General features: G+C 63.9%; 49 protein-coding genes (1 of these 49 only partly in view). 23 read left to right on the top strand and 26 right to left on the bottom strand.

All coding sequences use genetic code 11. From position 1 onward, the window contains the following. Positions 1-322: 322 nt before the first annotated feature. From ON40_RS39780 to ON40_RS39765, 4 genes are all read right to left on the bottom strand, one after another. Positions 323-1087: an SDR family NAD(P)-dependent oxidoreductase gene (locus ON40_RS39780; RefSeq protein ID WP_083896289.1), complete on the bottom strand. Its 765-nt coding sequence runs from the start codon at positions 1085-1087 to the stop codon at positions 323-325. 324 nt (positions 1088-1411) lie between these two features. Then, complete coding sequence (locus ON40_RS54110; protein WP_040830646.1) at positions 1412-1651, bottom strand: hypothetical protein; 240 nt, start codon at positions 1649-1651, stop codon at positions 1412-1414. Between the two features lie 7 nt (positions 1652-1658). Next, complete coding sequence (locus tag ON40_RS39770) at positions 1659-2195, bottom strand: VOC family protein (protein ID WP_083896288.1); 537 nt, start codon at positions 2193-2195, stop codon at positions 1659-1661. Positions 2196-2320: 125 nt separating this feature from the next. Next, positions 2321-3094, bottom strand: a complete 774-nt coding sequence (locus tag ON40_RS39765; RefSeq protein ID WP_051194312.1) for a FadR/GntR family transcriptional regulator — start codon at positions 3092-3094, stop codon at positions 2321-2323. A 330-nt stretch (positions 3095-3424) separates the two neighbouring features. Here ON40_RS39765 and ON40_RS39760 point away from each other — a divergent pair, with 330 nt between their 5' ends. The 3 genes from ON40_RS39760 (at position 3425) to ON40_RS39750 (ending at position 6153) form a co-directional block, all read left to right on the top strand. Continuing rightward, positions 3425-4276 (top strand): VOC family protein, encoded by an 852-nt coding sequence (locus tag ON40_RS39760; RefSeq protein ID WP_157186740.1) that lies wholly within the window; start codon positions 3425-3427, stop codon positions 4274-4276. Between the two features lie 216 nt (positions 4277-4492). Further along, the gene (locus ON40_RS39755; protein WP_083896286.1) at positions 4493-5404 is read left to right on the top strand and encodes an alpha/beta fold hydrolase; all 912 of its coding nucleotides are present in this window, start codon (positions 4493-4495) and stop codon (positions 5402-5404) included. 5 nt (positions 5405-5409) lie between these two features. Next, positions 5410-6153: an SDR family NAD(P)-dependent oxidoreductase gene (locus ON40_RS39750; RefSeq protein ID WP_218008953.1), complete on the top strand. Its 744-nt coding sequence runs from the start codon at positions 5410-5412 to the stop codon at positions 6151-6153. 150 nt (positions 6154-6303) lie between these two features. Here ON40_RS39750 and ON40_RS48875 read toward each other — a convergent pair whose 3' ends face one another. The 4 genes from ON40_RS48875 to ON40_RS39725 all read right to left on the bottom strand — a co-directional run bounded on the left by ON40_RS48875 (position 6304) and on the right by ON40_RS39725 (position 12076). Then, complete coding sequence (locus ON40_RS48875) at positions 6304-7662, bottom strand: MmgE/PrpD family protein (protein ID WP_051194310.1); 1359 nt, start codon at positions 7660-7662, stop codon at positions 6304-6306. 1593 nt (positions 7663-9255) lie between these two features. Further along, the gene (locus ON40_RS39735) at positions 9256-10728 is read right to left on the bottom strand and encodes a UbiD family decarboxylase (protein WP_040830638.1); all 1473 of its coding nucleotides are present in this window, start codon (positions 10726-10728) and stop codon (positions 9256-9258) included. Further along, positions 10725-11342 (bottom strand): non-oxidative hydroxyarylic acid decarboxylases subunit B, encoded by a 618-nt coding sequence (locus tag ON40_RS39730; protein ID WP_083896283.1) that lies wholly within the window; start codon positions 11340-11342, stop codon positions 10725-10727. The genes ON40_RS39735 and ON40_RS39730 overlap by 4 nt, the downstream gene beginning before the upstream one ends. Before the next feature lie 2 nt (positions 11343-11344). After that, positions 11345-12076 carry an alpha/beta hydrolase gene (locus ON40_RS39725; RefSeq protein ID WP_040830634.1) on the bottom strand — a complete coding sequence of 244 codons (732 nt, stop codon included), beginning with the start codon at positions 12074-12076 and terminating at the stop codon, positions 11345-11347. Between the two features lie 71 nt (positions 12077-12147). Here ON40_RS39725 and ON40_RS39720 point away from each other — a divergent pair, with 71 nt between their 5' ends. Continuing rightward, positions 12148-12582 (top strand): MarR family winged helix-turn-helix transcriptional regulator, encoded by a 435-nt coding sequence (locus ON40_RS39720; RefSeq protein WP_040830632.1) that lies wholly within the window; start codon positions 12148-12150, stop codon positions 12580-12582. A gap of 84 nt (positions 12583-12666) precedes the next feature. Here ON40_RS39720 and ON40_RS39715 read toward each other — a convergent pair whose 3' ends face one another. Next, positions 12667-13962 carry an MFS transporter gene (locus ON40_RS39715; protein WP_040830630.1) on the bottom strand — a complete coding sequence of 432 codons (1296 nt, stop codon included), beginning with the start codon at positions 13960-13962 and terminating at the stop codon, positions 12667-12669. Between the two features lie 754 nt (positions 13963-14716). Here ON40_RS39715 and ON40_RS39710 point away from each other — a divergent pair. From ON40_RS39710 to ON40_RS48870, 5 genes are all read left to right on the top strand, one after another. Continuing rightward, positions 14717-15547: an SDR family NAD(P)-dependent oxidoreductase gene (locus ON40_RS39710; protein ID WP_040830628.1), complete on the top strand. Its 831-nt coding sequence runs from the start codon at positions 14717-14719 to the stop codon at positions 15545-15547. 459 nt (positions 15548-16006) lie between these two features. Continuing rightward, positions 16007-16795 (top strand): substrate-binding domain-containing protein, encoded by a 789-nt coding sequence (locus ON40_RS39705; RefSeq protein WP_157186737.1) that lies wholly within the window; start codon positions 16007-16009, stop codon positions 16793-16795. A gap of 31 nt (positions 16796-16826) precedes the next feature. Then, a complete protein-coding gene (locus tag ON40_RS39700; protein ID WP_157186736.1) occupies positions 16827-17705 on the top strand; it encodes a VOC family protein in 879 nt (292 codons plus the stop codon). A gap of 2 nt (positions 17706-17707) precedes the next feature. Next, positions 17708-18856 (top strand): CaiB/BaiF CoA transferase family protein, encoded by a 1149-nt coding sequence (locus ON40_RS39695; RefSeq protein ID WP_083896281.1) that lies wholly within the window; start codon positions 17708-17710, stop codon positions 18854-18856. Positions 18857-18946: 90 nt separating this feature from the next. After that, entirely contained in the window at positions 18947-19711 is a 765-nt protein-coding gene (locus ON40_RS48870) for a FadR/GntR family transcriptional regulator (RefSeq protein ID WP_051194307.1), read from the top strand. 18 nt (positions 19712-19729) lie between these two features. Here ON40_RS48870 and ON40_RS39685 read toward each other — a convergent pair whose 3' ends face one another. The 5 genes from ON40_RS39685 to ON40_RS39665 all read right to left on the bottom strand — a co-directional run bounded on the left by ON40_RS39685 (position 19730) and on the right by ON40_RS39665 (position 24444). Then, positions 19730-20488 (bottom strand): FadR/GntR family transcriptional regulator, encoded by a 759-nt coding sequence (locus tag ON40_RS39685; protein WP_051194306.1) that lies wholly within the window; start codon positions 20486-20488, stop codon positions 19730-19732. Positions 20489-20998: 510 nt separating this feature from the next. Beyond that, entirely contained in the window at positions 20999-21763 is a 765-nt protein-coding gene (locus tag ON40_RS39680) for an SDR family NAD(P)-dependent oxidoreductase (RefSeq protein ID WP_051194305.1), read from the bottom strand. Positions 21764-21795: 32 nt separating this feature from the next. Then, positions 21796-23028: a cytochrome P450 gene (locus ON40_RS39675; protein ID WP_051194304.1), complete on the bottom strand. Its 1233-nt coding sequence runs from the start codon at positions 23026-23028 to the stop codon at positions 21796-21798. A gap of 58 nt (positions 23029-23086) precedes the next feature. Continuing rightward, positions 23087-23548 carry a nuclear transport factor 2 family protein gene (locus ON40_RS39670; RefSeq protein ID WP_083896278.1) on the bottom strand — a complete coding sequence of 154 codons (462 nt, stop codon included), beginning with the start codon at positions 23546-23548 and terminating at the stop codon, positions 23087-23089. Positions 23549-23592: 44 nt separating this feature from the next. After that, on the bottom strand, positions 23593-24444 hold the full coding sequence (locus ON40_RS39665; RefSeq protein WP_051194303.1) for an SDR family NAD(P)-dependent oxidoreductase: 852 nt from the start codon (positions 24442-24444) through the stop codon (positions 23593-23595). 293 nt (positions 24445-24737) lie between these two features. Between ON40_RS39665 and ON40_RS39660 the strand changes: the two genes are divergently transcribed. Next, positions 24738-25199, top strand: coding sequence for a MarR family winged helix-turn-helix transcriptional regulator (locus ON40_RS39660; protein WP_063713188.1), 462 nt, complete (start codon positions 24738-24740; stop codon positions 25197-25199). A 69-nt stretch (positions 25200-25268) separates the two neighbouring features. Next, positions 25269-26294: an isocitrate lyase/PEP mutase family protein gene (locus tag ON40_RS39655; protein WP_157186735.1), complete on the top strand. Its 1026-nt coding sequence runs from the start codon at positions 25269-25271 to the stop codon at positions 26292-26294. 71 nt (positions 26295-26365) lie between these two features. On the opposite strand, the gene ON40_RS39650 is transcribed toward ON40_RS39655, so the two are convergent. The 5 genes from ON40_RS39650 to ON40_RS48865 all read right to left on the bottom strand — a co-directional run bounded on the left by ON40_RS39650 (position 26366) and on the right by ON40_RS48865 (position 30736). After that, entirely contained in the window at positions 26366-27625 is a 1260-nt protein-coding gene (locus ON40_RS39650; RefSeq protein ID WP_157186734.1) for a cytochrome P450, read from the bottom strand. Positions 27626-27630: 5 nt separating this feature from the next. Further along, positions 27631-28458 carry a TauD/TfdA dioxygenase family protein gene (locus tag ON40_RS39645; RefSeq protein WP_040830617.1) on the bottom strand — a complete coding sequence of 276 codons (828 nt, stop codon included), beginning with the start codon at positions 28456-28458 and terminating at the stop codon, positions 27631-27633. Between the two features lie 354 nt (positions 28459-28812). After that, positions 28813-29580 (bottom strand): enoyl-CoA hydratase/isomerase family protein, encoded by a 768-nt coding sequence (locus ON40_RS39640; RefSeq protein WP_040830615.1) that lies wholly within the window; start codon positions 29578-29580, stop codon positions 28813-28815. 206 nt (positions 29581-29786) lie between these two features. Further along, positions 29787-30257 (bottom strand): VOC family protein, encoded by a 471-nt coding sequence (locus ON40_RS54105; RefSeq protein ID WP_040830614.1) that lies wholly within the window; start codon positions 30255-30257, stop codon positions 29787-29789. Continuing rightward, on the bottom strand, positions 30254-30736 hold the full coding sequence (locus ON40_RS48865) for a VOC family protein (protein ID WP_083896273.1): 483 nt from the start codon (positions 30734-30736) through the stop codon (positions 30254-30256). The genes ON40_RS54105 and ON40_RS48865 overlap by 4 nt, the downstream gene beginning before the upstream one ends. A gap of 170 nt (positions 30737-30906) precedes the next feature. On the opposite strand from ON40_RS48865, the gene ON40_RS39625 reads away from it, so the two are divergent. The 11 genes from ON40_RS39625 (at position 30907) to ON40_RS39575 (ending at position 41474) form a co-directional block, all read left to right on the top strand. Continuing rightward, a complete protein-coding gene (locus ON40_RS39625) occupies positions 30907-31260 on the top strand; it encodes a RidA family protein (RefSeq protein WP_169541987.1) in 354 nt (117 codons plus the stop codon). 3 nt (positions 31261-31263) lie between these two features. Beyond that, entirely contained in the window at positions 31264-32034 is a 771-nt protein-coding gene (locus tag ON40_RS39620; protein WP_063713184.1) for an SDR family NAD(P)-dependent oxidoreductase, read from the top strand. Between the two features lie 144 nt (positions 32035-32178). Continuing rightward, the gene (locus ON40_RS39615) at positions 32179-33327 is read left to right on the top strand and encodes an acyl-CoA dehydrogenase family protein (protein ID WP_040830611.1); all 1149 of its coding nucleotides are present in this window, start codon (positions 32179-32181) and stop codon (positions 33325-33327) included. A 100-nt stretch (positions 33328-33427) separates the two neighbouring features. Continuing rightward, a complete protein-coding gene (locus tag ON40_RS39610; protein WP_281033109.1) occupies positions 33428-33730 on the top strand; it encodes a Dabb family protein in 303 nt (100 codons plus the stop codon). After that, complete coding sequence (locus ON40_RS39605) at positions 33727-35184, top strand: aldehyde dehydrogenase family protein (RefSeq protein ID WP_051194296.1); 1458 nt, start codon at positions 33727-33729, stop codon at positions 35182-35184. The genes ON40_RS39610 and ON40_RS39605 overlap by 4 nt, the downstream gene beginning before the upstream one ends. Beyond that, positions 35181-36245: a zinc-dependent alcohol dehydrogenase gene (locus tag ON40_RS39600; protein ID WP_083896272.1), complete on the top strand. Its 1065-nt coding sequence runs from the start codon at positions 35181-35183 to the stop codon at positions 36243-36245. Before ON40_RS39605 ends, ON40_RS39600 begins: the two co-directional genes overlap by 4 nt. 32 nt (positions 36246-36277) lie before the next feature. After that, positions 36278-37204 carry an NAD(P)-dependent oxidoreductase gene (locus ON40_RS48860; protein ID WP_083896271.1) on the top strand — a complete coding sequence of 309 codons (927 nt, stop codon included), beginning with the start codon at positions 36278-36280 and terminating at the stop codon, positions 37202-37204. A gap of 384 nt (positions 37205-37588) precedes the next feature. After that, positions 37589-38416, top strand: a complete 828-nt coding sequence (locus ON40_RS39590) for a TauD/TfdA dioxygenase family protein (RefSeq protein ID WP_040830610.1) — start codon at positions 37589-37591, stop codon at positions 38414-38416. Continuing rightward, complete coding sequence (locus tag ON40_RS50795; protein WP_157186732.1) at positions 38413-38877, top strand: MarR family winged helix-turn-helix transcriptional regulator; 465 nt, start codon at positions 38413-38415, stop codon at positions 38875-38877. The genes ON40_RS39590 and ON40_RS50795 overlap by 4 nt, the downstream gene beginning before the upstream one ends. A gap of 189 nt (positions 38878-39066) precedes the next feature. After that, entirely contained in the window at positions 39067-40524 is a 1458-nt protein-coding gene (locus tag ON40_RS39580; RefSeq protein WP_040830690.1) for an aldehyde dehydrogenase family protein, read from the top strand. A gap of 392 nt (positions 40525-40916) precedes the next feature. Continuing rightward, entirely contained in the window at positions 40917-41474 is a 558-nt protein-coding gene (locus ON40_RS39575) for a cysteine hydrolase family protein (RefSeq protein WP_245568193.1), read from the top strand. Positions 41475-41743: 269 nt separating this feature from the next. Here ON40_RS39575 and ON40_RS39570 read toward each other — a convergent pair whose 3' ends face one another. The 5 genes from ON40_RS39570 to ON40_RS39550 all read right to left on the bottom strand — a co-directional run bounded on the left by ON40_RS39570 (position 41744) and on the right by ON40_RS39550 (position 47769). Continuing rightward, a complete protein-coding gene (locus ON40_RS39570) occupies positions 41744-42523 on the bottom strand; it encodes an SDR family NAD(P)-dependent oxidoreductase (protein WP_051194292.1) in 780 nt (259 codons plus the stop codon). A gap of 4 nt (positions 42524-42527) precedes the next feature. Beyond that, positions 42528-44138, bottom strand: a complete 1611-nt coding sequence (locus ON40_RS39565) for a GMC family oxidoreductase (RefSeq protein WP_051194291.1) — start codon at positions 44136-44138, stop codon at positions 42528-42530. Positions 44139-44206: 68 nt separating this feature from the next. Continuing rightward, positions 44207-45454: a cytochrome P450 gene (locus ON40_RS39560; protein WP_083896269.1), complete on the bottom strand. Its 1248-nt coding sequence runs from the start codon at positions 45452-45454 to the stop codon at positions 44207-44209. 33 nt (positions 45455-45487) lie between these two features. Beyond that, the gene (locus tag ON40_RS39555) at positions 45488-46456 is read right to left on the bottom strand and encodes a PDR/VanB family oxidoreductase (protein ID WP_083896268.1); all 969 of its coding nucleotides are present in this window, start codon (positions 46454-46456) and stop codon (positions 45488-45490) included. 158 nt (positions 46457-46614) lie between these two features. Next, a complete protein-coding gene (locus ON40_RS39550) occupies positions 46615-47769 on the bottom strand; it encodes a CapA family protein (RefSeq protein WP_051194290.1) in 1155 nt (384 codons plus the stop codon). 684 nt (positions 47770-48453) lie between these two features. On the opposite strand from ON40_RS39550, the gene ON40_RS39545 reads away from it, so the two are divergent. Next, positions 48454-48939, top strand: a complete 486-nt coding sequence (locus tag ON40_RS39545) for a MarR family winged helix-turn-helix transcriptional regulator (RefSeq protein WP_063713187.1) — start codon at positions 48454-48456, stop codon at positions 48937-48939. Between the two features lie 58 nt (positions 48940-48997). On the opposite strand, the gene ON40_RS39540 is transcribed toward ON40_RS39545, so the two are convergent. Together ON40_RS39540 and ON40_RS39535 are read right to left on the bottom strand one after the other, a co-directional pair. Then, positions 48998-49768 (bottom strand): SDR family NAD(P)-dependent oxidoreductase, encoded by a 771-nt coding sequence (locus ON40_RS39540; RefSeq protein WP_040830605.1) that lies wholly within the window; start codon positions 49766-49768, stop codon positions 48998-49000. Between the two features lie 40 nt (positions 49769-49808). Beyond that, positions 49809-50910 carry the 3' portion of an aldehyde dehydrogenase family protein gene (locus tag ON40_RS39535; RefSeq protein ID WP_051194287.1) on the bottom strand. Its footprint extends 365 nt past the window's final position, so 1102 of the gene's 1467 nt are visible here — the last part of the coding sequence; the start codon falls outside the window, past its right edge — the gene reads right to left on this strand; its stop codon occupies positions 49809-49811.

Raw genomic sequence — 50910 nt, 5'->3', positions numbered from 1 at the left:
TTCGACCTGCTCGGCCTGCCACTGGGTATGACAGAGCGCGACGAGATCGTCGGCGTACCTGATGAACACCGGGGGAGTCCGTTCGCGTCGACTCGGCAGCACTGCCGGACTCCACGTACCGAACTCCCGCCGCGTGGTCCAGCTCGTGCATGGCAATGTTCAGCAGCAGCGGACTGATGACTCCGTCTTGGGGCGTGCCCTCAACGACACGACTCCATCCTCTCCAAGAGAGGAAGTCTCTGGACATGCCGGGTGATTCGAGAAGTCAGGATACCTGTGTGCCTGTTGAAGTCTCCTCGAAGATTTCCCCGTAATGGTGTGATCAGTGAATGCCTGCTGTCAGGCCGCCGTCGATCGTGAAGACCGTTCCAGTCACCCAGCTACTTTCATCCGACGCGAGGTAGAGCGCTGCCCTCGCAATGTCATCAGGCTCGCCGATCCGTGGAATGGGCATCGGTGCGAAGAAGTTCGTCAGATCGACGGCCGCCCCCGCTCGACTCATCGGTGTGTCCACTCCGCCAGGTGCGATGGTATTGGCGCGAATACCGTCGTGGCCGAACTCCAGTGCGGCCGTGGTTGTGACCGCGGCATTGCCTGCCTTACTTGCTGCATATGCTGCGAGTCCCGCCGTTCCGGTCAGTGCACCTGTCGCGGATGAGAGGACTACGATGCTTCCGCTGCCAGCCTCACGCATGCCGGGAACAACGGATTGAATGGCGTGGAAGGTGCCGAGCACATTGATGTCGAAGGCCTTTCGGAAGTCCTCTTCTGTGCTCGACATGAGGTCGCCGATGACCATGACACCCGCGCAATGGACGAGGATGGTCGGTGGTGCGCCGAATCTGTCACGGGAGAGCTGGATCGCCGATGCCCATGAGTCCGGGCGGCGGACGTCCAGCTCGCTGAAAACCTGGTTGGCATCCAAGGTTTCAAGGGATGCGACCTCGGTCGACTTCTGGATGTCAGCTACGACGACGCGCGCACCTTCGGCTACGAATAAACGAGATACTGCGTGCCCGATGCCACCCATACCGCCGGTGACGAGCGCGACCTTCCCTGCAAGTCGACCGTGTTGCATTGCAGTCATCGTTCGACGGCTCCGTCCAGCATGCAAGCTGAGTCACGTTCATCGGTAAATCTAATCATGATAGACATAGTATTCGGATGTGTTGCAGATTACAAGAGCTATTCGACCGGGCGGTAATCGGAGAAGATTGTTGACTCCGCAACCGCGATACCGTGGAGTGTCAACCGGCACGTCAGAGTGCTCGGACTGCTGATGAATGCGACAGTAGCCGGGCTGCCATGTGATCGTCCTGCGTATTGCGGGAAACCGTACCTATCCGTCCTGCGCTTTGCGGGGATTGGCAGTTCTGCGCCCCGTTCGCACATCTCCTCCAGGCGATTGCGATTACCGGTTGAACGAGTCGAGGACCAGCCGCCGGAGATGTCGCGAGTTAGTGTCGACGCGTAGCTTCTGCTCGCGCACCGCAATGAGGCGGTGGTCATCAAGCGCCACTGGAAGCTGTTGAATCTCCGCGTCGATGAGCGGCTTGCTGAGGCTCGGCGCCGATGCTGTCATCGAGTGCCTGCAGCAAGGCCTTTCCGGAAATCTACTGATGAAGCCGAACTTCGGGGCTGTGACCGCCATAGTCGGATCATGATCGAGCGTCAGGGTAGAAGTGCTCGAGTCCTGGGCGAGACGCGAGCGTACTGCATGCTTCGATCAGGATGCCGAAAGGGCCCTCGGACAACTGGATTCGGCGATCGCCCTGGTCGTCGGGTCGATAAGCCAAACAGGGCCATGAGTGTTCGTCGAGACGGGACTGTTCGGCAACCAGGTTCTCCGACCAGTATCCGATGTGATGGAATGCCGAGTCTCCTCGCCGGACGAGCGGTGTGTCGTGTGACGGCTCGATCAACTCGATCGACACTGGCTGATCGACCGAGAACACCACTCTGCTGTCGACTCGGTAGACGCGTCCGTCGAGACCCTGCAGATTCGCTTTGACGTGGTGAATGTCGGCCCAGCTCAGCCCGAGCGCGGCGGTGAGGTCGGCCATCGCGGTATCTACGTTGTCGACGATGAAGCCGATATGCCAGATTGAGCCCGGCTTAACTGTAGTCATAGTATGCATGTTATTGCTAGCGGGGCCGCCTGTCCAGTGCTTCAGGGTGGGCGCTGCCTCGGCCATGGATTGCGAACGTACGTGCTCAGCCCCTGTCGGCGATGCGAGCGTGCCTGCTTCGCCGGCGACTGTGTAGCTGCGCTGATGGCTGCGATGGGTCTTGCCCCATGGTGACCAGACTTCTCCGACTCTCAAGGCCTGCTTCTCGCAGGTATGGCCAACGATGATGCCCACTGGACCGGGCGTAGTGGCAGGTCCCTGTATGCGGCCAGCCACGCCTTGTGGGCGTCGTCGAGATGGCTTGCCATGGCATCGTGGGCACGGTCCGGGTCGCCGGCCCGAAGGGCGTCGGCAAGCTCCTTGTGTGCTGTGAGTACATCGCGACGTTGCCTGGTGGTGAAGTCTCCGGCGACGACGCCGAAGGCGAGACCGTCGGCTCCCCATTCGAGACTGGCGGACAGCAACTCGAGCACCGGGCTACGTGAGGCATTGGCGATCACTTCGTGGAATCGAAAGTTGGTGCTGCGAAACAACTCTCGATCGTCGAGGTTTTCTGCCATCTCCGCGTTGATCGAGTCGAGTTCTTCCACTTCGGTAGCGGAGATTCGCGACGCGGCCATGCGTGCCAGCAGAGGCTCGAGTGCCTGCCGTGCGGCGAACAGTTCGGAGAACGGTATGCCGTTGAACTGCATGAGCAGGGTGAGTGACTCGCCGAGGTCGGACGGCTTCGGACGGCGCACTACGGGGCCGCCGTCGCGACCAGCCCTGACGGTCACGATCCCGCGACTCTCGAGCAACCGCATGGCCTCGCGAAGCGTGCTTCGTCCCACGCGGTACTTTTCGAGCATCTCGCGTTCGTTGTGTAACCGGGTGCCTTCTTCCAAGGCCTGCGAGACGATCTCATCGGTTATCTCACGTGCGACGATCTCGGATTGTTTGATCGGCCTATGCAAGGTGCCGGCCACGGTGGAAACCCTCTCGTCGCGTGCTCATGACTACCCGACCCCTTGGAAACGCTGAAGAAGGGCTCGAGCTCAACTATACCCGTGGGTCATAGAACTATGCATATGGAACACCTTCTTTGCGGCCAGGCCACGGCCAGCGTTGTGTGAGGCTTCGGCTGTCATCGCCGTCCAGGGCTCCTGGGGTGCCTGGTCGTGACGTGTTGCTCGTCGGGCGGACTGTCATTGGAGGTGTCGGCTTGGTGCTTGCGTAGAGAGCTCCCACCATTTAACATGTCTATTATAGTCATAATTAATCAAGACCCCGATCCCGCAAGAGCTCTTGGAGTGCAGATGCTGATATCCAGACTGGGGTACATCGGTCTGAACGTCGACGACTTGGATGACGCCGTACGGTTGTTCGAGACTGCAGGTCAGTTGCAGTTGAATCGTCGAGACGAGGGCCGTGCCTGGCTCGGCGCGGCTGGGCGGCATCATTGGGTCGTCCTTCAGCAAGACCTCGATCGACCCACTGGTCTCACCCGCATGGCGTTCGAGATCGACCCGGGTGTGACGTTGGACGATGCTGAGAAAGTGTTAGCAGAGGCCGGTGTGGTCTGTGAGCGCCGAGCCGACTTCCGAACCGACCTGGTACGCGAATGTGTTCGGTTCACGGACCTGGACGGGACGGAGATCGAGATCTTCCGCGGCTTGGCCGGTGTAGCTGGAGGCGGTGCTCCGAAGTGGGCACGACTCGAGCGTCTGTTGCACGTGGCTGTCACGTCGCCGAACTTCGATCTGGCGTTGGACTTCTACACGCAGGTCATGGGGTTAGGGGTCTCGGACTTCATCGAGGATACAACCGCCTTCCTGCACGCTTCGGATGGTGCGCACCATTCGCTGGTCCTGCAACGCCGGCCGGGGCAGTCGCGCGCTGCCAACCATGTGTGTTTCCAAGCGGAGTCGTTCGACGACGTCATGCGCGCCCGAGCAATCGTGAGGCGCGAAGGTTACGAACTTCGTGATGACTTGATTCGACACGAAACTTCCGGATCGATCGGGTTCTACTTCGAGGGCCTACCGCGCGGTCTCGGCGTCGAGTTCTGCTATGAGCACGGCCAGGTCGATCCTCAGCACCACAAACCTCGGGTATTTGTTCGTACGCTCCAGGCGAAGGACGTATATGAACCACCACCCGGATACTGATCATCGAACGCCAAGCTGGGACAGCAGCCACGAACCGTTGTATGGCATCGATGTGATGCAGTGGTTCACAACATGAGACCGCAGGCCCGTATCGGACTTCCGACGGCTATCTCAGCTTGATGCTATATACCGATCGCCACTGCTCGGCGTCGCGAGCCGAATCGTCAGTGCGGAACGACGAGTGCTCGGAAATCAACCGTCGGAAAGGATGAATGTATGGCCACGATGGACACCGTATGGGTGGACCTACTCGATGTGGGATTCGAACAGAAATTTTACGATGTCGCCGGGGTGCGAACCCGATGCATCGAGGCAGGTGACGGTCCACCCATGTTGTTCCTCCACGGCGGCGGCGGGCATGCCGAAACCTGGATACGCAATCTCGGTCCCCATGGGAAACACCGTCGGTGCTATGCCGTCGATATGTTGGGGCATGGCTTCACCGATGCGCCGGATACGTTGGACTACACGACTGATGACGTAATCGACCATCTGATCAGGTTCATTGATATCGCTGGAATCGATAGATTCGACCTATGTGGTGAATCATTCGGAGGGCGCGTGGCGTCGTGGCTGGCGATTCGCTACCCGGACAGGGTGAACAAGCTTGTGCTCAACACGTCAGGGGGCCTGCCTGCCACACAAGGACGGCAGGCCGCGGATGTCAGCGATCTGCTCGCCCGCACAACGAAATCGATTCATGCAGGAACCGACGATGCGGTGCGATCCCGTATCGCATGGCTTTTCGCGGATCCAGCACTGGTACCGGAAGAGTTTGTGAAGATCAGGCAGGCGATCTATCGCAGGTCGGGAATCAACGAATCGCTCACCAGGTTGTTCAGCAGAATTTTTGATCCCGCGGATGCCGTCCGCTATTGGCTCACCCCTGAGCGGTTGGAATATGTCCAGTCGCCGACATTGGTGATTTGGACGGACAAGAACCCCATCCATAGCTACGAGGACGCACTCGCGGGCTTTTCTCATATCCCGGACGTGCGATTCCACCTGATCGAAAATGCGGCGCACTGGCCGCAATTCGAACAGCCCGATGAGTACAACCGGGTTCAGCTGGATTTCTTGCTGGAGCCGTCGTATCCGTTGAAAGTGGCAGGTCTCGATAGGAGATGACATCGATGAATTCTGCGATCAACCGCGTTGCTTTTGTGACCGGAGCTGCATCGGGGATAGGCGCAGCGGTGACCCGGAGATTGGTGTCGGACGGCGCCGCGGTAACCGCGTTCGATAGAGATTCCGTGGGACTCGACCATCTAGCAGTCGAACTTGCTGGTGCAGCAGGTCGATTGGCGCCGGTGATCGGCGATGTCGCCGACCCGGGCGATGTCAAGTATGGCGTCGATGTGGCGGTCGAGACTTTCGGCAAACTTTCCTGGGCAGTCAATTGTGCTGGGATCGCCAGCGGTTCGGCACCTGTGGCGGAGGTGGACCCGGAAGACTGGGACCGGACGATTGCGATCAATCTGTCCGGTCTGTTCTATGGGATGCGGTACGAGATCCCCGCTATCCTTGCGTCCGGCGGTGGTGCGATCGTCAACATCTCGAGCGTATTCGCCGACCGAGGGCAGACCATGCGGCCTGCTTACTCGGCCGCGAAACATGGGATCCGAGGATTGACGCGCTCGGCGGCAGTCGATTACGCGGAAAAGGGATTGCGGGTGAACGAGTTGCAGCCTGGCGTGGTCAACACACCGATGCTTGGTGCTGATCAAGATCGAACAGATTCGTTCGCGCAACTGATTCCAGCGGGTCGCGTCGGTGATCCGAGTGAGATCGCCGCGGCGGTGCGGTTCCTGCTGTCCGACGATGCGTCCTACATCAACGGTGCGCACCTTGCTGTGGACGGTGCTTTCCTGGCGTGAGGGTCGTGGTCGTGCGGCCGAGATGAACAACGGCGTAGATCGCTGTTCGATGCCGTGCGCGTTGCCGTACCGTTCGGATCCGAACGGTACGGCAACGGTCATCTGCGATCGGGCTGCCCACCGCCATACACGACGTCGTTGCCCGTGCCTTCACTGCAACAACGCAGTGAGCTCCGCAATGTCGTCGACGGAGTCCAGCGAATCGACTGCCCAGATGATCGCCTCCGCTGTCTCTTCCGAGACGGCCGCCAGCGCGTTCGACTTGAACTTGGCGCGTACGTCGGCCAATGAGGCGGGGTTCGAGGTATGACCGCGAAAGCCGTACTCCGTCGCCGAATGGGACTCACCCGAGCCAAGGTGGACGGTGACTTCCGCGCTCAGCAGGGGCGCGCCTTCGGGAAGCGTGATCGGTTCCGCACGAACAAGTTCCGCGACACGGCTGATGTCGGGATCCGACCAGCGGGCGGGATCGAGATAGTCGAGCGGTTCCGACTTGCCGGTGACCAGGCGCAGTCCCAGCGCGAACGCCAGGCTGAAATGCGCCGAGACCGCATCAGTGGGCCGCGTGATGTATCCGCCGTGCCCGACTGCGAAACCATCCATCCCGACCTGGATCTCCCGAATATCGTGCCAGTCGAAATCCAGCTCTTGCTGGAGTCTGACGAGCGCGTCGAGCGCTGGAAGAACGGTCGCGACGCCGGGGTGGAGGCGGAAGATCGTATCGAGGATGTGATAGCGCTGGGGATCACCGTCCACGAGCGCAGCCGAGTCGTTGTCGCCGAAGATCTTGAAGATGCCCCGCGGCCCCTCGAACACGGTGCGCGGTCCAGTCAGACCGTGGGATGCCAGCAGAGCGGATTCGACACCTGAACGGGCCGCGCTGCCGGCGTGCAGCCTCTTGACCTCGCCGCCGGACTGGTCGTACTCCATCAATCCCGAACTGTCACTCGCTGTGATGCCGTAGGCGTTCACCAGTTGGTCGGCCGTGAGCCCGAGGAGTTTGGCCGTGATCGTCGCCGCACCGAACCCACCCAGGACCTTGGGCCCATGCCATCCGGTTTTCAACATGGCGCCGGTGGTAACCGCGCCCAGGCGGGACATCACCTCATGCCCTGCGACCAAGGCGGCAATGACCTCGCGGCCGGAATGATGTGACTGCTCCCCGACTGCCAACGCAGCGGGTACCAGCGCAGATGCGGCATGCCATGCCAGCATATGCGAATCGTCGAACTCGCTGCCGTGGCCGAACGAACCGTTGACATACGCTGCGCACGGTGCAGAAGCCTTGACACCCTTGACAACTGTGCATTCCGGGGCCGTGTGCATCGACTCCACGAGCGCTCGTTCCGGCTGGACATTGGGCAGGGTCGAACCCAGCAGCTGCACACCGAGGTTGTCGAGTAACAGCCATTTCGCCCTGTCGACGACATCCCGGGGGAGATCGTCGAATTCGAGCCCGATGGCCCAGCCGGCCAGTCTCTCGGAGACGGTTGGCTTGCCGGGCTCCACGGTCCCCTGCCCATCATCTGTCGACATACGCCTGTCCTTCGCTCTGGCGGATCTCCGCCGTTCCGGTAACTACACTTATAATAATCATGTTAAGCTGTGTTTAGCGAGGATTCGCTCCTTCGCTCAATGTGTCGCTTCGTCGGGTGGTGCCGTGGCGAAGCGCGCACACAGCGCATGCACGCTTCGAAGCGTCGGTGTCGCCGCTCGACGTCGTGGTCGTCTGATTGATGCCGTGGACGGCCTTCCGTGCACTTCGCCCGTCGGCACCGATACGGAGGCCACATCGTGAGCAGCGTCAGCTCGTCGCGTACCGAGGTCGCTGTCGTCGGTTCCGGGGACAGCGGCACCGACCTGATGATCAGCGTTCTGCGAAACTCTGATCACCTTTCGATGGGCGCGACGGTGGGAATCGATCCGAGTTCCGGGGGACGAGATCGAGATCGTCTTCGATGCAACCCGGCCAACGCCCATCAGCACAACAGCGATGCACTCGAGGTGAACATGGTGGACGGGCAACGATTCCGATCGTGGCGACCGTCTTACGAATGCGCCGAAGCCGCTTCGCGCGCTATTGAATCCGTTGGCCGAACGAATCGCTCCGCGCGGACTCGAGCAGAAAGACGCCTCGCGATGACGACGATAACGACTGAATTGCTCCCGACTGCGCGGTAAGCGAGCTGACCTGGGAAGGCTCCATGACACATACATCCAACTCGTACTCCTCGTCGAGCCGCCATGGCGTCCGCCTGACTCGCGGACCGGCCACTCGCTCCCGCTATCGGCGTCGGTGTCCTGGGTTCGGTAGCCGACCCGGAATCGACATTGCAGAAGCGGTCATCCATTTCGAAATTCGGGTGGGACAGTGATGCGCGCCTCGACGTCATTCCCCACCGCTGCTGATGTTCACCTTCGAATCTGGTTGGGTGGCATAGCATTCGACTATCGTGCCACGTATGCCGCCGCGCAGAGTTTTATCCACGAATGGCGTCGAAAGCGAGTGGAGGCGATCGAGTTGGTTCTGCAGTCGATCGACGACTTGGCAATGATGCCGCGCCTACCGTGTGAGGGACTGTTCTGTACGCCTTGACAGTTCCGGTCGGTTGAAACTCCGGTTGTGCCGTGCGCGTATATGACGTCGCATATTGTAAAGCTCTGCTCATGACAGTGATTCGAAGGAACAATGGACAGGAAAGATATTCTATCGGCTGATGATAGGTTTGCGAGTCGATCTGAGACGGTGTTGCATCGGCAGAGCAGAGAGGTGCTGAATTATTTCGGAAGATGTCCGAAATGCGGCTACTCGGCGCAAGCTTTTCTTCTCGTGACCTCTTATGCGGATGGTCGGACAACTGTTACCACGCTCGGAGTGTGTGGACTACCCTGCGGATGGTCCGGTCCCACCACGATTGTCAAGATGACATCGAACCCGAGCGGGATCTGATCGCGATTCGCCGGATATTTTCTCGAGTAGAAATTGCCGAATGAGGGGCGGCCGATGCTCGCCTGCGCAGTCGGGCCCGGGTAACAGATCCGGGCCCGAGGAACGTGTGTTCAGTGCACCAGGCGGGGGAACTTCTCGAGAATCGCTCGGGCCTACTGAGAATTGATCTGCGCGGTGGCCCGTGCTTGTACATCAGGCGGGTACGCTTCGTAGAAGGAACTGTGCGCCATCCGGCCGTGCCCGGGTGCCGGTTGGAGGGCGTGAACGATGGTCAGCGGCCCGCGGACAGTATGCCTTTCCTGTTCGCTGTAGCAGTACATCAGTGGATGAATACGTCCATGACGCACCTCCCGATGATCGGTTGGGTGCACCCTGGTCGCCAGACCCCAGAGCAGATCCCTGTCATCGGCCGGGTCGATGTCGTCGTCCAGGATAAATATATGCGAAAACTTACGGCCGGACCGAGAGGCATCTATTACGTCGGCTATCTTGCGAGCGAACTCCGCCGGGTCGGCTTTCGCTAGTACCATTCGCCACTGCGGGGGCACAGTGACAACGGCCCAATGGATCGCGGTCCGCAATGGTGCCCAGACCGTCGAGATCGGTAGCCCGGCCGCCCGTAACTCGGCCAGCAGGGCTGAGGACTGGCCCGCACCGATCACCGTATGGCACTCGTCCACCGGCCTGCCTTCGGCCACAACGGGCCAGATCGGAGCGTCGCGGTAGGTGATTGCAGCAATCGTGTACACCGGCTGTTGTGAGGTTTCCGAGGCAGCGTAGCCGTTGAATTCGCCGAAGGGGCCCTCCACGGCGTCGCGGCCCGGCGACAGGTGGCCTTCGATCACGACCTCCGCGCTGGCTGGTACATCCAGGTCGACGGTTTCACACGGCACCACTTTCAGTGGCTCGCCGTGGAGCGCACCGATGTATCCGGCCTCGTCCACTCCGTCGGGAAGCGGCATGCCGCCCACGACTGGAATCGCGGGATCACCACCTTGTACCAGCGCGAAAGGCATGGGCTGGCCTAACTTCGCCCATTCCTCCCAAATTCGCCCAATGTGTTGCGAGGGCTGGATCTGCCCGGTCATATGCCTGCCATCGATCTGCATGATTCGCGCGATCGACCAGTTCGTCCAACTTCCATCCGGAGTTTTTGCCACGATGATTCCCCAGGTATTGGGGTAGGGTCCGCCATCGTCCTGGTGTACTCGCGGAATTGGAAACCGATCCAGGGTGGCCGCCTCGCCCACCAGAATGTTTTGTTTGCAGGGCGCTTCCTCGCTGGCAACCACCTTCGGCGGTACAGGTGTGAACGTGCGGGCCCGTGCAAGGTGGTCGACGAGTTCGCCGGCGGTGGTTTCCGGTGGCAACCCCAAGGCCAGCGCAATCCGCGCGAATGGCTTGCCCGGCACGGAGGAGAGTGAGGCGGGCGCCCCGAACAGCCGAAAGCCTGAAGGGGCACCACTCACATTTTCGAACAGGGGGGCGGGGGTCTCGCGCTCGGTGGACAGCCGGGTTATCGCCGCAGCTTCCAGGTCGGCACTCACCGACTCGGTCACATGCTGCACATCACCCAGAGTGTCCAGTGCCTCGATGAATGTGCGTAGATCCGGATAGCAAGTCATCGCAGTAGTCCTTTCCTGTGTTCTTCCTCGCTCGACCGAACTCGATTGGCGTGTTGCATTCCTGACCAGCGATCAGCTCCGGTCATTTCGATGTCGAACTGGTCCAGCACCCGGGCGACCATGTGGTCGACGATTTCCGGAATGTCGGATGGGTGGTTGTAGAAGGCGGGCATCGGCGGCACGATCACCCCACCCATCCGCGACAACGCGAGCATGTTCTCCAGATGGATCTCGGACAGCGGGGTCTCTCGGGGCACCAGCACCAGCTTGCGGCGCTCCTTGAGCGTTACGTCAGCTGCGCGGATCACCAGCCCCTCGGCGTAGCCGGCCCGGATGCCCCCGAGGGTCTTCATGCTGCACGGGATGATCACCATGCCGTCGGTCCGGAACGAACCGGAGGAAATCGCTGCCCCCTGGTCGTCCGGGGAATAGCTGGCGTCTGCGAGCGCCGCGACTTCCCTTGCGGACATGTCGGTCTCGAACTCGATGGTGGCGCGTGCCCAGCGACTGAGTACCAGATGGGTCTCCACTTCGGGATGCCGACGTAGCTCGCGCAGCAGGCAGACGCCCAGAGCGGCGCCGGTGGCGCCCGTCATTCCCACGACAAGTCGCATGCTCATTCCCTCACTGTCGGCATCGGGTTGCCAATTCCTGGCTGAATGCGGTGGTAGCGGTTGGCGATCAGGTCACCGACAAGGTCGGGGCGGGCCAAGAACGGCGAGTGCCCGGTGTCGAGTTCGACAGCCTCGTGTGCGTTACGCGCCATGGCGCGCTGGTCCTCGGGCGCGATCGCCCTGTCCTGCAGGCACACTGCGTAAGTAGTGGTGACGGTTCGCCACGCGGCTACCCGATGTGTAGCGATCTCCTGATTGCAACTCACAGCGATCGGACGAAGTCTCTCGATCATCCGATCGGCGAGTTCGCTGTCGACGTCGTGATACAAGGTCGTGCGCGCCCGCGACGGGTCCATTGCGATCTCGTCGTTATTGGCTGCTGTCTTTGCCGCCTGGCCTGCGGTAACTCGTCTCCGCTGTGCCAATGGGATCGAGGGCACACCGGCCTCGAGCATGAAGGACGCAAGGTAGATGAGGTGCTTCACTCGAGCAAGTCCGGACGCGCCGAGTGTCACCGGCCCGCCGCCCCACGAGTGAGCCACCACCATGACATCACCGCGCTGTGCCTCGATGGTGGTGCGGACTACGGCCGCGTCTGTGTCGAGCCTGATCAGCGGCAATCGGACCGCGACGGACGGGATATCGCGAAGGTCGAGTTCGGCCCGCAACGGATCCCAGCAGGTTTCGTCATGCCAGCCACCGTGTACCAGGATCACCGTCGCAATCTCGGTCATGTTTCCCCTGAAGTCATCCGAATCTGAATTATCTGTACACGGAATATCTGTACACGGAATATACTCCGATGATGGAACCCAGGACAAGGGCGGGTTCGCCCGCAATACCACACCAGTTGCGGCGGGCGACCCAGGCCTTCACGTCGATCTGGCAGCGGAATGTGCCGGACCTGACTCCACCGCAGTACGCCGTGCTGTATGCGCTCAGTGAGCATGGGGAAATGGATCAGTCGGCGCTGGGCGAGCTGGCGTCGATCGACCGATCCACACTGACCCCACTGCTGGACCGGCTGGAGGGGCGCGGCCTGATCGCCAAGACGATCGACCCGGGAAATCGCCGTCGTCGGTTGAGTGCACTCACAGAGGCCGGGCGGCAGAAATTTGCGGAGACTCTCGATCGGACGGTCGCGATCCAGCGCTGGGTCGACGACACGCTCGGTGCGGAGGGGGCTCAGCAGCTCTATGTGCTGCTCCGCAGCCTCGGTGATGCCATATCTTCGGACTGACGGCCCTCGCGCAGGCGACGGGGTGTGGCTGCCCCGGATGATTCGGCTCCCGGCACCGGGTTGACGGAATCAGGGGCAGCGCGGCTACGTCGTCTCGTCGGCGAAGTTCGCTGCAGGAATGGGGGCGGCAGCGTGCTTACCGCTTGTGATCGTGAAAGCGGCCAGGGCAGCGGCACCGAGAAAGCAGACGCCGAGAGCAATGAATCCCCACAGCGATGACCCAGTCAGGTCGGTCAGCCACCCGAACAAGAACGGCCCCATGAACCCGCCGACGCTGCCCAGCGTGGTCATCGAGGCAAGGGCGAGTGCGGCAAATGCGTCCGGGAACATTCCGCTCGGCACGGCCATGAACGTCCCCATGGACATGTTGCTGCCGATAGCGACGACGCAGAGCAGCGTCATATGTACGAGGACACCGCTGGTGACCTGGGTTGCGAGCAGTGCGATTCCCGCTGTGGCCAGCGGTATGGCAACCCAGGCGCGCGCTGCGCCGCGGTCGCTGAAGCGGATCACGACGAGCATTCCGACCAAGGCCACCAGGTACGGCGCGGCGCTGAGAATGCCGATACGCAACGCCGAGCTGTCTGCCGACATCGCCTTGATCACGGTGGGCAGCCACAAGACGACGCCGTAGGAAGCCGCGAACCACAGGAATATCACGGTGATCAGTTGCCAGACGACGCGGTTTCGCAGCAGCTCGCGATAGCTCGTCCGGCCCGCCGACTTCTTCACCCGCTGCTCATCGTCGATCAGCAGTTGCACCCTGGTGCCATCGGTGGTGGGCAGCCACCAGGCTCGCGTCGGCTGCTCCCGGATCAGCAGGAGCCACGGCACCAGCCAGACCAGCGGCATGATTCCCTCGATGACGAAGATGGTGCGCCAATGCATCATCGTGAGGAGCCAGCCGGTGAAGGGTGAGGACAGCACGGATGACAGCGGTACGCAGGTGAGGAACAGTGTGTTGGCCCGGCCGCGTTCGGACTCGACGAACCACCGTGACAGCAGCATTATCACGATGGGCAGGACGCCGCCTTCGAAGACGCCCAGCATGAACCTGGCCACGTAGAGCTGGATGTCGTTTTGCACAAGTCCGCAGGCTGCCGCGGACAGTGCCCACCCGGTGATGAGTCCGGAGATGACCGGTCGGGTTCCCCAGCGTCGTGCCAAGAGTACGACCGGCACCTGCAGCACTACATACCCCAGGAAGAAGATGCCGGACACAATTCCCTTCGCCGAACTGGTCAACTTCAGCTCCGGCCCGGCATACGGGAGGATCATTGCGACGTTGCCGCGATCGAGGTACGCCAGTAGGTACATCACCATGACTACGGGGATGATGACGATCCAGCGCTTGCCGGCTAGGGGCATGGGCGAACTCATCGGGTGAACCCTCCTGTGGGCTGCGGATGGTGTGATGCGCCCCTGATGGCGCTTGCCGGCCGGCGTACCCGACGCTGTGTGAGTTTCCTGCTACATGGTTCTGAGCCGGCCAGGTGGGCCTGGCACGGTTTTCCGGATACGGCCACGCTGTTGTCCGGTAGGAGATCGAGCCACACTGCTCGACGACGGGCGACGTTGCCCGGCCGATACCGTGCGTCATATCCGTACGGGTCGGTCTCCGCGGTCGGCCCGTGCATCCGGTACATGTGCAGCACCCGATGCATGTGAGCCTGATTACTATGATTACATTTCTGTGAGGTGATGACAAGGGCTTGGTGTCGAGCAAGGTTCGGCGCCGTGCCCCTGCGACTCTCCGGCGCTGCTGCCATCTTTGCTGGAGTTACCGGGATGTCGCGAGTGCGTCCGACCGCCTCTCTTGGTCGAGGTTGCAATCGGCGACCAGTTTGACAGCCGGGGTTACTATAATCATGGTTTTCTACCAACGGTTCGAATAGCGTAGGAACGCCGTGGTTGTGAGCGGCTGGGCTGTTGTCGCGGTGAGTTGGTACGGCTCATGACGCGCTCGGTTCGATGAACGTCTGTAGCCGCCGCTGCTGTCCGCCTGGCGCACGTCGGGGTCTTTCCGTGCTTCGAGGGGCAACCCCTTGTGGTGTCAGCGGTTGAAACGGTGGAGGGGGTCCGAGGCTGTCGAACTGACCGTTCGGGAAGTTCGCGACTGCGTGAGGTACAAGCTGTGAAGATATGTGCAGGGCAGGTAGGTGTCGTCACCGGCGGCGCCAGTGGGATCGGCTACGGCTTGGCTGCTGCGCTCGCCGCGCGTGGCGTCAACGTCGTGATCGCTGATCGTCGCCGCGATGCCATCGACCGAGTCGTCGAGCGGCTCGTCCGGCCGGGGATCGAGGTACTCCCGGTCGAGGTCGATGTCAGTGACGCAAGCTCGGTCCAGAAATTGGCGGAGGTCACCGTGGCAAGGTTCGGCCGGGTGGATCTCGTCTGCAACAACGCTGGAGTGAATGGGAAGGCGGCGCCCATCTGGGAGCAGGATCTGCCGACGTGGAACTGGTTGGTCGGCGTGCATCTGTATGGGCTGATTCACGGCGTGCGGGCGTTCGCGCCGATCATGATCGAACAGGGGTTCGGTTACTTCCTGAATACGGCATCCATCGGCGGTCTGATTCCACTTCCGGGGCTGGGGCCGTACAACGCTACCAAGCATGCCGTCGTCGGTATGACCGAAACGTTGGATCAGGAACTTCGCGCTGCCTGCCCCGCTCTCGGTGCCAGTGTCCTGTGTCCAGGGCTGGTCGAGACATCCTTGAAAGAGACGTCGGCAATGAACCGTCCGGTGGGAGTCGAGACGGTCGAGGCCACCTCCGATGTGAGTGCGGAGCGCGCCAGTCTCCGAGCTGCTTGGGGTTCTGTGCTCACGCCGGCCGACGTTGCGGAGATCGCGCTTGCGGGCGTCGAAGCGCGCCGTCTGCACATCCTGCCGAACAACGACAGTGCCGCCCCTGTCCGTGCGCGAGTGGACCGCTTGATCGAGGACCTGCCAGAGCCGCAGTAGCTGATGTGATCGCAGTACTCCTGGCGCGGCAGTGCGGTGATGCGCCGGCGGTGGAGGTGTTGGATCGGCCGAATGTGTGGCAGTCGATGCTTCGTGCGTAGTTTAAAATATAGTCATGGTTTCTGTTGGTTGACGGCCGGGGCGAGAGGTGTTCGTTCTCGCCCTTGTGGTAGCTGCCTGGTTCCCGGTGGACGACAGCGCCGCGCGTCCCGCTTGCCGAGGAAGATGAATCGAGCGTATAATATGTTCATGTTATCTAGAGTTTCGGTGAAAGGTTGATTGATGTCGCCTCAACCGATCAGGCTCGCTTTCGGTGGCAACTACGACCGGGTGGCATCGCTGGCCGATGTGGGCCGTGAGATGGGGTTGGAACTCGCTCCCGAGATACTTCCCGGGCCGAAGGCGGCCTTCACGGCGTTGTCTCGAGGGCCGAGTTCCGGCGGATTCGACGGTGGCGAAATGTCCATCTCGTTCTACATGACCCGCCGATCCCGGCTGAAGGAGCGCAGCGACCTGGTTGCCCTGCCGGTATGGGTCTCGCGGACATTTCGGCACGGCAATATCTTCGTGCGTGAAGACTCCGGCCTGCACACGGCCGCGGATCTTGCCGGACGCAGCATAGGGCTGGCCGAGTATGGCATGACCATGGCGGTGTGGATGCGCGGGATCTTCGCTGACGAGGCCGGGCTCGAGGCTACCGACATCCGTTGGTTCACCGGCCGTGACCCGGCTTCGCTGGACGACGATCTCGTTCGCTATCCGAGTGGCCTCTCGATCTCGGCCGCTGATCGTTCCGTCCCGCTGATGGAGCAGGTGCGCACGGGAGCTGTCGACGCGATGATCGGCGCGGGGGTGGCTCCGCTGCCCGCCGGGGTCCGGCGCCTGTTTCCCGACCATGCAGCGGTCGAACGGGAGTACTACGGGCGGACCGGCGTGTTCCCGATCATGCATGTCTTCGTGCTGAGGCGGGAATTCGTCGAATCGCGGCCGGATGACGTCCCGCGGATCCTGGAGGCGCTCGAGCGTGCGAAGCGGATCGCGCAGGAGCGACTGTGGTCGACGAGTGTCTCGTATGTGACCCTGCCGTGGCTGCTGTCCGCTGTCGAAGAACAGACGGCGGTGATGGGGCCCGACCCATGGCCTTATGGCATCGAAGCGAATCTGCCCACGCTGACGACACTGCTGCGGTACATGACCGAGCAGGGGCTCCTGTGGGACGACCTGCCGCTCGACTCTTACTTCATCTGACTGGTCACGGTACGAAATGGGGACTCTGTACATGTCGAATTCCATCGAGGTCCGCGAAGGTATCCGCTTGGCGCGGCGCCTGGGCTACGTCGTTCTCCAAGTGGAGGATCTGGACGTCGCCGCGGACATGTTCACTGCCCAGGTGCAACTTCAGCTCAACGAGCGGCGCGACGACGCTGTCTTCCTCGGCAGTGCGGGCGACCACCACTGGGTAGTGCTCCGCTCCGACGAAGGTGTCGCGACGGGCTTGCGGACCATGGGCTTCGAGCTGGACCCTGCGGTGACCTTCGAGGAGGCGGAGATGTTCCTCGCCGAGCGAGGCATTCCGTTCGAGCGGAGCGATGCGGTCACCGAGAACCGGGTGGAGCAGCTGCTGCGGCTGCGCGATCCGGACGGCTTCGGAATCGAGCTGTTCCGCGGAATGATCAAGATTCCGGGACCGGGCGCTCCGAAGTGGGTCAAACTCGAGCGGGTACTGCACACTGCGGTGTCGGTGAGTGACATGAGCAAGTCGCTGGACTTCTACCTGAACACCCTCGGTTTGCGGGAATCGGACTGGATCGAGAACACCTCGGCGTTCCTGCACGCGACCGACCGGGCACACCACTCGCTGGTGCTGCAGGACAGGCCCGGCCAGCCGAAGGTCGATCACCTCTGCTTCCAGACCGATACGTTCGACGACGTCATGCGGGCTCGGGCGATCGTGCAGGCGGCCGGCTACGAGCTACGGGACGATCTGCTCAAGCACGCGCCGTCCGGGTCGATCGGCTTCTATTTCGAGGGCCTGCCCAAGGGGCTGGGCATCGAGTTCTGCCACGGTCATGCGATCGTCGAGCCCGATCATGTCGCCGGTACCTTCCCTCGCACGCTGCAGGCGAAGGACACCTGGCAGCCGCCTGCGGGGTTCTGACGGTGGCCGCGAACGAGAATCCTCGGTTGCCGCTGGACGGCGTGCGTGTCCTCGACCTGACCGGCACGATGTCCGGCCCGTACTGCACGATGCTGCTCGCGCAACTCGGCGCCGTCGTGGACAAGATCGAGCCACCGACCGGAGACATCACCCGCTCGCTGATGTCCGGTCGGCACGACGGGATGACCCCCATCTTCCTTGGACTGAACGTCGGCAAGCGCAGCGCTGTCCTCGATCTGAAACTGGATGAGGACCGGCGTCGGCTTAACGCGCTTTTGCCCGGATACGACGCGGTCGTGCACAACATGCGCCCGGCCGCGGCTGCGCGACTCGGACTTACCGAGGACGGGCTCGCCGACGCCGGCTCGGAGGCGTTGCTGTGTGAGATCGTCGGATTCGGGCCCGGGCCGTACGAGAGCCGTCCCGCCTACGACGACACCACACAATCGCTTTCCGGAATGGCATGGGTGCAGGGGAGGGGAGAAGTTCCCGAATACGTGCGTGCTGCCGTCGCGGACAAGACCGCCGGGCTGTATGCGGCACTGGGCGTGTGCGCGGCGCTGCTCGGTCGAGCACGCGGGAACCTGACCCGGTCGGTGCGGATTCCGATGTTCGAGACGATGGTGGCCTACACCATGGTGGAACAACTTGGTGGCCTTACCTTCGAGCCGGCGGAGGGGCCGCCGCTGTATCCGCGGACCATGTCGCCTTCTCGTCGACCGTTCCGGACGGCCGACGGCTACGTCGGCGTCATGCTCTACACCGACCGGCACTGGCGGAGCTTCCTGTCTTGGCTCGGCCGGGACGATCTCGTATCCGATCCGAAGTACGCGACGATTTCGGGACGGTCGGTGCACATCGACGAGGTGTACGGGTTCCTCGCCGGCGTGCTCGAGGGCGGCGGGACCGATGAATGGCTCGATGTGTTCGAGAAGCTCGACGTCCCCGCCGGACGGGTACAGACATTCGACGATCTGATCGCGGATCCGCACTTGGCGGCCACGGGTGCGTTACCGGTGGAAGACCACCCCACCGAGGGCGCCGTGCGTCGCGTGCGCTCGCCCTATCTGTTCGACGGGCGGCCGGCTGGCCCACTACGGCCCGCGCCGAATTTGGGTGAGCATTCGTCCGACATTCTGGGCACCGGCTGAGCAGAGTACGGGTTCGCGGCTTCAGCCCGGCGGAGTATGTGGCACCGACCGGTTCCCATCCCGTCGTCCGCGCAGTGGCAGGATGTCGGTATGGTGCACGGTCCAGCCCGCCGGGCGTTGAAGCAGTCCGACATCGTCGCGCGTGAGATCACCCGTCGTATCGTCGCCGAGAACCTGCCCGAGGGCACTCGACTGCCGCATGAGAAGGAGATGGTCGAGGAGTATCAGGTCGGGCGCAGCACCCTGCGCGAGGCGCTGCGCCTTCTGGAGACCAGAGGAGTCGTGAGTATCCGCTCGGGCCGAGACGGCGGGCCGGTCGTCCGTCGGCCACGGCCGACGGATTTGGGCGAGGCCCTCACTCTGTTGCTGCAATTCGAGGGTGTGAACTTTTCGGAAGTTTTCGCCGCCCGCCGGATTCTCGTGCCGCGACTCGCGCGCCGCGCTGCGGAAAGGATCACCCCCCCGACGCTTGCCGCTCTGCGAGAATGCCTGGACCGCATGCATGCCTACTTGGACGAGCCTGCGGTCTTTCGGGCTGAGCGGCAGCGCTTCGACAAGCTGATCTCGAATGCGTCCGAAAGCCCGGTGCTCGAGCTGCTGAACAGCGCTGTCGGATCGGTGGCCGAGGATGCGGACCGAGGTGCCGATCCCGATCGTTTCACGCGTACGCAAAGGGCCGCGATGGCGCGTGAAGATCAGGCGGTCTACGACGCTCTTGCGGAGCATGATCCGGACGCTACCCAAACTGCTATGGCCGTGCGTCTCGCGAGCGATGAGAAACGGGCGAATGCGGCGCGCCGAGATATCGCTGGTCGCTCGGTCCAGTGGGCGCTAGTGGAGCCGACTGGCTCCTGATCGCGTCGATTACGGACGTTAGAGGGATACGCCCGCTGTGGCCCATTGGACCGGGCTCCGGGTGAGATCCCGGTAGCGGCTCATCCAGTCCTTGCGGGAATCTTCGAGGTGGCCGTGCATCGCATCCTCTGCGGCCACCGGGTCGCCCGCGGCGAGCGCGTCGTACAGCTTCTCGTGCCAGGACATCGCCTTCAGCCGCTGCGCGCGGGTGAAGCCCGCACCGACCGCACCGAAGGCCAGTCCGTCGGCAACGGACTCGAGTGTCTGCCCGAGGATCGTCAGGACGGGGCTTCCCGACGAGGTGGCGATGAGTTTGTGGAAGCGTAGGTTCTCCGCGTGGAAGACGGCGGATTCGTCGATGTAGGCGTTCATCCGGTCCAGGCATTCGCGCATGGACGCGAGCGTCGCGGGGGTGATGTTCTTCGCCGCCATACCGGTCAGCGCCGGCTCGAGGGCCTGCCGAGCGGCGAACACCTCCGAGAAGTTCACCCCTTCGAACTGCAGAAGCAGGGTCAGCGCCTCGCCGAGATCGGATGGCCGGGGCTTACGCACGCTCGGGCCGCCGTCGCGTCCCGAACGGATGCTCAGCACACCGCGGCTCTCCAAGAGGCGCAGCGCCTCGCGCAGGGTGCTGCGCCCGACCTGATACTCCTCGACCATCGCCTTTTCGTTGGGGAGCCGCGTGCCTTCCGGCAGCTGATCGCGGACGATCCGCGCGACGATCTGGCGGGCGACGATCTCGGACTGTTTCATCGCCCGAACGGCTGGATCTCCCACTTGTCCCCTCCTGGTCCCACGGTCGTCGATCGGCACGTACTGTGCTCACGGCCGGTAGATCTGGGCAATCAAGCGTAATCCCGGCCGACCATGACTATAGTTTATCCAACCTGTAGATGCCTGGCCACTGAGAGCTCGCCTACGTGTGTCGGATGGCCTGGAGCTGGTGTCGGAGGGTGTGATCAGGCGTTGCGTGGCGTGGGTTCGGCGCCCCGGACGGTGACGAGTGTGCTGGCCCTAAACTCTCTCTATGGTCATCATGCCTGGGTGGGATAGGTCGTTCAGTGCGACGGGTGGTGATCCGCGATGCGAGCGGCCCGGCGGCGCCGCATCCCGCCGAACAGCCGCCGAGATGCACCGCTGGTCGCGGAGAACAGTACGGACGCAGCAGCGCCGCACGGACGGAGCGGCCGGCGTAGGTGAACTCCTCGCCGGTCCGCGCGTCCATCAGTGTTGAGCCCCGCAGAACTTCAGGCCGACACGCAGTGGGGTCTCCCGGGGGAACGGGATCTAGTGCGGCATGCCGCCGTCGAACCAGAGGGTCGAACCGGTGACGTAGCCGGCGTTGTCGCCAAGCAGGAAGGCTATGGCGGCCGCCACCTCCGCGGGCTTTGCGAGTGTCTTGATCAGCTGCGCGCCGTCGACTGCTTGGGCGAGCATGCGCTCGCCCTCCTCGCCCGGCGGCATGCAGCGGCGAGGCATCGCGGTATCGACCGCACCCGGGGCAATTGCGCACACCCGTACCCCGCGCTCGGCGAGTTCGACGGCCAACGCCTTGGTGAGGAACAGATTCGCCGCCTTGCTCGCGCCGTACAGCCCCAGACCGGGCGTCATCTGCCCGGCACTGCTGGAACTCACGTTCACGATGACGGCCTGCGGCGCCAGATGCGGCAGGATCGAGCGGGACATCACGAACGCACCACCCACGTTGATCCGCATCAGACGTTCGAGATCCGCCAGTTCGCAGTCGGCGAGCGGCTTCGCCAGGATGACTCCTGCCACGTTGGCCAGTGCATCGAACGGGCCGCCCCAGGTCTCGGCGTACCGGCTCAGCACCGCGGCCGCAGCGGTCTCGTCGCTGGAGTCCAGCACTTCGGACGCAACGCGGACCGAGGGCGCGGCCTCCTGAAGTTCCTTCCGGGTGCGCTCCAATCCCTCACCGTCCACGTCGGTACACAACACCGAAGCTCCTTGACGGGCGAGGTGCAGTGCGGTCGCGTGGCCGATTCCGCCACCCGCGCCGGTCACGACGATGCGCTTGTTCTGGAATGTCACGATGTTTTCTCCTGTAGGAAGTGAAAGCTGGGTCAGACCCGGACGGTGACGTGCAGCGATTCGTATGCATTGGCGAGCAGTTGCGCGTGCCGTCGGGGCGTGCCGGCGAGTTCGATCGACCGGAACCGGCGCGCCATCTCCTCCAGGACTGTCGCGGTTTCCAGCCGGGCAAGGGATGATCCGATGCAGGAATGCTCACCGAAGCCGAACGACAGATGCATGGCCTCGCGGAAGTCGCGGCCGATGTCGAACGTCTCGGGGTCGGCAAAGACGGTCTCGTCCCGGTTGGCGGCGCCGTACAGCATGTAGACACGCTGCCCGCGGCGCATCGCCTGGCCGCCGATTTCGGTGTCCTCGGTGACGGTGCGGCCGAAGCCGCGCACCGGCGTGATCCAGCGCAGCAACTCGTCGGTGGCGTTGCGGGCCAGCGTCGGATCGGTGACCAGACGAGCGTACTGTTCCGGATGTTCGGAGAAGGCCACGGCGAGTCCGGCGACGAGGTTGCGGGTAGTCTCGTTGCCCGCGGACAGGACACCCGCGACCATCATGTGCACGGTTTCGTTGTTCAATGCTCCTGCGTCTTCCGCCTGCGCCAAGGCCGTCAGCAGATCGGTGCCGGGATTGCGACGTCGGTCCGCCAGTTGATCCGCGAAGTACGCATACATTCCGCCGAGCCCGGCGGCCACCTCCGCGAGTTCCTCCTTGCCGACCGCGGCACCCATTTTGATGATCTCGTTGGCCCACCCGTCCAGCAACGGACGGTCCTCGGGCGGCATGCCGAGCAGCGTCGCGATCATGACCGACGGGACGGCCATCGCGACGTCGGTGAGCCAGTCCGTGTCCTCGCCCGGCACGATGGCGTCCAGAATCTCCACGACCACGGAGCGCACCTGCTCGTTCAGTTTGGCCACGTTGACCGGGCTGAAGGGCGTCCGGATGGCTTTGCGGAGCTCGGCGTGCCGGGGCGGTCCGTCCAGGGCGAAGTTCTCGGCGTTCGGTGGGAAGAACGACGCCACGACGTTGCCGTATCGGAAGTCGTTGAGCAGGATGCCGTCGCTGCTACTGAAGATCAGCGGGGTCCGGCCCACCTCCCGAATATCCTCGTACCGTGTGAGCAGCCACAGGTCGAGTGGCTCGTAGTAATGCACCGGGGATTCCCGGCGTAGCCGCGCGTACAGCGGGAAAGGGTCGTCCGAATAGAAATCCGGATCCTCGAGCCGGACAAGTTCGGAAAGATCCGCGACGACGGCGGGGTCTGCGGGCACAGTGATCTCCTGGGTAAAACGATGAAAAGGTCTGCGATGGGGACAGCGCGGCGGGTGCTCAGAACTCGAATGCGGATCCGGCGCCGGCTTGGGGTTTGTCCAGCCGATTTCCGAACAGCTGCTCCAACATGGCGGTGTCGGCGAATTCCCAGAACTTCTGGATCTGGCCGTCCCGGATCTCGAAGAGCTGGGCGTAGGTGGGCACGTAGTCGAGAGTGTCGTCTGCCGCACGGGCACGGACCTCGCTCATCGCGCACACACGTGGCGGATCCACCGCGAAGATCGTGTAGCGCGCCGGGGCCTGGACAGTCGCGGGGTCGAGCCGGCCGAATACCGCCTGACCCCACTCACCGATCCGGGCGCGTCCGCGGTAGGTGCCGCAGATTTCGAGCTGGCCGGCCAGGGAGACGACTGCCTCCTCAGCGAACAGGCTATAGACGGTTTCCAGGTCACCGGCGGCCATTGCCTGGTAGAAGCGCTCCACCACTGCTCGGCAAGCATTGGTTTCGGGTGTGCTCATGGCACGTTCCTCCTCGTTGAGGTGAGATTGGTTTACGGGTGGCGTCAGGCTTTCCTGCGCCGCAGCTGATAAAGGTCCGCAGCGGCGATGTCACCGGCGCGGGCGGCGAGCGCGGGGAGATCGTCTTCCGCGTCGATCCAGCGGCCGGACAACGCGTCGCCATCGCCCTCGGCCAGCCAGAGCGTCGCGGCTACGGCGCGGTCCGGTGATTGTGGCCGCAGTCTGGCGATGTCGCCCGGAATCCACCGGCGGATCTCCTCGGACTCGGCGAATGCGGCAAGCATGTCGGTCTGGACGTTGCCGGGTCGCAGAGCGAACACGGCGATACCGTCTTCGCGAACTTCCTCTGCCAAGCAGTCGACGAGACGGACGACCGCGGCTTTCGAGCAGGAGTAAGCGCTGTTATACGGGCTGGGTCGACCGGCTGTACCCGATACCATGGCTATGATTCGACCCATTCCACGCTCGGTCATGGACGGCAAGACCGCCGCCGCGCAGTGCGCCACACCGAGAACGTTCACGCTGACGTCCGACCACCAAGCAGCAGGGCTCGAGTCCCGCAATGGGCCGTGAACGCTCGACCGCCCGGCGTTCGCGACGAGGACATCGATAGGGCCGAAGCGCTCGCTCGCCGCGGTGACGGCGGCGTGTACCGCGGCCTCGTCCGTGACATCCGCCTGGAATCCGGCCACGTCAGCCCCGCTGTTGTGCAGATCGGCCTCGGCGTTTCGGACGCCGTCGGAAGTTGTGCCCACGAAAGACACTCGTGCACCGCGGGCGAGGGCCGCAGCAGTGATCGCGAGGCCGATGCCGCGAGTTCCGCCGGTGACGAACAGATGCTTTCCCGCGAGCCGCGCGCTCTGCTCGACTGCCGCGCTGCCGTGTTCCGGACGCATGCGACTCCTTCGACTAGAGATGTGATTCTGCTTACTATGATTACCTTTATCGTCTGCAGAAGCAACCCCTCGCCGGCTGCCGGAGATCGGATGGGCACCCGGCGATCGGCGTCGGACAGCACGGTGCCACGAAGTTCGTCTGGCTGATGTGCTCGGCCCCGTGTGCGGGCAGATGGTGGTGCAGCGCGGCGACCGCGATCTCCGAGGTGAGCAGTCGGCCGCGCGGATCGGGTTGCGCCGGAGGATGGGTTCCGACGCGAAGATGTCTCGGGTTGGGCGGTAGTTTGACACGCATGGGTGTCGAGAAAGAGGATCCCGCAGCGCTGGCGGCCGAGCTCGCGCTGGCCGTGACGCGGCTACGGGCGCGGATTCGTACCGAGGTGGCTGCCAAGACCGGGCATTGGGCCGGTCGCTGGACCTGGGCGCAGATGGCGACCTTGACTCGGATCATCGACAACGGCCCCATAACGGCGAGTGAGCTTGCCAAGGCGGAGAACATGCGACAGCAGTCCATGTCCGAGCTGCTGGCCAATCTTCGCGAAGACGGCCTGATCCGCAGTGAGAAAGACCCGGCAGACGGCCGCAAGTCCCTCCTGGAGGCGACCTCGGAAGGGAGGGCGGTTGCAGCCCGTTTGACGGCCACCCGGAAAGACTGGCTGGAATCGGCACTCCGTGAAGATGCGACGGCGGCGGAGCGCAAGACGGTTCAAGCGGCGGTGCAGATCATCAACCGGCTGGTCGATTCGAGGAAGTGATGGCCTGACCGCGGCGGGTGACTCGGGCCGTTGTGGCGCCGGCTGCGGAGATTGTCAACAGGCTGCCTGTTGACATTCCCGATGTGGGATTTTACCGTCGGGGCGAATGGTATCCGGCTGTCTGAGCCTGCCGACCCGGTCTCCGGTGCGGCACGCGGATCCGCGCTTGACCGTTCTCCTCCTCTGACCGGAAGGTCCCTCATGTCTGTCGATGCAGCTTCCGACGCCTACGCTTCACCCGGCAGCCGGTTTCGCCACCTGCTCACGAATTCCGAACCGGTCGTGTTTCCGTTGGTGCTCGACCCATTGAGTGCCTTGTTCGCGGAGCGAGCGGGTTTCCGGGCGCTCTACCTCGGCGGCGCGACGCTCGGCTACGTCAAAGCGACGACCGAGGCGCAGTTGTCACTGACGCGGATCGTCGACGTCGCGCTGGAGATCCGGGCTGCCACCGACCTACCGCTGATTCTCGACGGGCAGTGCGCGTGGGGCGATCCGATGCATGTCGAGCACACCGTTCGAATGTGCGAGGCGGCGGGCATCGCCGGCATCGAGATCGAGGACCAGCTGATGCCGAAGCGCGCGCACCACCACATCGGTGTAGAGCACCTCGTGCCGATGGAGCTGATGGTCGAGAAGATCAAGGTGGCGGTCGCTGCTCGGCGGGACTCCGGTTTCGTCGTGATCGCGCGGACGAACGCGTGTCGTTCGGAAGGGCTCGATGCGGCCGTCCGCCGGGCCGAGGCGTACCGAGATGCGGGCGCGGACATGTTGTTCGTCCTGGAGAAGACACCCGACCAGGTCCGGTCGATCGGGGAGCGGGTACCCGGGCCGCTGTTCTACCTGCTGCACGCGGGCCTCGGCTCTCTGCCGCTTCCGTTGGACGTCCTCGGGGAGCTCGGCTTTCGGGCGGTGGTCGATCCGCTGACCCCGTTCTACACGCGTCAGCACGCGATGCGGCTGAGCTACGAGAGTCTTGCGCGCGGATCGTCCGATCCGGGTGTCGCGGCCATGTTCCGGGAAGAGACCGAAATGATCCACGACGTGCTCCGGCTCGAACACCTGCTCGACATCGAGCGGCGTAGCGTCGAGCGCTGACGGCCCACATATGGTCCGGCCCGGTCTGCACCCTGATGTGGGTGGGGACCGGGCCATTCTGTCGACCGGGGTCAGCTGCTCGTGTTCTCCGCCGGCAGGGTGACGTCATACCGAGAGAATCGGCGACCACCCTCGACGCCGATGAGTTCGTGTACACCGCCGGGGTCTTTCCGGATTCCGCTCCGCAGCATGAACCGCAGAAGCTTGGTCTGGATGCCCTGGGCCTCCTCGCCGCCCTGCTCCCACAGCAACATCGGGCGGCCCAGACACGAATGCGGTCCGATGCCGAACCCGACTCCGAAGGTTGCGACCTTCGGGTCGAGTGGAGCGCGATACGGGTCGAAGCTGTCCGAGTCCGCACCGAACACGGCGGGATCCCGGTTTGCTGCGCCGACCCAGCTCGCGACCCAGGAGCCAGCGGGTACCGCTCGGCCCGTCGACTCGAGGACGGTGTCGGCGGTGGCGATCCGGACGAGATACGGGCGCGAGGATCGGTGAAGGCGGATGGATTCCTTCACCGCGAGGTTCAGGAACTCCCGCTCGCTTGTGTGCGCGTGGCCCTCGGGATGTGCCTCCAGCCAGTCGAGGAGATCATCGAGCGACCAGGCGGCCTGGGACACGGGGTTGTTCACCGATGCGGCCAAAAGGGCGACGGCTTCGCGGAAGATGGGCTCGAGGTCCGTATCCCCATCACCGGCGTCGGCCAGCATGCTCATGAGCAGATCGGCGGGAAGATCCTCGGTCGAGCCTCCGCTCTCTGCCGCCTGTCGTAACAGTGCCCGGCGTCGTTCGATGCTGGGGAGGAACATCTCGCGGCGGATCTGCTCGCGGGCCTCTCGTCCGCGCAGGACGATCGCGTCACGTTCCGCCTCCGGCGCATATTCGACCACCAGCGTGTTCAGTACCGGCGCGGCCAGCTCGAGAAACCAGGACACCTTTTCGTCACTGTCGATGCCATCGATTCCGACGAACGCCGCAGTCACACGCCAGACGATCCGTCGGCAGAAGTCGATGAGGTCGAAGTGGTGTGCGCCGTCGACCGGGGGCACTGTCTCGCGGATGCGGCGTAGGTTGTCGTCGAACACCTCGTCCAGCAGATGCCCCTCGGCACCCCACGGCTGAGATGGTGTCAGCATCTTCATGAGCGCGCGCCGGCGTTCGAGATGCGGACGTCCGTCGATGGAGATGAGGGTGTCGTGCACGAACTCGTCGGATTCGGCTTTAGTTCCCTCGAGGACGAACTCCCTGCCGCGGTGCAGGACCTCGGTCACTTCGCGGTAATCGGTGAGATTTATGAATGATTCGGGATGCCAGGTTGTGCTACGAGTCATCGCGCTCACCAGCTCAGCGTGTCCAGTACCAGGCGGCGCAGATGCCGGGGGTTGGAGTCGATCGCGCCGGAGCGGGCGTGCTGGACGCCGTAGTTGTCCCACACGACGAGATCGCCGTTGCGGTAGTGGTGGGAATAGACGTTGCCCTCGTCGTACAGGACGGCGAACACCTGCTGGAGGATGTCTTCCCCTTCGGTCGAAGTGGGCCCGAACTCGAGGATGTGACTGGTGTAGAACTCGCTCACGAAGATTGCCTTCTGGCCGCTGTACGGCAGCGTCACCACCATCGGGTGGACCGCGTGCCGGACGTCGTCGAGAGTGCGGCCGGCCGGGAAGTCGGCTTGGCGGACGCGGTTGGACTCCTGCTCCGGGTCGTCGTAGTCGAGGATGTGCACGGCACTGAGCTGGTCTATCTTCTTCCGCAGGTTCTCTGGAAGCAGCTCGTAAGCTCGGACGCCGTTGGCAAAGCTGGTGGGCGGCGACGTCGGGGAGACGTCGATGGCGTAGAGGGAGGTTCCCGCGCGGGGACGGGAGCGGAACGCCCCGTCGTTGTGGAACAGCAGCCGTCCTGAGCCGGACATCGCGGCGTTCTCGACGTGCTGATTGGTCATGAACTGGTGGTACACGCCGTTGTCGAACGCCAGCAGCGGCCCGAGATGCTGGACGAATCTGTCCTGGTCCTCGCCCTCGATGTCCTGCTCGCGCACGACGATCAGGTGATGGGCGAGGAATGCGTCACGGAGCTGGGCGATCTCGTCGTCGGACAGTGGCTTGGCCAGATCGACCCCGCGTAGTTCCGCGCCTACCGGGGCATCGAGTGGGATGACGTCCATGTCAGTTCTCCTTGAAGGTGATCAGGTTTTTAACGGTAGGCGCTGCGGTTCCCGGAAGTCAACAGGTAGCCTGTGTTTTTCTCGTGGCTCGTCGATCGTTCGGGCCGGATCGAGCTGCGGAGCCTCGCGTGAACAGGCATACTGCTGTCGATTGTCGCGGTCTGTCCGGTGGTGTCCCCGGAGGCTGCCACTGGTCGAGGTCATGCTGCCGGTCGGTGGCGCCGTGTCTGCTGCCGGTTCGGTCCAGTCTCTCAATCTGAGAATGGGCGGTAAATATAACTATAATAATGATTGTTTCAGAAGGTGATGATCGGCCGGGGTTATTCGGGCGAGCGTCTCGGCTCCCGACCTGTGCTACTGCCCGGACCAGTGCGGAGGTCGCCGTTCAGCAAAAGCTCGCACGCCTTCCAGCCGGTCTTGCGACGTATACGGGTCGGGGCCTGCACCGAGCGTGACGGCACTCATCAGTGGCAGAGCCATACCCTTCGTCATCGTGGCTTTCATTCGCCTGAGGCTGAGCGGCGCGTTCCGGGCGATCGTGTCTGCGAGGTCGAGCGTGGTCGCGGCGAGCTCCTCGCGTGGCACGACACGCTGTACAAGCCCCCATTGGACGAGGTCATCGACAGGACGCAAAGCGCCGGTGAACAACAACTCGGCTGCAATCCCATGAGGTACCCTGCGCGGCAGCTGTGCGGAAGCGAACGAGGCGGCGAGTCCGAGTCTCGCTTCGGGTAGCCCCACGCTGATGCCCCGGACGGCGATAGTCAGGTCGCAGGCGAGAAGCAGCTCGAAACCTCCGCCTACCGCATGACCGTTAACGGACGCGATCGTCGGCTTCGACAGCTCCACGAGCGCTTGCCATACGCTCCGATGGGGTTGCGCGTACGGGCCGCGCCAGCCTGTGTCGCCGAGCCGGTCCAGTTCCTTGACGTCGACGCCGGAACAAAACGCCTGCTCACCCTGGCCGGTAACGACGACGACCGAGACGGCTGGGTCCGCGTCGGCCGACAGAAGTGCGGCTACGAGTTGTTCTTGCAGCGAGACGGACAGTGCGTTTCGCACGTGGGGGCGATTGAGGGTCAGGCGGCGCACTCCACCCGCGTCGTCGATCAGCAAGTCCACTGAGCGGTCCTCGTCTGTACGGGGTCGTCGGCCGCCTGCGGGGTGCGACGGCGCAGACTGGGTGAGTTGGTAACCCGGGGAAGCGTGAACAGTTGGTGGCCCCACGGTTGGGGCGCTCGATTCAGGATCGAGCTCCTCCGCGGCTCCGGAACATGCGTGGGCGGCGCAGGGATTTCGTCCCGACGCCAACGCATGCTCCGTGACTGTCAGAGGAACTGGTCGGGCTGTCGGACCCCGGTAGGCCCGCCGGGATAGTACTTCTGCAGCCCGGGACGCTGAATCGTCGAGTTGCAGCCCTCCAGGAAGATCCCCAGTGAGCTCGAGAAGAAGGCTGCCCGTGAATCGGAAGTGGTCAGCCCGCCGCTGCAGGACCAACCGCATTGTGCGAGCCGCTCCCGCTCCTGGTTCAGATCGCCGGTCCAGTAGCCCATGTGGTGGAAGATGGTGCCCTGTGCCGGCTCGTTCGGTGTTCCCGGGACGCGCTCGAACAGCTCGAGGGCACACGGGCCTGCGGTCGCGAATGTCAGACGGGTCGTGAGGCGAAATGGGGTGCCATCCGCGTACGCGCTCTCGGCGGAGAAATTCTTGATGGGCAGCCAGTCGAGATTCAGTGCGGTGCCGAACTTCTCCATGGCTTCTTCGAGGTCATCGACAGCGAACGCAACGTGCCAGATCATCGGGACGCCTCCTGAGGGTAGAAGTGCTCGAGTCCGGGTCGGCGAACGAGCGCGTTCGTCGATTCCAGGAGGATGTCGTACGGCCCCTGGGTGAGCATGATGCGCCGCAGGTTCGAGTCGTCCATCCGGAAGGCGACGCACGGCATGGCCAGACCATCGAGTCGACGTTCCTCCTCGACGAGGTCCTCCGCCCAGTACCCGAGGTGGTGGAATGCGGAATTTCCACGTCGGACATTGGGGGTGCCGGGAGTGGGCTCGATCAACTCGATGGACAGCGGCAGGTCGAGTGAGAACACGACTCGCGTGTCGATCGCATACTGCTCGCCGTGCGGGCCCTCGAGGGGCTGTCCGTTGACCCGGTGGATGTCGGCCCACCGCAGCCCGAGGGCGGCGCCCAGTTCATCCATCGCGTCCTCGAGCTGGTCCACGATGAAGCCCACATGCCAGATCTGGCGGGGTGAACCTGGATCTATAGTCATATTATGTATAGTAAATTGGATTGGCGGCTTAGTCCAGCCGCGCTGTCGGTTAGCCACAGCGTGCTCCGCGGTGACGGTGCGTTGGGTCCGGGCGTCGTCGAAGGTGAGAGGTAGCCGTGGAGCTGGAACGACTTCATCTCTTCGGTGACAGCGTCGCCCTGTCGTGGGCGGTGCGGGTCGGCGACACGATCCACGTGGCCGGCATGGTCGGGATGGACGTCGATTTCGACGCTCCGGTACTGGAGGGCATCACGTTCCCTCGGGGGATCGAGTCCCAGATGCGGCAGGCATACGCGAACATCGCCTGGATTCTCGCGAAGTTCGACGCATCGATCACGGATATTGCCCAGCAGACGCTGTTCTTCGTCGGCGACGGCGCTGAGGTGGCGGCAGCGAACAAGGCGGTACGACGCGAGATCTTCGGTGACAAGACGCCGGCGAGCGCCATGGTCGGCGTGCACAACCTGTTCGATCCGCGCTGTCTCGTCGAGATCCAGGCGATTGCCTACCGAACCGTGAGGTGATTCATGTCCCTGTCGTGGGATCCCCGTCCGCTGTTCGATATCTCGGACCGTCGGGTCGTAGTGACCGGGGGAACGCGTGGCCTCGGTGCCGTGATCGCTCGGGGCCTGGCGGCGTGTGGGGCGCGCGTAGCTGTCGTGGGGCGCTCCTGTGCTGACGGCTGTGCCGTGGTGAGCGAAATCGAAGCTGCTGGTGGCGAGGGTTTGGCTGTCAGCGCCAGCCTTGCCGATCCTGTTGGGCCGAGTGACCTCGTTGCGGAGGTTGTGCAGGCTTTCGGTGGTATCGATGTTCTGGTCAACAACGCCGGTGTCGCCGAGAGGGTGGCGGCGGACGAGGTCGACCGCGATGCCTATCGGCGGGTGCACGGCCTGAATGCGGAAGCGGCGTTGTTCCTGTGTCAGGCCGCGTTCCCGTATCTGTCCGAGGCTCGTGGCAGCGTGGTGAACGTGTTGACCACCGGGCTGTGGACGGGTGGGGCTGGATCGGTTCTGTATCGATCGTCGAAGGCTGCCTTGTGGGGCACGACGATGGTGTTGGCACGTGAGTGGGCACCCCATGGGGTACGTGTCAACGCGGTGGCGCCCGGCGCGTTCGCCGCGGGGATGGGGGAGCGGATGACACGCGAACGATCCCTGAAGCACATTGCGGATACCCCGATGGGGAGACTCGGCGACCCGTCCGAGCTGGTTCCGGCCGTTCTCTACCTGGTCAGTGACGCTGCGTCCTTTGTTACTGGAACGGTCCTGCGAGTGGACGGCGGGGCGGTGTCGCAGTGAACGGGCGGGTGGGCCTCCACCGGTAGCCGTCTCTTGCCGACTCGATTAAAAGATGGTTAATATAGTCATAGTCAAGTGCGCGACGCGGAAGCTGATCCGGTCAGCTCGCAGATCGGATGTCCGCACGCATCAAGAGGAGCCCCTATGACTTCGCCAGTCGGCGCCCAAGAAGCCGCTCAACTGGTCACTTTGGTCCGAGACTTCGCTCGCCGGGTGGTGGCACCGCGGGTGGCTGCCTATGACGCGGAGGAAAAGCTGCCGAAGGACATCCTCGAGCAGATGGCGGACCTCGGTCTGTTCGGCGGTACCGTGCCGGTCGAGTTGGGTGGTGCCGGACTGGACCATGCGACGTACGCGGCAATCATCGAAGCTATGTCGACCGTGGACCACTGCCTCGGCGTCCTGATGAGCATGCCCTCGGCGTTGGTGGGTTCGGGACTTCTCGAGTACGGCACCGACGAGCAGAAGAAGCGGTGGTTGACGCCACTTGTGGCCGGTGAGATCTTCGGCTGTGCCGGGGTGACAGAACCGCAGTCCGGCAGCAACGTCGCCGCGATGGAGACGACATACCGGCGTGACGGTGAGGGATTCGTGATCACCGGCGCGAAGACCTGGATCACGAATATCGACATCGCCGGGTTCATTGTGACCTTCGCGAGCAGGGACCGTGCTGCCGGGCGGGCCGGAGTGAGCGCGTTCATCATTCCGATGGACACGCCGGGCTTGTCCGTCTCGCCGTTCAAGAACAAGCTGGGCTTCCGCCCGCTGTGCAGCGGTGAGGTCGTGCTGGACGGAGTCCGGGTCGGGCCCGAGGCGTTGCTGGGAGTGGAAGGCAATGGCTACCAGATCGCGATGGGCGCGGTCGAGCGTGGCCGGCTGTCCGTCGCCTCCCGCGCGGTCGGGCTGGCGCAGGGTTGTCTCGACGACTCGATCGCCTATGCGAACGAACGGGTCATCGCCGGCACCAGCATTGCTTCGCATCAAATGGTCCAGGCCAAGCTCGCGCAGATGGCGACCGAGATCACGGCAGCGAGACTGCTCGTCGAGCGTTGCGCGCGCGAGATGGACAACGGTGGCCGGGCCAGGATGGAGGCGAGCATGGCGAAGATGTACGCCAGCGATGTCGCCCAGCGCGCCGCGACCGAGGCTGTGCAGATCCATGGTGCCTACGGCGTCTCGCCCGAGTTTCGGGTCGGCCGCGCATACCGAGACGCCAAGGTATTCCAGCTGGTCGAAGGAACCAACGAGATCCACCGGGGGCTCATCGCGCGGCACCTGATCAAGAACGGCTGATGCCGACCATTGCACCACCCCGCTCACAGCGAGGTCCACTTGAAGTTCGTCCGCGAGAGCTCCGCTGCGATCGCGGCACAATTGTGAATTCGAGGTGAACATGTTCCGCCACATTGTCGTGATGAAATTCAAGCGACCGCTGACCACCGCGGAGGCTGCCCGAGTCCGGAGGTCCCTCGACGATCTGGGAGTGCAGTCTCCCGACGTCCGCGGTTTCTCCCACGGTCCCGATCTGGGCGTGCGCCCGGGCGGCTACGACTGGGGGCTGGTCGCAGATTTCGACGACTCCGAGGGGTGGCGCGCCTACAGTGCGCACCCCGCACACGACGTGGTCCGAGATGTGATGCGTGATCTGGTGGAAGCGCAAAGCGTTGTGCAGTTCGACGTGCAGGCTCGTTCATGACCGGGGTCGAGCACGCCGGCGACCAGTTCATCGCCGGTCAATGGGTAGGCTCCACCTCACCCGACAGGCTGCCAGTGACGAATCCTTCGACGGGCGCATTGATCGATGCCGTGTGCAAGGGGTCCGCGGAGGACGCCGACGCCGCGGTTGCGGCCGCTCGCGCCGCACTCGCCGAGTGGTCCGGGTTTCCGGTTCTCGAACGGATCGAGGTCCTGCGGCGAACAGCGACGATCCTCGAGGAAAAGGTCGAGGATCTGGCGAGCCGCATCACGGACGAGGTGGGCACCCCCTTGTCCTTGTCACGTGACGTTCAGGTTCGTAGGCCGATTCAGGTGCTACGAGCGTTGTGTGACGCAGGCATCCGGATGTCGTGGACCGAGCAGCTCGGGAACACACTCGTCACGCACGAGCCGCTCGGGGTCGTCGTCGCCATCACGCCGTGGAACTTTCCGCTGCATCAGACACTCGCGAAGGTCGGCGCCGCGCTGGTGGCGGGCTGCACGGTCGTGCTCAAGCCCTCGGAGGTGGCGCCGTTCAGCAGCTACGCCCTGGCCGACGCACTCGTCGAGGCAGGGTTGCCGGCAGGCGCGTTCAATGTGGTCACCGGTACCGGCCAGATTGTGGGGGAGCAGCTCGTCACCCACCCCGGGGTGGACGGCATTACGTTCACCGGATCGACTGCCGTCGGACGACACATCGCAGCCGCGGCGGCGGGCACGATCAAGAGAGTCGCACTCGAGCTCGGTGGTAAGGGCCCGTCGGTCGTCCTGCCTGGCGCCGATGTTGCTGCAGCGGCGAAGGCCACGGCGGCACGCTGCTTCACCAATTCCGGCCAGGTGTGTGCGGCGTTGAGCCGGCTCATCGTCCCGCGGGCCGAACTCGCCGAGGCGGAACAGGCGCTCCAGGAGTTCGTCGCCGCGCAGACGGTGGGCGATCCGCGGGATCCGGGGACCACGATGGGGCCTCTCGTGTCCAGCGCACACAAGGACCTGGTGCTGAGCTACCTGGAGCAAGGTGTCGCGGAAGGCGCCAGGGCGGTCGCCGGGGACCCGTACCGGGTCGACGACGGCAACTTCGTCGCGCCGGTCGTTTTTTCCGATGTCACGCCCGAAATGACCATCGCGCAAGAAGAGATCTTCGGGCCCGTGCTGAGCGTGCTCGCGTACGACGACGTCGACGAGGCCGTGGAGATCGCCAACAACAGCCAGTACGGCTTGGTCGGCGCGGTGTGGGGTCCGGATGACGACGGGGCCGCCGAGATCGCCAACCGTCTCCGAGTCGGGATGGTGGGTATCAACGGCGGCCGGATCAACGTCGACGCACCGTTCGGCGGGTACCGTCAATCGGGCGTCGGCCGAGAGTTCGGGACCTTCGGGATCATGGAGTTCCTGGAGACGAAATCGTTGAATTTCAGTGGATCCGAGGCGATCCGGCGTCCGGCGGGCTTGCCGTGAGGGCGCGTGTCGCTGTGCTGGCTGCGCCACACCGGATCGACATCCGGGAAGTCGCCCTGCCTGTCGTGGGCTCTGGTGATGGTCTGCTCGAGGTCGAGGTGAACGGACTCTGCGGGTCCGATCTCGAGTTCTTCGAGGGTGGGTTGCCGGGCTATCCGCTGCCCATGGCGCTCGGCCATGAGCCCGTCGGGCGAGTGGCTGCCCTCGGAGCCGAAGCAGCCGAGGCCTGGGGCGTCGAGGTCGGCGACCGCGTGGTCGTGAATTCCGCCATCCGATGCGGGACCTGTGCGCAATGCCAGGTGGGTGGGAACTGTCGCTTCCGGTCATACGGTGCGGTCTCGGCGGACGACCCGCCGGGGCTCTGGGGTGGCCTGGCGACTCACATGTACCTGGCGCCCGGCTCGACATTGATGAAGTTGGCCGCGAATGTGCCGACGGAGGTCGCAGCGTTCCATAACCCGCTTGCGAACGGTTTCGAGTGGGTCGGGCAGGCCGGGCGCGTCCGTGCGGGCGAGAAGGTTGCTGTGCTCGGTGCCGGGCCACGCGGCCTGGCATGTTGCCTGGTGGCCCGCATCATGGGCGCCGCCGAAGTGATCTGGGTCGGCCTCCCGCGAGATGAGCAACGCCTGGCGCTGTCCGGTCAGCTGGGCATCGATACGACTGTGACGATCACCAGCGGTGAGCCCGCGCAACTGCGTGCGGCGATCGGGTATCCGGTCGATGTCGTCGTGGACACAACGCCACGATCCGTATCGGCGGTTGCGCAGGCCATCGAGGCGCTGGCGCCGGGCGGCCGACTGGTCCTCGCCGGAATCAAGGGACACGACCAGCGGCTCGAGCTTGCCCCCGATGTCATCAGCATGCGGCGGTTGAGCCTGATCGGGCCGCTCAGCAAGAGCGAGACGTCGTTGCGTGCGGCGGTCGAGGCGATCAATGCCGGCTCGGTGGATCTGGCCAAAGTGCCGACCCGGGCATTCCCTCTCGAGCAGGTGGCGGAGGGGATCGCGCAGCTCGGAAAGCCGGCTGTCGATGGCCCGATCCACCTGCGAGTCGAGCCGTAGCCAGACCTGGCCCGGAGCAGAAAGGTTCAAGTATGAAAATCGGAGTTGTCGGCCTGGGCAACATGGGTGGGGAGATCGCGACTACCCTCCTGCGGGCCGGGCACGAGGTCACAGTATTCGATATCCGGCCCGAAGCAGTCGAACGGCTGGTCTCGGCTGGAGCCAAGGGAGCCGAGTCGATCGCCTCCCTCGCCGGGGACGTCGACGTGCTGAGCGTCGTGGTTCTCAACGAGGAACAGGTGCGTGGAGTGCGTGACGAGGTGGCCGCGGCGGGCCGGCCCGCCACGTTGGTGATCCACAGCACGGTCACGCCCGGATTCGTCCAGACGCTGGCTGAGGCGTCGAAAGCCGAGAAGATCGACATCGTGGATGCCACCGTTGCCGGTGGGGTGGCGCGTGCACGGACGGGGGACCTCACCGTCATGGTGGGCGGTGAGGACACCGTTGTGGAACGGCTGGCGCCGCTGTTCGACGCGATCGGGCGAGAAGTTTTCCACGTCGGCCCCGCAGGTGCCGGATCAGCGGTGAAACTGGCAGTCAACTATCTGACGATCGGCAGCTACGCCATTCAGATGGAAGCGATGGAGTTCGCCCGGTCGTTCGGGCTCACCGAGGACGCACTGACCGCGGTGCTCGTAACCAGCAATGCCGATTCTCGTGCCATCCGGACGTGGGGTTACCAGGATCGGATGCGGCGCAGCGCTGCGGCGGGGACTGCGTTGCCGCAAGTCGTGATGAAGAAGGATGTGACGTCCTTCGCCGTGGCTGGCGCGCAGAATGGCGTTCTGCTCCCGCTGGCGACGATGGCGGCGGAGACGCTTTTGAACAAGGTGGAGGTCCGGGATCGCTTCCTGGACGAGGTGGGAGCCGAGCTCCCGCCGCGGTGCTCGATCTGCAGCCTGGAGCTGGCGGCGCCGTACCGGGAGGTCGGTGTGCATCCGGAGTGCGCCCGGTCCTGACACCGAGGCGCACTCTCGCGCTTATCGGCCCGCACTGACCGGTTCCGAAGAGCATCCGAGACGAACGACGAGCGGAGTAGCCGCCGGCCTTGTGGTCGGCGACTACTCCGCTCTTTGTTGCGCGGCCAGGAGCACCCTGTCGGGCACGCGGGTGATGCGGTGAACGCAGACGCCTCTCTGAAGAGTGTCTTCGGTGACTCTAATCATGATATTGGAAGTATCCCGTTGTGGATGAGGGATTAATTGGCCTGTTCAAAGGCTATATGTGGCGTAATTCAACTCCTTCGTTGTCAAATGCCATACATCTAGCTATCCTAATCATAGTCATTGTTCAGTGCCCCTGATCGTCTCGGACGGCGGGGTGGAGGATCAGGAGAAACTCGGATGAAGGCCGTTACCATCACTGACAACGTCGGTGTCGAATTACAGGACCTCGATCTGTCGAAGCCGTTCGACGCGGACGAGATCCGCATTCTTCGCGGTGCGTTCGACACGGGTGGTGTTGTGCTGGTGCGCGGGCAGAAGTTGCGCGACGAGGATCACGACCGATTCGTGACTTCGCTCGGAGACCTGCACACTTTCCGGTGGGGCAGCACCGTCGAATACCTGTCCAACGTCATGAAGGACAACCCGAGCCTGGCGGGGAGTCGTCGACTGCTGTTCCACAATGACGGTGCATACCGCGGCAACATCGCGTCCGGTACGTCGCTGTACGCGCAGGACGTATCGCCGACTTCGCCTCCGACTGCGTTCGCCAGCACCGTGCGCGCTTATGAGAACCTGTCCGATGAACTCAAGGCCAGGATCGAGAACCTGCACGCGTACAACATGTTCGACCCGCGGGATCTGGACGCGGAGCAGAAGCGCGTCATGCTGGTCGACTATCCCGACGGGGCAGACCTGTCCCCGATCCAGTCCGCGGTGCATCCGGTCGTTACGGTCGTGCCCCACACCGGGAAGAAGGCGCTGTTCGTCAACGAGTTCAACACCAGCCACATCGTCGAGTACGGACCGGGTTCCGAAGAGGGCGAAGACCTGCTGCAGACGCTTTTCGCCGCGCTCTACAAGGAAGAGAACATCTACACGCACCATTACGAGAACGACGACCTGGTCCTGTTCAACAACCTCGCGGTCCAGCACGCGCGCACCGGCCAAATCGACCGCAACCCGCGTACGCTACGGCGTCTCGTTCTGCAGAGCTTGAACTGGTGATCCCTACGACTGACCGCGCGGACATACTCGAGCTATCGGGTCGGATCCGAGCCGTCGTCGGGCACCTGATCCGCCGTGTACGCAACGAGTCCGGTACGTCGCTGTCGTGGTCGCAGAGTGCACTCCTCAGTGCTCTGGACCGGCGCCCTCGCTCTACTGCCAGTCAGCTCGCCATGGACAATGGGCTTCGGACGCAGACCGTCTGGGCCACAGTCGACATTCTCGTGGCGCGAGGGCTGGCCGAGCGAGCGCGAGATCCGGAGGACCGGCGAAACGTCCGAATCACGTTGACGTCGGCCGGGCTCGAGGAACTGCTCAGCGACCGACAGGTCCGGGAACAATGGATCGTGGACGTGTTGATGCATGAGTTCTCGGACCCCGAACGCAACCTGCTGGTGGCTGTGATTCCGCTGCTCGAGCGTCTTGCCGGATCGGCGCGAACACTGGAACAAGATCGCTGATGGTGCGGCGTCTCCGGGGAATTCGCGATTGATTGCCGACCGCGCGTCGCCGACCCCAGCCATGGCGTCATCGCCGGTTCCGGATGTGGGAGATCCCGTGTCTCGGTACCGGCGATCTGCGTTCTACCCCGGGCGATATATTCTTGTTATCATAATCAGACTTTATTGGACTGTGTGAAGGAACGCGCGATGGTCGAGAATTTCGAGATGTACATCGATGGAGGATGGCGGCCGTCCGCCTCGGGGGAGCTCATCGAATCCATCAACCCCTTCACCGGGGAAGTCTGGGCCACTGTTCCGGCTGGTACCGCCGAGGATGTCGATGCTGCCGTCTCGGCGGCCGTGCGGGCGTCGGCCGATCCGACGTGGACTCGTAACCCGAAGCTGCGCGCGAAGTTGCTGACCAAGCTCGCCGACGCGCTCGCGGACGAAGCCGAGGTACTGGCGGTGACGGAGAGTCGCGACAACGGCAAGACCATCCGCGAGGAGCGGTTGATGAACAAAGCTGTGCCGGACTGGTATCGATATGCCGCGGCGCTGGCGGAAACCGCGGCTGGTGAGACCCCGCGCGGTAATGACCCCGCGGTGCTCAGCCTGACCGAACGGGAACCTTACGGCGTGATCGGGATCCAGACGCCCTGGAACACGCCTGGCGTGCTGCTCGCGCAGATGGCGAGTACGGCACTGGCAGCTGGAAACACGATCGTCGTGAAGCCGTCCGAAATCGCGCCTTGCTCGTTGCTCGAGTTCGCCCGAGTCGCGCACGAGGTGGGGTTCCCGCCGGGGGTGATCAACGTTGTCACCGGTCTGGGGCCAGTGGTGGGGCAGGCATTGTGCGAGCACAGCGGCGTCGACAAGCTGACCATGACGGGCGGGCCGGAGGCGGGACGGACGGTTGCTACGCACGCCGCCAAACGGTTGGTGCCGGCGGTGATGGAGCTGGGTGGGAAGTCGGCGAACATTGTGTTCGGCGATGCCGATGTCGACAGGGCCGCAGTTGGTGTGGCGGCCGGCTTCTCGACCTCGGGTGGCCAGAGTTGTGTCGCTGGGACGCGTGCGCTGATCCACCGTTCCGTGTACGACGAGGTGGTCGAGCGCATAGTCGAACTTCTGTCGAAGTTGCGCCTCGGTGATCCCGCTCTACCCGACACCGATCTGGGGCCTATGTGTACGCCCGCGCAAGTCGAGCGTGTTCAGTCGTTCGTCGAACGCGGTATCGCCGACGGTGCGACCCTCCGGTTCGGTGGGCGTACCTCGGAGCACGACGGGACGTTGTTCTATCCACCTGTGGTTTTCACCGATGTCAAGCCTGATATGTCGATCTTCTCGGAGGAGATCTTCGGGCCGGTGCTGTCTGTTCTTCCATTCGACACCGAGGACGAGGCGATCAAACTCAACAACGCGACCCCGTACGGGTTGGCGGCCGGAGTGTGGACTCGGGACCTCGACCGAGCTCATAGGGTGTCGCGGGCTCTCAAGGTCGGGACCGTCTGGGTGAACCACTACCGGCGTGGCGATGCCGCCTTCCCGTTCGGCGGGTGTGGCAACAGCGGATATGGGCGAGTCAGCGGATTCGACGGGTATCGAGAAATGTCGCGCACCAAGAGCATTCAGATCCTCCTCGGTGCCGACGAATCGGGCGCGTGAGGTCGCCTTTACCCGAACGTCGGCCGAGTGTGGTAGGCGAGCCTGTGTGTCGCAGGACATCGTCGGCGCAGTTATGTTCGGTCGCAATCGAATTCGGATTGCGGCCGATACGGCGACCGCACTCGCTACGGGGCCGGGACAATTTCGGCGGCCAGGCGGCAACTGCGCCCCCTCGCCGGCAGTGTGGTTCATGCCGAGGCCCGCGCGCGACTACGGCCGACCCTGACGGCGCTACCGTTAAAGCTGCATATAGTTAAGGGAAACTTTCAAGGATATCTAGATGCAATGCCCAGGGCATCGGTGTCCTGCATCGGATTTTCTGTGTTTGCATTTCAAGTTATTATGGGCATAATAATCATCTACTAGGTCACTCAGAACTCTGGAGACGTATCGTGGGTACTACCGCACTGTTGGTCATGGACTTCCAGGTCGGAATCGTTGGTTCGTTCGGCGACACGCCACCGGCTGCGGTCGCCGCAGCCTCTTCGGCCGTCACGGCGGCACGTAAGGCCGGAATTCCGGTCGTGTTCGTACGGGTCGCGTTCCGGCCCGGCTATCCGGAGATTTCCCCCAGGAATCAGAACTTCTCCGCCCTCCCGGGCTATGGCGACGTCTTCCACGAGGGGGCTCCCACTACGGCGCTCGTCGCCGAACTGGGCGCGACGGATGCAGACCCGGTCGTCGTGAAGCGTCGTGTCGGTGCGTTCGCCAGCGACCTGGCTCAGGTGCTCGGTGGTCTGGATGCCACGCACCTTGTGCTCGCCGGCCTCACCACCAGTGGCGTCGTTCTCTCCACTGTTCGGGATGCTTCCGACCGGGACTATGAGTTGACCGTCTTGAGCGACGCGTGTGCTGACCCCGACGAAGCTGTGCACCGGGTGCTGGTCGATACGGTCTTCCCGACGCAGGCCCAGGTGGTTACCGTCGCCGAGTGGGCCGCGAAGCTCTGAGCGGTACTACCGTCTTCCGGGCGACTACTGATGTCCGCGGGTTCTGTTGCCGACTCGACGTCGTGACGTGTCGATGTCGGTTCGAGCCCGCGGTATTCGTCCCCGGTTCGAGGGGAGGTGGGGTATCTGCACCAGGTTTGGGCAGGTACCCCACCTGCGTTCGGCCAGGTCGCGGGTGAACCGAATCCGCTGGTCGGCGATCGTTGAGTTGTGCGACCGGGTCGACGTGGAGGACTCGCGCGGCGAGTCGGTGGCGCGGGCCCGCGCAATCACGCGCTGGACCAGCCGCCGTCGACAGACAGAACCGCACCGTTGACATTGGACGCTTCGTCGCTGGCCATCCATGAGATCGCGGTAGCGATCTCGTCCGCCTCCGCCTTGGGCGGCATGGTGGCCTTGGCGATTTCTGCTCGCTCGAATGCCCAACCGCTGCGGTCGGACTTGGTGTGCATTTCGGAGTGCACGCCGCCGGGCAACACCGCGTTGGATCGGATGTTCTGTGGTCCGTAGAACCACGCGATGCTCTTGATCATGCCCAGCACGCCGTGTTTCGTCGTGGCATAAGCGACGCCGGCCGGCCCGGCACCCAATGCGGCGCGCGATGCGACAGTGACGATCGCGCCACCGCCCGCGTTCAACATCAGTGGGAGTACAGCGCGCGACATCCGCATCACACCAGTCAGATTGACGTCGACAACTCGCAGCCAGGTATCGTCGTCGACCTCACCGAGGGGGCGGTATTGGTCCATCGCTCCGGCGACGTTGGCGAGTATGTCGATCCTGTCGCCGGCCGCTGAGACAAGAGCATCGATGTCGGCCTGGGCGGTGATGTCCGCCTGCAGCATGGTGACGTCAAGGGACTGCTCGGCAAAGAACTGCTCGGCCGCCTGCCTGGTGTCGGAGCGGACATTGCAGCCGAACACGCTGGCCCCTTCACGCGCCAAGCGTGCGGCGGTCGCCCGGCCGATGCCGCTTGCGGCACCGGTGACGATAGCGATCTTGCCGTCGTGCCGGTGTACATCTACCGGCCTCGAGTCGAATGTGGTCATCGCTCTACCTCGCTTCCATCCCTGCCTCGCGCTGTGGGGCTGCGATCGGCGGGTGTTCGGACCTGATCAGGTCGGCGGCCTTCTCTCCGATCATCACGACGACCGCGTTCGTATTCGACCGAGTGATGCTCGGAAGTACCGACGCGTCGGCGACGCGGAGGCGTTCGATCCCGTAGACCTGCAATTCGGGGTCGACGACACCGCCGATTGCGCACGTGCCGCACGGATGATGGGTGGTGGTCGCGGTTGCCCGGGCGAAACGTAGGATCGCATCGTCCGTCCAGCTTTCCGGTCCGTGAAACTGCCGTCCGGTAGTCACTTCCCGAAAGGCGGATTGTTCCGAGATCTCCCGCATGCGACGCAACCCGTCGCAGGTGACGCGTCGGTCATGGGCCGTCATCAAGTAGTTGTGCACAATCTTCGGTGGTGCCGCCGGGTCGGCGCTCCGCAGGCACACCGACCCGGTGCTCGTCGGCTTGGATGGCCATCCGACGAGCGAAACGCCCTCGCCGGCAATGCCGATCATCCCGCCGATGCGCGCTGGGACGCCGTTGACCTGCCAATCCGGCTGTGGCAGGCTCGCACTGGACCGGATGAAACCGGATGTCTCGCCCACATTGGAGCTGACCGGTCCGCGACCGCTCTGTTCGAACTCGGCAAATGCCGGTGGGGTCAAGGAAGACTCGAGACCTGGAACCGTCGATTCGAAGCACATGCCGACGCGTAGGTGATCCTGCAGATTGAGGCCGACCGGAAGGTCTTGACGGACAGAGATACCGAGAGTTTCCAGGTGTGCGGCCGGGCCGATGCCCGAGAGCATCAGCAGTCGGGGGGAACCGTAGGCGCCCGCCGATACCACGATCTCTTCCGCGTAGTAATCCGTCACACGACCCGACTGCGCCGCTCGAACACCGACCGCTCGGTTGCCGTCGAAGAGAAGCTCCAGAACGTGCGTTTCGGTTGTGACAGTGAGGTTTCGGCGACAGAGGTTGGGGTGGAGATATCCGCGAGCGGCGCTCCACCTTCGTCCAAGGCGCTGCGTTACCTGCGCATATCCGACACCTTCTTGTGTCGCCCCGTTGAGGTCGGGGTTGAGCGGATAGCCGGCCTGCTGCGCTGCCGCGAGAACGGCCGCGCTGAGCGGATGGCGCGACCGGCCGTCCGACACGGCGAGTGGGCCGCCGGTTCCGTGGTAGGTGTCGGGCCCGCGGTCGTTGTCCTCGGACCGCCGAAAATAAGGCAGCACCTCCCGATAGCTCCAGCCGGACGCACCGGCCGCGGCCCACTCGTCGTAGTCGGTGGCAGCGCCTCGGAGGTAGACCATCGAATTGATCGATGAGGAACCTCCGAGCACACGCCCGTGATTGAGCGTTATCACCCGGCCGCCCAGTCCTGGCTCGGACTCGGACCGGAATGCCCAGTCATACCGCCCGTCGAGGAAGGACGGTGCGCGTACGGGAACGTCCAGTTCGGGTGCGTCGTCCGGCGGACCGGCTTCGAGCAGCAGCACCGAAATGTCGGGGTCCTCGGTGAGCCGGGCCGCGAGTACGCTGCCGGCGCTGCCCGCCCCGACGATCACGTAGTCGAATGCACGGTCCCGTCGGAATGAGGTCATACTGGCGTCTCCACGAGATCTATCGGCGTGCCGCACCGTTCGGGTCCGGCATCGGTCTTGTCAGGCGGTCACGCGTCGGCCGGGGCCGGCATGATGACGTCGTATCGGCTGTGTCGGCGGCCGCCAACCGGTCCGCCCTCGACCTGCTGGCCTGCGGGATCCGGGCGGACGCCGTGGGTCAGCAGGAACCGGAGAAGTTTGATCAGCAGCCCTTGCGCCTCTTCGCCGCCCTGGTCCCACAGCAGCAGCGGCCGTCCGAGACATACGTGCGGTCCGGCGCCGAGCCCGACTCCGAAGGGGTGGATCTTGGGGTCCGATGGCATGCGGAGCGGGTCGTAGCGGTCCGCGTCATCGCCGAAGATCGCCGTCTCCCGGTTCGCGGTCTGCACCCAGAGCGACAGCCAGGTGCCTTCGGGTATTTCGCGGCCGGTCGTTTCCAGCACAGTGTCCTTGGCGGCGATTCGCACCAGGTGCGGACGGGAGGAGCGGTGCAGCCGCATCGTCTCTTTGACGGCTCGGTTGAGGAAGCCCTTCGTGGTCGACTCGGTTCGGTACTCGGGGTGGGTTCCGAGCCAGGATGTGAGATCGTCCAGCGCCCACGCCATCTGGGAGACAGGGTTGTTCACCGAGGCGGCCAACAGCGCGATCAGCTCGCGGAAGATCACGTCGATGTCGGGGTTGTCGCCGCCGTGGACCAACATGCTGGTGATGAGGTCGGCGGGCAGGTCGTCCTCATTCCCGGACCGGCGAGCCGCCTCGATCAGCGATCTGCGCCGCTGGAGGCTCGGGTCGAACATCTCCTCGCGAATGCGGGCGCGGGAGTACCGAGCGGAGGAGAGGATCTCTTGATGCCGTGCCTCGGGCTGATATTCCAGCGTCAGGCCCTCGAGGACCGGTTTGACGAGATCCTGGAAGCGCTCGACCTGAGCGGGATCGTCTATCCCGTCCAGCCCGACGAAGGCGGCCGTCACCCGCCAGACGACCCGCCTGCCCAGACTGACGAGGTCGAAGTGCACATTGCCGTTCCGCGGCTCATGTGTCTCGACGACGTGCTGGAGATACTGCTCGAAGATCTCGTCCACGAGGGTGCCCTCGGCGCCCCAGGGCTGCTCGGCGCTGATCATTTTCATCAACGCCCGTCGTCGCGCCAGATGTTCACGGCCGTCCGTCGCCACGAGCGTGCCGTGCACGAACTCCATCGAGCCGGCTTTCGTTCCGCCGACGACGAATTCCCTGCCGCGTCGCAGGATCTCCTCCACCTCGGCGAACTGTGTGATGTCCACAAAGGTCGTGCGATCCCAGGCTGTCTGCGTCATGCTCTCTACGGTCCTTCCTAACGTAACGGCGTATCAGAGATCGAGGACCAGCCGGGGAGAGCACGACCGACCGACACAGATCAACATGGTGCCGTCTTCGTCGTGTTCCTCGGGCGTCATCATCGTTCCGCGGTGGTCCGGCTGTCCCTCCAGGACCTTCGTCTCGCAGCTGCCGCAGTAACCTTCCTGGCAGGAGAAGTCGATGTCGTCGCGAATCCCGCGGACAACCTCGAGCAGAGACTGATCGGCCCCCACGGTCAGCGTGACTCCCGACTGGCGCAGCTCGACTTCGAAGGGCTTGTCACCGCCATCGGGAATCGGTGGTGCCTCGCCGGCAGTGAAGCGTTCGATATGTAGGAGATCCGTTGTATTAGCTGCTTCGCACGCCTTGCCTACGGCCTCGAGCAGACCTTCCGGGCCACAGCAGTAGATCTGCGTATCGGCATCGATACTCGCGACTACTCCCGTGACGTCGATGAGTCCTTCGGTGTCCTGGGGGACGAGGGTGACTTGCGTCGGGTAGCGAGAGAGCAGCTCTGCCCCGAAGACCATCGAATCCGCAGTGCGCCCGCCATAGACCAGCGCCCAGTCCGCGCCCAGCCGTTCGGCCTCGTCGATCATTGCCTTGATTGGCGTGATACCGATGCCGCCGGCCAGGAACCGGTACTTCGGTGAGTTCACAAGCGCGAAGTGGTTGCGTGGCCCGCTGATCGAAAGCTCGGTCCCGACCTTGACGGAGTCGTGGATCTCCGCTGAGCCACCGCGGCCGCTGGGCTCCCGGAGCACGCAGACCGTGTATGAGCTGGTGTCAGAGGAATCGCCGCACAACGAGTATTGCCGGGAGAGCCCGGAGGGGAGGTGTAGGTCCACGTGAGCGCCGGCTGACCAGCTCGGGAGACTACGGTTGCCGACCGGGGCGAGGACGAGCCGGACCACGTCGGTAGTGATCTGTTCCGCCTCGATTACGCGGATCGTCGTGCGACGCGCATCGTTCTGATCCATCGGGGCTCCTTTGACCGATGTAATTGCTGATCCGGCCCAAGCTGCCAGGCGATGGGCTGAGTCTGCTTATCATGATGATACTTTTTGGAGGGTGTTTCAAGGGCTCGGCGCATCCGCCGAGTTCGCAGTGGCCGGGCGCGGTTGTGTCCGTGGGGAAGTCAGCTCGAACTGCCGAGATCCACGACTATGCCGGTTTCGTCGCGGCGCATCGGAACTTCGAAGCCGGCGGCCTTCGTGATCTCGACGACGTGATTGAACAGATCGTCGAACGCAGGGTCTTGGGCGCCGAGAAGTGCGGGCTGACCGTGACGGTTGATCAGACACGGCAGGAATCCGACTTCGCTGATCGTTCCGTTCTCGATTCGCGCGCGTGCGATCATCGTGCTCCGAGCGCTCGCGTGGAATGGATATGTCGGATAGTCCGGCTGGTACGCCACCGCATACTCCGCGTGGAAGTCCTGCATCTCCCGGAGCGCGGGGCTGTCGGCGTGCGCCGACATGTCGACGTCCATGACAAAGTTGCCGAGCCCATGAAAGATGACCTTGCCCCGGTATATCTGGATGGGCTTGAGCACATGCTGGTGGCAGCCCAGGATGAGGTCGGCCCCCGCATCGATCGCCGCCTGCGCGATCTCGGTCTCGTAGTCCGCAATGGTGCCGGGAACGAAGTGAAGGCCCCAATGGGGTGTCACGACGACGACGTCCGCGTGTTGTTTCGCTGTACGGATATCGTGTTCCATCCCGGCGAGATCCTCGGGGGATGTCGTGGTGTGGATACGCGGGGGAGATCCGGGCTGCTCGGGCTCGCCCTGCTCGTAGTCGGTTGCCGCCCGCAGCGGCGTGCAGCCGGGGCTGTCCGAGGTCGCGGCGTAGCCGGGCCAGAGGATCGACGAATACGCCAGGAACGCCACCGTGGTGTCGCCGGATCGCACGATGGCCGGGCGCCGGGCCTCCGTCAGGTTCGCGCCCGCACCACAGGTCTCGATGCCGAGGTCGGCAAGTACCTGGAGCGTGTCGTAGAACCCGTCCTCGCAGGCGTCCATATGGTGGTTGTTCGCGAACGACATCACGTCGAAGCCCGCGCGCGGAAGCGCCGTGGCGTTGCGCGGGTCCGCGCGAACCATCCCGCGGGCGTGGGGGTTGCGACTGCCTCGTCCGGAGTAGGTGGACTCGCAGTTCCCGTAGGTGATGTCGGCTGCCCGCAATGCGCTCGCGACCAGGGCGAACGCCGAGTCGGGCTCGCCCCGGTCGACCGCGACGTCGCCGACCGCCCGGAGCTCGACGATGCGGCGTCGGGAGGCAGGTTTGGTCATGGTTTCTCCTCATCGGCTTCGAGACCGGCTGGAGTCGTCGTCGGCGGATTCGCCAGGTCTCGGCTCGTTCGGTCGAAGGGCGCAGTGTCTGCCCAGGATGTCGACTGTGCGGGGGCCTGCTGACCGTATGAGTCTCGGATGAATCAGGTCCGCCACGTCGATGGGTCAGTGTGCGAGTTCGCCTACCGGCGCGGCGCGCCGGCGCGCTCCTCTCGGTGGGTGACGCGTCGTTGTGATCGAGGCGCCGTGTCGCCTAATTGTGGACGTGAATATCGGCAATGTCAACAGGCTGCCTGTGTAACTGTCCGGCGGATGTCGCCGTCGTGTCGCCTGTTCTGAATGGCTTGGTGCGGCCGAATTGCTATTAATAATATCGCTGTTCATGTCGTAGCCTGAGGGGTGAAGCCCGCTCGTCGATCGGCCTTCAGGTGTGGGTTCGACTCGTCACCGGCGGTGGGGTGCGGCTATGTCGCGTCTCCGTTCCGCCGTGGTCCATCGTCTGGGCTTTGGAGCCTGTGATCGGCGGCAGCTCGGATACGGGCTCTGATACTCGCCGCGATCATCGCGTGCTGAATCATGCTTGCCCGACAGGCTCTCGACCTGTTCGTGGCCGCGACGGTGATCGTGAAGTGGCCCCATTTGAACAGGTTGCCTGAGCAGTATTCATGCTCATACTATGAGCAGATGGAATCGACCTCCGACCGCACGGAACCTCCGGTGCTTGCTTTGAACATCGGGCTGGCGACTACGCGGCTGCGGTCACGATTGCGCCATGAGCAGACGCGGGTCACCACGGGGCAGACGATGTCGCAACTGTCGGTTCTGGGCCGGATCCGGGCCGATGGCCCGATTACGGCAAGTTCTCTCGCACGCGCGGAGCATGTGCGGGCCCAGTCGATTGCCGAGACTATCGCGACGCTGAAGAAGCAGGGGCTCGTGGAAGCGAGCCGGGACCTTGCTGATGGGCGAAAGACCCTCTTGTCGGTGACGGAATCCGGTCGTCGGATGGTCGATTCGATTGTCGATCTACGAGGTGCCTGGCTCGCCCGGGTGATCGAGAAGACGATCTCACCGGGCGAGCGTGAGGTCTTGGCCGAGGCGATGGAGATTCTCCTCCGGGTCGCCGATTGCCGCCTCGGCGAATTGTCGGCCGACGCGTGGCGAGCCTGACCAGGGCCGCCGAATCGGGTGCCGACTGGTCCAGGTTTCGGCCAGGGCACTGCTGTAATCAGCGCATCATCGTCCGTCCGCCGTCGACAGCCAGCGTTTGCCCGGTGATGAAGCGGGCTCCGGGGCTGGCAAGGTAGATGAGATACGGTGCCAGGTCTCGGTCGGCGTCGCCGAGCTTGCCGTCGATGGGGGTGACCTCCCGAAGCCGCTGCTCGGTGCGGGCTCGTTGTTCCGGCGTCATCCCAGCGCGGTGAGCGGCTGCCATCGGGGTGTCGATTCCGGGGCAAATGGCATTCACCGTAATCCCATAGGGGCCCCACTCCATGGCCGCACTGCGGCTCCAACCCAGGACCGCCGCCTTGCTGGCCGCGTAGTGGCCCCCGCCGGGGAACCCGCGCACACCGGCTCCGGACGCGAAGTTGATGATCGCGCCGCCGTGCTCTTTGAGGAGGGTGAACGCCACCTGGTTCGTGAGCAGGGTTCCCAGAGTGTTGACCGTCATTTGGCGCTGCCAGTCGTCGGGGGTGATGTCCTCCGCTTTCGCGTGGAGCATTATGCCGGCCAAATGCACGAGTACATCCAGACCGCCGAGTTCTTGGGCGAGTTCCCCGAAGGCGGTCGTAACAGAGTTCTTGTCGGTCACATCGCAGCGGGCGAACTTGGCGAGACCCGTGACTTTGACGCCCGCAGGGGTTCCGGCGTGTTCGGAGCGGTCCTGGACGTCGACGTATCCGACTTTTGCGCCGACCTCCGCATATGCGTTGACGAGTGCAGCGCCCATCCCTTGGGCGCCGCCGGTGACAATGATTCGTCGTCCTTCGAGCAACACGGCAAATGACCTTTCTGATAGGGATGCATCCGTGCGGTGATCAGGCGGGTGGCCAGTATCCGTCCGGAATGGTGAAGTTGACGCATTTGGTGTGCAGGAACTCGTGAATTCCCGCGGCGCCGAATTCACGGCCGAAGCCGGACTGCTTGTAACCGCCGAACGGTGCGTTGAGGTTGACCCGGCCACCGTTGATACCGACCAGACCGGACTCGATGTGCGACGCGAACGCGGCGGCACGTTCGGCGCTGGCGGACCAAACGGCCGCGTTGAGACCGTATGGCGTGTCATTGGCGATCCGCATCGCCTCGGTCTCCGAGTCGTACGGGAGGATCGAGAGCACCGGGCCGAAGATCTCGTTGCGCGCGATCGTCATCTCGGATGTGACGTCGGAGAACACTGTGGGGGCCACGAAGAACCCACGATCCGGAATCGGCGCGCCGAGCCCGCCGGTGATCAGCCGGGCGCCCTCGGCAGACCCGGATTCGATGAAGGCGCGCACGCGAGCTTGCTGGCTTGCCGAGACGAGTGGTCCGGTCGTCGTCCGAGCGTCCATTGGATCGCCGAGCACCAGCTTGTCGGCGGCTGCCTTGGCGTATTCCTCCGCTTCGCCGAGCCGGGCACGCGGCACCAGCAAGCGGGTGAGAGCGGCGCAGGTCTGCCCCGAGTTTCCGAAGCATCGCGCTGCAGTGGCGGTGACCGCCGTCTCCAGATCAGCGTCGTCGAGGACGACGGACGGCGATTTGCCCCCCAATTCGAGTGAGACCGGCTTGAGCGTGGCCGCCGCTGCTGTCGCGATGCGGCGGCCGACTGTGGTCGACCCGGTGAAAGAAACCATACTCACCTGGTCGTGTTCGACAAGTGCTGAGCCTGCTACGGACCCGGGGCCGGTGAGCAGGTTGAATACGCCGGCAGGAACTCCCGCTCGGTGGATGGCCTCGGTGAGTTCGAAGACACCCAACGATGCGAATTCCGATGGTTTGAGCACCACTGTGCAACCGGCGACGAGTGCCGCGCCGACCTTCGCAATGGCCTGTTGGAGAGGATGATTCCACGGAGTGATCGCACCCACGACGCCGATCGGTTCCTGTACGACGACGCTGGTGCCGACTCGCTCCTGCCATGGGACGGTCGCCGCGGCCGAG

Origin of the sequence: Nocardia jiangxiensis NBRC 101359 (assembly GCF_000308615.1) — a bacterium.
GTDB lineage: Bacteria > Actinomycetota > Actinomycetes > Mycobacteriales > Mycobacteriaceae > Nocardia > Nocardia jiangxiensis.
This window is presented reverse-complemented; position numbering and strand designations above follow the sequence as displayed.

Coding starts and splice junctions, on each gene's coding strand:
- ON40_RS39780 (WP_083896289.1), bottom strand. CDS start 1,087: ATGACTGCAATGCAACACGGTCGACTTGCAGGGAAGGTCGCGCTCGTC.
- ON40_RS54110 (WP_040830646.1), bottom strand. CDS start 1,651: ATGGCGGTCACAGCCCCGAAGTTCGGCTTCATCAGTAGATTTCCGGAA.
- ON40_RS39770 (WP_083896288.1), bottom strand. CDS start 2,195: ATGGCCGAGGCAGCGCCCACCCTGAAGCACTGGACAGGCGGCCCCGCT.
- ON40_RS39760 (WP_157186740.1), top strand. CDS start 3,425: ATGCTGATATCCAGACTGGGGTACATCGGTCTGAACGTCGACGACTTG.
- ON40_RS39755 (WP_083896286.1), top strand. CDS start 4,493: ATGGCCACGATGGACACCGTATGGGTGGACCTACTCGATGTGGGATTC.
- ON40_RS39750 (WP_218008953.1), top strand. CDS start 5,410: ATGAATTCTGCGATCAACCGCGTTGCTTTTGTGACCGGAGCTGCATCG.
- ON40_RS39735 (WP_040830638.1), bottom strand. CDS start 10,728: ATGACTTGCTATCCGGATCTACGCACATTCATCGAGGCACTGGACACT.
- ON40_RS39730 (WP_083896283.1), bottom strand. CDS start 11,342: ATGCGACTTGTCGTGGGAATGACGGGCGCCACCGGCGCCGCTCTGGGC.
- ON40_RS39725 (WP_040830634.1), bottom strand. CDS start 12,076: ATGACCGAGATTGCGACGGTGATCCTGGTACACGGTGGCTGGCATGAC.
- ON40_RS39720 (WP_040830632.1), top strand. CDS start 12,148: ATGGAACCCAGGACAAGGGCGGGTTCGCCCGCAATACCACACCAGTTG.
- ON40_RS39715 (WP_040830630.1), bottom strand. CDS start 13,962: ATGAGTTCGCCCATGCCCCTAGCCGGCAAGCGCTGGATCGTCATCATC.
- ON40_RS39705 (WP_157186737.1), top strand. CDS start 16,007: ATGTCCATCTCGTTCTACATGACCCGCCGATCCCGGCTGAAGGAGCGC.
- ON40_RS39700 (WP_157186736.1), top strand. CDS start 16,827: ATGTCGAATTCCATCGAGGTCCGCGAAGGTATCCGCTTGGCGCGGCGC.
- ON40_RS48870 (WP_051194307.1), top strand. CDS start 18,947: ATGGTGCACGGTCCAGCCCGCCGGGCGTTGAAGCAGTCCGACATCGTC.
- ON40_RS39670 (WP_083896278.1), bottom strand. CDS start 23,548: ATGAGCACACCCGAAACCAATGCTTGCCGAGCAGTGGTGGAGCGCTTC.
- ON40_RS39665 (WP_051194303.1), bottom strand. CDS start 24,444: ATGCGTCCGGAACACGGCAGCGCGGCAGTCGAGCAGAGCGCGCGGCTC.
- ON40_RS39660 (WP_063713188.1), top strand. CDS start 24,738: ATGGGTGTCGAGAAAGAGGATCCCGCAGCGCTGGCGGCCGAGCTCGCG.
- ON40_RS39650 (WP_157186734.1), bottom strand. CDS start 27,625: ATGACTCGTAGCACAACCTGGCATCCCGAATCATTCATAAATCTCACC.
- ON40_RS39645 (WP_040830617.1), bottom strand. CDS start 28,458: ATGGACGTCATCCCACTCGATGCCCCGGTAGGCGCGGAACTACGCGGG.
- ON40_RS54105 (WP_040830614.1), bottom strand. CDS start 30,257: ATGATCTGGCACGTTGCGTTCGCTGTCGATGACCTCGAAGAAGCCATG.
- ON40_RS48865 (WP_083896273.1), bottom strand. CDS start 30,736: ATGACTATAGATCCAGGTTCACCCCGCCAGATCTGGCATGTGGGCTTC.
- ON40_RS39620 (WP_063713184.1), top strand. CDS start 31,264: ATGTCCCTGTCGTGGGATCCCCGTCCGCTGTTCGATATCTCGGACCGT.
- ON40_RS39615 (WP_040830611.1), top strand. CDS start 32,179: ATGACTTCGCCAGTCGGCGCCCAAGAAGCCGCTCAACTGGTCACTTTG.
- ON40_RS39610 (WP_281033109.1), top strand. CDS start 33,428: ATGTTCCGCCACATTGTCGTGATGAAATTCAAGCGACCGCTGACCACC.
- ON40_RS39605 (WP_051194296.1), top strand. CDS start 33,727: ATGACCGGGGTCGAGCACGCCGGCGACCAGTTCATCGCCGGTCAATGG.
- ON40_RS48860 (WP_083896271.1), top strand. CDS start 36,278: ATGAAAATCGGAGTTGTCGGCCTGGGCAACATGGGTGGGGAGATCGCG.
- ON40_RS39590 (WP_040830610.1), top strand. CDS start 37,589: ATGAAGGCCGTTACCATCACTGACAACGTCGGTGTCGAATTACAGGAC.
- ON40_RS39580 (WP_040830690.1), top strand. CDS start 39,067: ATGGTCGAGAATTTCGAGATGTACATCGATGGAGGATGGCGGCCGTCC.
- ON40_RS39570 (WP_051194292.1), bottom strand. CDS start 42,523: ATGACCACATTCGACTCGAGGCCGGTAGATGTACACCGGCACGACGGC.
- ON40_RS39565 (WP_051194291.1), bottom strand. CDS start 44,138: ATGACCTCATTCCGACGGGACCGTGCATTCGACTACGTGATCGTCGGG.
- ON40_RS39560 (WP_083896269.1), bottom strand. CDS start 45,454: ATGACGCAGACAGCCTGGGATCGCACGACCTTTGTGGACATCACACAG.
- ON40_RS39555 (WP_083896268.1), bottom strand. CDS start 46,456: ATGGATCAGAACGATGCGCGTCGCACGACGATCCGCGTAATCGAGGCG.
- ON40_RS39550 (WP_051194290.1), bottom strand. CDS start 47,769: ATGACCAAACCTGCCTCCCGACGCCGCATCGTCGAGCTCCGGGCGGTC.
- ON40_RS39545 (WP_063713187.1), top strand. CDS start 48,454: ATGGAATCGACCTCCGACCGCACGGAACCTCCGGTGCTTGCTTTGAAC.